This is a genomic window from Streptomyces sp. NPDC088387 (assembly GCF_044753385.1).
Taxonomy (GTDB): Bacteria; Actinomycetota; Actinomycetes; order Streptomycetales; family Streptomycetaceae; genus Streptomyces.
This window is the reverse complement of sequence record NZ_JBIVNC010000001.1, coordinates 687,132-742,166: the sequence shown is the minus strand read 5'-3', so window position 1 is coordinate 742,166 and position 55,035 is coordinate 687,132. Positions and strand designations below refer to the sequence as shown.

Sequence of the window (55,035 nt, the reverse complement as noted above, 5' to 3'; positions counted from 1 at the left end):
GCGCGGCGATCCGGACCGCCTGCTCGGCGGCCCAGTCCTGTTCCAGGAGCTTGACGCCGGAACGTCCGGCGACCATGCCCTCCCAGGTAGAAGCTGCGTCGCCACCCAGCGGTGTGGTTGCGCCGATACCGGTGACGACCACGGTGCGATTGGTCGGGCTCACGGGAATTCTTTCTCCAACGTTGCGAGGGATCAGCGGCGCCACCGCCGGGTGGCGAAGCGGGCCGGAGGTTCCGGCCCGAGGGGCTCAGGCGTCCTGGTGCTTGAGGATGTAGTTGGTCGCGTCGCCGACCGTCTTGAGGTTCTTGACGTCGTCGTCGGGGATCTTGACGTCGAAACGCTCTTCGGCGGCGACGACGACCTCGACCATGGAGAGCGAGTCGACGTCCAGGTCGTCGGTGAAGGACTTGTCCAGCTGGACGTCCTCAACCGGGATCCCGGCGATCTCGTTCACGATCTCGGCGAGACCGGCGACGATCTCTTCCTGAGTGGCGGCCATCTTGGCGCTCCTTCTTTGTTTTCTCAGAGGGTGTGGCGGTGCGGCGTCCGTGCCGGATCGCATGATCCGGCACGGAGTGCCTAGGGGAGGGTAACGACAGTGGCGGCGTACACGAGACCCGCCCCGAATCCGATGACGAGCGCGGTGTCGCCGCTCTTGGCCTCGCCGGTCGCCAGAAGCCGCTCCATCGCGAGCGGAATCGAGGCGGCCGAGGTGTTGCCGGTGGTGCGGACGTCACGGGCGACCGTGACGGACTCGGGCAGCTTGAGGGTCTTGACCATCGAGTCGATGATCCGCTCGTTGGCCTGGTGCGGGATGAAGACGTCCAGCTCGTCCGCGCCGATCCCGGCCGCGTCCAGCGCCTGCTGGGCGACCTTCGCCATCTCGAAGACGGCCCAGCGGAAGACCGCCTGGCCCTCCTGCGTGATGGCGGGGAACCTGGCGACCGTGCCGTCGCGGTAGTCCGTCCACGGCACCGTCTGCTTGATGGTCTCGGACTTGTCGCCCTCGGAGCCCCACACGGTCGGACCGATGTGCGGTTCCGTGGCGGGGCCGACCACGACCGCGCCCGCGCCGTCACCGAACAGGAAGGCCGTCGCGCGGTCCTCCAGGTCGGTCAGGTCGGACAGCCGCTCCACGCCGATGACGAGGACGTACTCCGCGCTGCCCTCGACGACCATGCCCTTGGCGAGGGTGAGGCCGTAGCCGAAGCCGGCGCAGCCCGCCGAGATGTCGAACGCGGCGGCCTTGGCCGTGCCGAGCTTGTCGGCGATCTCGGTCGCCACGGCCGGCGTCTGCTTGAAGTGCGAGACGGTCGAGACGATCACGCCGCCGATCTGCTCGGCGGTGATCCCGGCGTCGGCGATCGCCTTGCCGGACGCCTCGATCGACATCGCGGCGACGGTCTCCTCGGCGTTCGCCCAGTGCCTGGTCTCGATGCCCGAGCGCGAACGGATCCACTCGTCGGAGGAGTCGATCGTCTCGAGGATCACCTCGTTCGGCACGATCCGGGTCGGGCGGTAGCCGCCGACGCCCAGGATGCGCGCGTACGGGGCGCCCTTGCTGGGCTTGATCTTCGACATGTTCGTACGGCTCCTTCTTCAGGCGTTGGCGCCCGCTGCGCCGGCAGCAGAATCAGGCACGGCGGAGATGAGCTCGCGGGCCGCGTCGAGGTCGTCCGGGGTCTTGAGGGCCAGCGTCTTCACGCCGGGCAGTGCGCGCTTGGCGAGGCCGGTCAGCGTGCCGCCGGGGCAGACCTCCAGGAGCGCGGTGACGCCGAGCTCCTTGAAGGTCTCCATGCACCGGTCCCAGCGGACCGGGTTGGCGACCTGGCCGACCAGGCGCTGAAGGATCTCGGCGCCGGTGGCGACGGTCTGCCCGTCCTTGTTGGAGACGTACGGGATCCGGGGGTCGGCCGGGGTCAGGTCGGCGGCGGCCTTCGCGAGCGCGTCGACGGCCGGGGCCATGTGCCGGGTGTGGAAGGCGCCGGCCACCTTCAGCGCGACGACCTTGCGGACGCCCTCGGGCTTGTCCTCGCTGAGGGCTGCGAGCTGCTCCAGCGTGCCCGCGGCGACGATCTGGCCGGCGCCGTTGACGTTCGCCGCGGTCAGGCCGAGCTTCTCCAGGTGCGCGACGGAGACCTCCGGGTCACCGCCGAGCAGCGCCGACATGCCGGTCGCCGTCACCGTGGCGGCGTCGGCCATGGCCAGACCCCGCTTGCGGACGAGGGTCAGCGCGGCGGTGTCGTCGAGGACACCGGCGAAGGCGGCGGCGGTGATCTCGCCGACGCTGTGACCGGCGACCGCGCCCGGCGAGATGTCACCGAGTGCCGCGGCGGACAGCAGACCGGCCGCGACCAGCAGCGGCTGGGCCACGGCGGTGTCACGGATCTCGTCCGCGCCGGCCTGCGTACCGTAGTGGGCGAGGTCGAGGCCAATGGCGTCCGACCAGGCCGCGACACGGTCGGCGGCGCCGGGCAGTTCGAGCCAGGGGGTCAGGAAGCCGGGCGCCTGAGCGCCTTGGCCGGGAGCGACGAGTACGAGCACTCTCACACTCTCTCTTGGGGACGGGCCTGGCCGCCCGTGGGGACAGGGACGAAGAACAAGAGGGGGTTTTGTGGGCCCCCGACAAAAGGCTAGGACTGGGGATCCCCGTCGGCCAGACGCCCCAGGATCAGCGCGATGCGCAAAGTGAACGCCGAACGTACATCCGACGGCGACCAACCGGTGACGTCAGTCACACGTCGAAGCCGGTAGCGCACGGTGTTGGGGTGGACGAACAACATGCGCGCCGCACCCTCCAGACTGCTCGCCTGTTCGAGATAGACGGAGAGCGTCTCCAGAAGCGCGGACCCGGCTTCCTCCAACGGTCTGTAGATCTCCTCCACCAGTTGCTCACGCGCGCCGGGGTCACCGGCCATCGCGCGCTCCGGCAGCAGATCGTCGGCGAGCACCGGCCGCGGGGCGTCCTGCCAGGCAGAACACGCCTTGAGGCCCGCCGCGGCGGCCTGCGCGGAGCGGGTTCCGGCCAGCAGATCGGGCACCACGGGGCCGGCCACCACGGGACCGGCCGCGTACGGCCCGATCAACGACTTCGCGACGGCCAGCGGGTTGTCGCTGCCGCCCGCGATCACCACCAGCCGGTTGCCGAGCACACCGGTCAGCACCTGGAGTTTCGCGTGCCGGGCCGCCCGCCGGATGGCCTCCACCGTCAGCTCGGAGTCACCGTCGGGTGCCGTGCCCAGCACCACGCACACATGCTCGGGGGAGTTCCAGCCCAGCGCGGCGGCCCGTGACACGGCGCCCTCGTCGGCCTCCCCGCTCAGCACCGCGTTCACCACGAGCGACTCCAGGCGGGCGTCCCAGGCACCGCGTGCCTCGGCGGCCTGTGCGTACACCTGTGCGGTGGCGAAGGCGATCTCGCGGGCGTAGACGAGCAGTGCCTCGCGCAGCACGCTCTCGTCGCCGGGCGCCGCCACCTCGTCGATGGCGGACTCCATGACCTCGATGGTCGTCCGCACCATCTCCACGGTCTGCCGCAGGGTGATTGCCCTGGTCAGCTCGCGCGGCGCGGTCCCGAAGACGTCCGTGGAGATGGCCTGCGGGGCGTCCGGGTGCCGGAACCACTCGGTGAACGCGGCGATACCCGCCTGCGCGACCAGCCCGATCCAGGAGCGGTTCTCCGGGGGCATCGCCCGGTACCACGGCAGGGTCTCGTCCATCCTCGCGATGGCCTGTGCGGCGAGGCTTCCGGAGGATTTCTCCAGCCGCTTCAGGGTCGCGGCGTGCGAGTGGGCTTCGCGCGCGGGGACTTTGTTGCCATGGGTTTCGGGTTCGGGCACGGGACAAGACTGCCTTATCGGGACGGCGGCGCGCGTCGCCGGGTCTCGACCGGGGTCTACGGTGGTCTGCGTGATGGACGTACGGCGAGCCGAAGAGCGCTATTCCGGGGGTGAACCGGGGGCCGGCATCGAGTCCCGGCACGCCTTCTCCTTCGGCCCGCACTACGACCCGGACAACCTCCGCTTCGGCGCGCTGATCGCCTGCAACGAGGAGCGGCTGCTTCCGGGCGCCGGGTTCGACGAACACCCGCACAGCCATACGGAGATCGTGACCTGGGTGGCCGAGGGGGAACTCACCCACCGGGACTCGACGGGCCACGAGACGGTGGTGCGCGCCGGGGACGTGCAGCGGCTGAGCGCGGCGTCGGGTGTGCGGCACGTGGAGCGCAACGCGGGTGCGGTTCCGCTGACCTTCGTCCAGATGTGGCTGGCACCGCTGGTGCCGGGCGGCACGCCGATGTACGAGACGGTCCACGGGATCGCCGACGCGACGCCGTACGCGGTCCCCGAGGCGGGTGCGATGCTGCACGTCCGGCGCCTTGGCCCCGGCGAGCGGACCGCCGTCCCGGACGCGGGGCATGTCTACGTCCACGTGGTGCGGGGCGAGGCGGCTGTCGCCGCGGCCAAGCTGGGCCCGGGGGACGCGGCCCGCGTCACGAACGCGCGGGACCTGGAAGCAGTCGGCGTCACGCCAACAGAACTACTCATCTGGGAAATGAGGTAACCCGCCGCCCGCGGGTCCGGTGGGGGCTGATCGCGCAGTTCCCCGCGCCCCTGCCCCGCGTAGCCGCGGGCAGGCGTGCCGCAGGGCGGCACGGGTGGGCGCGGCGGCACCCCGTCGCGCCGGGCTGCGCAACGCCCCCCGCCACAGCCTCCACCGGCGTTCAGCCGCGTACCTCCGCAAGTACCGCGTCCGTGAGTGGTGGCCATGCCTCTACGGCCCAGGGGCCGAACGCGCGGTCCGTCAGTGCGACACACCCGACCCCCGCATCAGGGTCGACCCACAGAAACGTGCCCGACTGCCCGAAGTGACCGAAGGTGCGGGGCGAAGACCCGGCCCCCGTCCAGTGCGGGGACTTCGAATCCCGGATCTCGAACCCCAGCCCCCAGTCGTTCGGGTTCTGATGCCCGTACCCGGGAAGCACCCCCTTCGTCCCCCCGAACTGCACGGACATCGCCGCAGCCACAGTCCGCGCATCCAGCAACCGAGGCGCCTGCACCTCCGCCACGAACCGCAGCAGATCCCCCACGCTCGACACCCCGTCCTTCGCCGGCGACCCGGCAAGCACCGTGGACGTCATCCCGAGCGGCTCCAGCACCGCCTGCCGCACATACTCGCCGAACGGCATGTCCGCCGCCTTGGCCACATGGTCCCCGAGCTGCTCGAACCCGGCGTTCGAGTACAGCCGCCGCTCCCCGGGCGCCCCCGTCACCCGGTGCTCGTCGAACGCCAGCCCCGAGGTGTGCGCCAGCAGATGCCGCACGGTCGACCCGTCCGGCCCCGCCGGCTCGTCCAGCTCGACGGCCCCCTCCTCGTACGCGACCAGCACGGCGTACGCGGCGATCGGCTTGGTGACCGACGCCAGCGGAAACACCCGGTCCGTCGGACCGTGCGTACCCAGGACCGTGCCGTCGGCCCGCACAACGCCCGCGGCGGCGTGCGGAACCGGCCAGTTCTCGATCAGTTCGAGGCTCTTCAGCGACATGCCGCCGAGCCTATGCGGCTCAGAGAGCCAGCTCCATCAAGGGGTCGGGCTTGGGCCGGAACCCCAGCGACACGTACAGCGGCTGCGCCTCCGCGGACGCGGTCAGCTGCACCACCCCGACCTCCCGCTCCCGGAACCACCCCAGCAGCGCCTCCATACCCGCCCGCGCGTACCCGCGCCGCCGCGCCCCCGGATCCGTCGCCACGCTGAACACAAAACCGATCGACCCGCGCGGATTCCCGGCCCGTCCGATCCGGTACTCGATGGTCCCGGCCACCAGCGAGGCCAGCGCCCCCGGCCGCTCCGGATGGTCGACCACAAAGGCCACGAAGTCCCCGTGCGGATCGGCCAGCCGCGCCCGCAGCGTCGGCTCCGACTCGGTGTGCCACACCGTGGAGGGGTCGGACTCGAACAACGAGTCGATCATCACCTGGCGCAGCCGGAGCACCTCGCCCGCGTCCTCGGGCACAGCACGTCGTACGTCACTCATGATCCGTACGTTAGTAACAGCGATCTCGCCACGTCTCCCGTTTTCTCTCCGGCTCCACTTGCTTGGAGTGCACTCCAAGGCCATAGCGTGGAAGGCATGACGGTGCTGCACACGACGGCCTTGACCGCGACGGAAGCCGAGGAAGCCCCCAGTCCGACGGACGTCTGTTCCGCCCCTCCCCGGCGCCATCCACGTCCCGACGGTCAGGACCACTACACGATCAGCGAGGTCGTCGCCTTCACCGGCCTGTCGGCGCACACGCTGCGCTGGTACGAGCGGATCGGCCTGATGTCCCACATCGACCGCTCCCACACCGGCCAGCGCCGCTACACCAACCGCGACCTGGACTGGCTCGACCTCGTCGGAAAGCTGCGGCTGACCGGCATGCCGGTCGCCGACATGGTCAGGTACGCCGAGCTGGTGCGCGAGGGCGAGACGACCTACGGCGCGCGCCACGAGCTCCTTGAGGCCACCCGCAGGGACGTGCTGGAGCGGATCGCCGAGCTCCGCGACACCCTGGCGGTGCTCGACCGGAAGATCAGTTTCTACTCGGACGCCGGACGCGTCTACGAAGCGGAGAGGGCACGATGACCAACGGCAGCAGGATCCGGACGGCACGACTGGGCGAGACCGGCCCCGAGGTCGGCGTACAGGGCCTCGGCTGCATGGGCATGAGTTTCGCCTACGGCCCGGCCGACACCGACACTTCCCGGGCGACCCTGGAGCGGGCCCTGGAACTGGGCGTCACACTCTTCGACACGGCGGAGGCATACGGCGCCGGCGACAACGAGCGGCTCCTGTCGCCGTTCGTCAGGGCCCACCGCGACGAGGTGGTCGTCGCCACCAAGTTCGGCCTCTCGATTCCGCCGGACGACCCGACCCGACGGGTCATCCGCAACGACGAGCCCTATATCCGCCAGGCCATCGAGGGCAGCCTCAGGCGTCTCGGCATCGAGGCCGTCGATCTCTACTACATGCACCGGCGCGACGTGAGCGTGCCGATCGAGGAGACCGTCGCCACCATGGCCGACCTGGTCCGCGAGGGCAAGGTCAAGCACCTGGGGCTCAGCGAGGTCACCGCGGCCGAGCTGCGCGCGGCGCACGCCGTGCACCCGATCGCGGCCGTGCAGTCGGAGTGGTCCCTGTTCAGCCGGGACATCGAGGCCCAGGTCGTGCCGGCCGCCGCGGAACTGGGCGTGGCCCTCGTGGCGTACTCCCCGCTGGGCCGCGGCTTCCTCACCGGCTCGTTCGTGAACGCCGACACGGAACTCGGCGACGACGACTTCCGTCGCCAGCAGCCCCGCTTCACCGGCGACAACGCGGCCGCGAACGCCGCCCTCCTCGAGCCGGTCCGCACGGTCGCCGCGGCCCACGACGCCACCCTCGGCCAGATCGCCCTCGCCTGGGTCCAGCAGCAGTCCGCCGTCCACGGCCTCCCGGTGGTCCCGATCCCGGGCACCAGCAAGCCCACAAGGGCCGAGGAGAACACCGCGGCCACCCGCATCACCCTCAAGGACGACGAGGTCGCGATCCTGAACGACATCGCCGCCAAGGTCACAGGCGCCCGCTACAAGGACATGACCTTCAGCTCAGCAGGCAGGGAGTAGGGCTACAGATCATTGCCGGGTGCCCGCACCCGGCAATGATCTCCGCCCCCTACAACTCCGCGAGCAACTCGGCCTTCTTGACGGAGAACTCCTCGTCAGTAACCAGCCCCGCCTGATGAAGCTCCCCAAGATGCCGAATCCGCTCGGCGACATCCGCAGGATCCCGCCGCCCCACGGCAACCGCGGGCACTCCACCTCCCGCCGAGCGCACAGCGTCCAGCACGGCCGCCGCGAACGGCAAGGACTCATGCACGGGCCCGTACCCCAGCCCGAACACCACCGCCGCCGGATCCTGATCGGCCTGCACGACCGATTCCCCCGCATCGCGCCGCAGCAGCCGCAGATGCCCCTCGAACACCTCGGCCGACCGCCACTCCACACCCACGAGGTCCTCGACCCGGAAACTCTGGTCGCCGGCCTTCCACTTGGCGGAGGACGCGCCCGTCCAGAACCACCGGAACGCCACCGTCCTGCCGTCGAAGGACGCCTTCGCGTCGTACGCCTTGAAGGACAGCGGCACCTCGGGCGCGGCCACCAGATGACGTTCGGCCGGCCCGGACTCGGTCAGCAGGGGCCGCAGTTCGTCGGCGTAGTACTCCGCGAGCGTCTCGCGCTCGGCCGGCAGCACCAGCCGGTACGGGTCGCTGCCCTCCTTGAGCTGACCCGCGGCCGCCTCCATCAGCGGATCGGCGCCGGGCCGCGGCTCCAGGCGCAGTACGACCGTTCCGCGCCGACCGGGGGAGAGGGTCACGCCCTCCAGGGCCGACAGCGGCACCCGACGCTCACCCAGTGCCTGGAAGAGCCTGGGTGTGCGTATCCCCCGTTCGTAGCGGATGACAACGGAGTCGGACTCGAACTCCCAGGCAGCATGAAATCCGGCCAGTACGTCACCCATGCGGCTCATCGTATGCGGCATGAGCTCCTCCGTCCCCTCCCGGCGCAAACCGCAGTTTCTACGTTTCTACGCGCGTCCCGCCATCGCGTCTACGGACAAATCATCCCGGCACGCGCCGGCATCGTCGGCACAGTCCACCGAGCGATACGCGCCTACCCCGATCTCGGCGAAGTTGCGCAGACTCTCCCTGCCGGGTTCGAAGTACCCGGCGTGTCCCTTCGCCCCGCCCGCCGACAGCCGCCGCGCGCCGAACGCGCCGGACATCGGATCGGCCCCGTGGCCGAGACCACCGAGCTCCAGATAGGGCACGTCCTGGATCCAGTCGTCGGCGTCCCGCATCGCCCACACCCGGGCCGACGTGTGCAGGTGCGAGGCCTTCGCGGCCCGCATCCCGGGGCTTCCGGCCACCGCTATGTCGGTGACCCGGTCCGGCAGCATCCGCGCGGCGACCCCGCACACCACCGAGCCGTAGCTGTGGCAGAACAGCGAGACCGGCGCTTTGCCGGGCAGCGCCCGCACCAGCGCGTCCAGCCGGATCGCGCCCTGCGACGCGCGCGTCACCGTGGCCGCGTCCATGCCGATACCGCCGGGCGCCGTGTAGTCGGCCCAGGCGATCACCGCCGTACGCGTACCGGGGCGCGCGTCGCGCTCGGCGTCGTACAGCGACTCGGCCATGCCGGCCGGTGCCGAGTACTTGCGGGCGGTGCGCTGGAAGGTGAGCAGGTCGGTGTCGACGCCGGGCACCACGACGGAGATCCGCTCGGCCTCCGGCAGGTCGCCGAAGACCTCCGCGATCCGTCCCGAGCCCTCCGGGTCGAAGGCGAGGATGTGCCGCCCGGGGGTCATCAGCGATTCGAGGCGGTGCATACGGCGGCCCGCCTCGTGCTGCCCGCCCGGGGTGAGCCGGCTGTCGTGCATCCGTTTCAGCTCGAGGGAGCGGGCCTGGCCGAGGGCGATGCGATTCGCCTCGTAGCGCAGGTCGACCGGCGCGCCGTTCATGTTGCCGACGGCGAGCGGGTAGCGGTGGGCGAGCAGGCCGCGCTGGGCTTCGCTGAGCGTGGCGAAGAAGGCGGCGAGTCTGGCGGGGGTCGCGTGCGGGTCGGGCAGCCTGTGCCCGTCGAGGCGGCCGTGCTCCCACGCGGACAGCGAGACCTGGAGCGGTGTGTGGTCCCGCTGGCTGCGCAGGGCGGTCCAGCCGGTGGTCGCGAGCATCACGAAAACCACGGCCAGCGCGAGCAACGCGCGCCAGACATTGAGTGTCGGGGAGGTGTCGAAGGAAGTCACTGGGAGGACACACTAGGAGAACGAGACGGTCTCGCGTGAACCGAGTGACTGGTATCACGTTTGGGAAATGCGGCGAACGTCTCAGCCCGTACGCCAGTTCCCCGCGAGCGCCGGTCCCAGCTGGTCGAGGTAGCGCGCGGTGAGCGCGTGCATGGCCTCCACACTGTGGTCCTCGCCGGTGCCCCACATCCGCTCGATGGCCCGCATCACCCCGCCGAACAGCGCCACCGCCACCCGCGGACGCGGATCGGTGTCCGCGTCGAGGCCCTCACGCTCGGCGATCAGCCGTACGAACCGCTCCTCCGTCTCCGCGGCCCTTCGCAGATACGCGGCCAGCAGCACCGGCGTCGACTCGATCACCCGGTACATCCGCAGATACTGCTCGATCGACACGGCGGACTGGATCGCCTCACTGATGGTGTCCCAGCCCTCCAGCACCGCCAGGCGCATCGCCTCCAGCGGCGGCTCGTGCGCCGGGCGCGCCCGTACGGCCTCGAAGAAGTGCTCCTCCGTCAGCACCTGCACGGCGAGGGCGGCCTCCTCCTTGCCGGCGAAGTAACGGAAGAACGTGCGCTGCGAGACACCGACGGTCTCGGTGATCGCGTCGACCGTGGTGGCCTCGTAGCCCTGGGAGACGAACAGTTCGAAGGCGGCCCGCAGCAGTTCGTCGCGGGTACGTTGCTTCTTGCGTTCCCGCAGCCCCGGCCGGGTCGTGCTGCCGGCCGTGCTGTCCAGCGTCTCCATCAGGTCCCTCCCGCGAACTGTCCTACCAGTTCAGGCTATGTACGAGTGACGTGACAGTTACCGACTAGTGAATTGGTTTGTCAACTGTCAGCGGCTGTCATTAGCCTCGGACCCATGACTAGTCAGACCACCATCGACACGACGGGGCCGGGGGACAAGGCACCAACACCCCCGTCGTCCTCGGCGCCGGCCAAGGGGCTGCGCGGCCATCCCTGGTTCACCCTCATAACCGTCGCCGTCGGGGTCATGATGGTGGCCCTCGACGGCACCATCGTGGCCATCGCCAACCCGGCGATCGCCTCCGACCTCGGCGCCACGTTCGCCCAGGTCCAGTGGATCACCAACTCCTACTTCCTCGCGCTCGCCGTCGCCCTGATCACGGCCGGCAAGCTCGGTGACCGCTTCGGCCACCGCCAGACCTTCCTCATCGGCGTCGTCGGCTTCGCCGCCGCGTCCGGCGCCATCGGCCTGTCCAGCAGCATCGGCACGGTCATCGCCTTCCGTGTCCTCCAGGGCCTGTTCGGCGCGCTGCTCATGCCGGCCGCGCTGGGCCTGCTGCGGGCCACCTTCCCGGCCGAGAAGCTCAACATGGCGATCGGCATCTGGGGCATGGTCATCGGTGCCTCCACCGCCGGCGGCCCGATCCTCGGCGGTGTCCTCGTCGAGCACGTCAACTGGCAGTCGGTGTTCTTCATCAACGTGCCGGTCGGCATCATCGCCGCCGTCCTCGGCATCGTGATGCTGGTCGACCACCGTGCCGAGAACGCCCCGCGCTCCTTCGACCTGCTGGGCATCGGCCTGCTCTCCGGCGCGATGTTCTGTCTCGTCTGGGCGCTCATCAAGGCCCCCGAGTGGGGCTGGGGTTCGGGCCAGACCTGGCTGTTCATCGTCGTCTCGCTGGTGGGCTTCGGGCTGTTCGCGGTCTGGGAACAGCGGGTCAAGGAACCGCTGATCCCGCTGGCGCTGTTCCGCTCGGTCCCGCTCTCCGCCGGTGTGGTCCTGATGGTCCTCATGGCCATCGCGTTCCTGGGCGGCCTGTTCTTCGTGACGTTCTACCTCCAGAACGTGCACGGCATGAGCCCGATCGACGCCGGTCTGCACCTGCTCCCGCTCACCGGCATGATGATCGTCGGCTCCCCGCTCGCGGGCCTCGCCATCACCAAGGTCGGCCCGCGGCTCCCGCTGGCGGGCGGTATGGCCCTCACCGCCGTCGCCATGTTCGGAATGTCCACCCTGGAGACGGACACCGGCAGCGGCATCATGTCGGTCTGGTTCGCGCTGCTCGGCCTCGGCCTCGCGCCGGTCATGGTCGGCGCCACCGAGGTCATCGTCGGCAACGCGCCGATGGAGCTCTCCGGTGTCGCCGGCGGTCTCCAGCAGGCCGCGATGCAGATCGGCGGCAGCCTCGGTACGGCGGTGCTGGGCGCCGTCATGGCCTCCAAGGTCGACAGCGACCTCGCGGGCAACTGGGCGAGCGCGGGCCTTCCGCCGCTCTCGCCCGAGCAGCAGGCCCAGGCCTCCGAGGCGGTCCAGGTCGGTGTCGCGCCGGTCGCCGAGGGCACGCCGGCGGAGGTCGCCGCGAAGATCACGGACGTTGCCCACGACACCTTCATCTCCGGCATGAGCCTGGCGTCGCTGGTCGCGGCGGGGGTTGCCGCGGTCGCCATCGCGGTCGCCTTCCTCACCAAGCGCGGTGAGAACGCGGAGGCTGGTGCGGGAGTGGGGCACATCTAGGTGCCGGGTGCCGGGTGCCGGGTGCCCGGCGGCTGGCGCCGGTGGCGGGATACCCCGGGACTCACCCGTCCGGGTGATGCTCCCGGGATCCCGCCCACCCCTTGCGTGCCGCGCGCAACAGTGGGCCCAGGTCCGCGCCCGGCATGTTCCTCCGGCACGTGCGCCGCGCCGCCGGAGGGGGACGGCGCGCCGCCGCCCACCGGCCACCCGGGCGCGGACCCGCTCCCTTGCCGTAGCTGCGGGCAGCCGTGCCGCTCCTTTGCCGCAGCTGCGGGCCGTAGCTGCGGGCAGGCGTGCCGCAGGGCGGCACGGGTGGGCGCAGCGGCACCCCGCCCACGCCGGGTTGCGCAACGCCCCCCAGCCCAGCCCCGATCCACGGTTCGATTTCGGGCGCGGCCGAGTGGGGCCGGTCGCGCAGTTCCCCGCGCCCCCAAGGGCGCTTCAGCCGGCGCCCGCCTAATCGCGCAACGACCGCTCGGACAGCGAAGCAACCTCGGCACGCAGCGCCCGTACCTCCTCCGTGAGCGCCACGATCGCCTCCGTCTGCCGCCGCTCCACCACATCGTCCCGCTCGAACCGGGCAATGAACCACGCCGCGATGTTCGCCGTCACCACACCCAGCAACGCGATCCCGGACAGCATCAACCCCACCGCCAGCAACCGCCCCACCCCGGTGGTAGGCGCATGATCCCCGTACCCCACGGTCGTCATCGTCGTGAACGACCACCACACCGCGTCCCCCAGCGTGCGGATGTTCCCGTCCGGCGACTCCCGCTCCACGGACAGCACCGCCAGCGACCCGAACATCAGCAACCCCACCACCGCACCCACCACATACGTGGTCAGCCGTATCTGCGAGGCCATCCGCGCCCGCCGCCCCACCAGCAGCAGCGTCGACACGACCCGCAGCAACCGCAACGGCTGGATCAGCGGCAGCAGCACCGCACACAGGTCGAGCCAGTGCTGCCGTACGAACGTCTTGCGGTCGTCGGTGAGGAACAGCCGCACCACGTAGTCCGCGGCGAACGCCGCCCACACCGCCCACTCGGTCACCGCGCACGCGAAGGTCACGGTCCGGCCGGCGGACTCGTTGACTATCGGCACCGCGTAGGCGACCGCGAAGACCACCGCCAGCGCGAGCAGCGGCCGTTGGCTGCGCTCCTCCCAGCGCGCCTGCGCCGACCGCCGCCCAACGGCGAGCCCGCCGTCCCGTATGCCGTCCATCCCGTCCATGCCCGGCATCGTAAGGAACGTGTGAAGGGCGGTGGGAACGAGTCCCACCGCCCTTCACCGGTTGGTCCGGTCTACGCGTCGCCGCCCGCCGTACCCGGATCGGCCGCCGACACGTCCAGCAGCTGATACCGGTCGACGGCCTGCTTCAGCGCGGACCGGTCCACCTTCCCCTCGCGGGCCAGTTCCGTCAGTACGCCCAGGACGATCGACTGCGCGTCGATGTGGAAGAAGCGGCGGGCAGCGCCCCGGGTGTCGGCGAAGCCGAACCCGTCCGCGCCGAGCGACTGGTACGTCCCCGGCACCCACCGCGCGATCTGGTCCGGCACCGACCGCATCCAGTCGGACACCGCCACGAACGGCCCCTCGGCGCCGCTCAGTTTGCGCGTCACCCACGGCACGCGCTGCTCCTCCTCGGGGTGCAGCAGATTGTGCCGCTCGCAGTCCACCGCCTCGCGCCGCAGCTCGTTCCAGGAGGTCGCCGACCAGACGTCCGCCCTGACGTTCCACTCCTCGGCGAGGATCCGCTGTGCCTCCACGGCCCACGGCACGGCGACACCGGACGCCAGGATCTGCGCCGGGATCGTGCCCGAGGTGCCGGCCGCGATGCGGTGCACACCCCTGACGATGCCCTCGACGTCCACGTCGTCCGGCTCGGCCGGGTGCTGGATCGGCTCGTTGTAGACGGTGAGGTAGTAGAAGACGTCCTCACTGTCCGGGCCGTACATCCGCCGCAGCCCGTCCTGCACGATGTGCGCGATCTCGTACGAGTACGCCGGGTCGTACGCCACACAGCCCGGGTTGGTCGACGCGAGCAGCTGTGAGTGGCCGTCTGCGTGCTGCAACCCCTCACCGGTCAGAGTCGTACGTCCAGCGGTCGCGCCCAGTACAAATCCACGTGCCAACTGGTCGGACATCTGCCAGAACTGGTCGCCGGTGCGCTGGAATCCGAACATCGAGTAGAAGACGTAGACCGGGATCAGCGGTTCGCCGTGGGTGGCGTACGCCGAACCCGCCGCGATCAGCGACGCCGTACAGCCGGCCTCCGAGATGCCGTCGTGCAGCATCTGCCCGGTCGGCGACTCCTTGTACGCGAGCAGCAGATCGCGGTCCACGGACTCGTACTGCTGGCCAAGCGGGTTGTAGATCTTCGCACTCGGGAAGAACGAGTCCATGCCGAACGTGCGGTACTCGTCCGGCGCGATCAGCACAAAACGCTTGCCGATCTCCTTGTCCCGCATGAGGTCCTTCAGTAGCCGTACAAACGCCATGGTCGTGGCGATCTGCTGATGACCCGAGCCCTTCTTCACAGTCGCGTATGTCTTGTCGCCCGGCAGCTCCAGCGGCTTCGACCGTACGACACGCGTCGGGACGTAACCGCCGAGCCCCTTGCGGCGGTCGTGCATGTACTGGATCTCCTCCGAGTCCCGCCCCGGGTGGTAGTACGGCGGAGCGCCGCCCTCCAACTCCTGGTCGGAAATGGGCAGATGCAGTCGGTCCCGGAAGCCCTTGAGGTCGTCGACCGTCAGCTTCTTCATCTGGTGCGTGGCGTTGCGGCCCTCGAAGTTGGGACCGAGCGTCCAGCCCTTGATGGTCTTCGCCAGGATCACCGTCGGCTGGCCGGTGTGCTCCTTGGCCGCCGAGAACGCCGCGAAGATCTTCTTGTGGTCGTGACCACCACGCCCCAGATGCAGGATCTGGTCGTCGCTCATGCCCTCGACCATCGCCCGCAGCCGCTGGTCGTCACCGAAGAAGTGGTCACGGATGTACGCGCCGGACTCGGTGGCGTACGTCTGGTACTGGCCGTCCGGCGTGGTGTTCATCCGGTTGACCAGCAGACCGTCCCGGTCCTGCGCGAGCAGCGGGTCCCAGGAGCGGTCCCAGACCAGCTTGATCACGTTCCAGCCGGCGCCGCGGAAGACCGACTCCAGCTCCTGGATCACCTTGCCGTTGCCGCGTACCGGACCGTCCAGCCGCTGGAGGTTGCAGTTGACCACGAAGGTGAGGTTGTCGAGGTTCTCGCGCGCGGCGATGGTCAGCTGGCCCAGCGACTCCGGCTCGTCCATCTCGCCGTCGCCGAGGAACGCCCACACATGCGACTTCGAGGTGTCCGCGATCCCGCGCGCGTGCATGTAGCGGTTCATCCGCGCCTGGTAGATCGCGCCGATCGGGCCGAGCCCCATCGACACCGTCGGGAACTCCCAGAAGTCCGGCATCAGCCGCGGATGCGGATACGACGACAGTCCGTGGGGCGCCTTCGACTTCTCCTGGCGGAAGCCGTCCAGGTGCTGCTCGCTGAGCCGGTCGAGCAGGAACGCGCGCGCGTAGATGCCGGGTGAGGCGTGGCCCTGGAAGAAGACCTGGTCGCCGCCGTCCCCCTCGTCCTTGCCGCGGAAGAAGTGGTTGAAGCCGACGTCGTAGAGAGAGGCCGAGGACGCGAACGTGGCGATGTGACCGCCGACGCCGATGCCGGGCCGCTGCGCGCGCGACACCATCACCGCCGCGTTCCACCGCGTCGCGTTGAGGATCTTCCGCTCGATCTCCTCGTTGCCGGGGAAGAACGGCTCGTCCCTGGTCGCGATCGTGTTGACGTAGTCCGTGCTGCGCATCTCCGGCACGGCCACACGCTTCTCGCGTGCCCGCTCGATCAGCCGGAGCATGAGGTAACGGGCGCGCTCACGGCCGCGCTCGTCGATGGCGGCGTCCAGGGAGTCGAGCCACTCCTTGGTTTCCTCGGGATCGAAGTCAGGAACCTGACTCGGAAGGCCGCCAATGATGATCGGGTTGCGATCGGATCCGGAAGCCACGCTGTTCCTTACCTGTCAGAGGGCCGTTTTGCCTAGGGTCTGCACCGCTCCCCATCGTGTACCTCGGGCGCCCGTACGTCACCTCTACCGATAGGTAACCGGCACACTCGGTCCACTCGATCAGTATGGAAAACTCATTCGAGTCTCGTATCCGAAGAGGGTTCCCAAACGCCCATACCGGGCAGAAGGGTGTGGTGTGCGTCACGTTCGTTCAGGAGGTAGTGCCAGGAGTTGCGGCGACACGGCCGGGATCGTCACCGTTTCGGCGGTCTGAAACGCCGGGTACTTGCGCGATCCGTCCCGCCCGTGTGGACTACGGCCAACGCCTCGCGCACGCGCGTGGCTGAGACATACCCAAAGACATGATCAGGAGGCAACCCGTGAGCGCGACCGCGGACCACGCGGAGGAGCGGACGAACCCTGCCGTCAGGCTGGGGTTCCAGCCCGAGCAGGTGGTCCAGGAGATCGGCTTCGACGACGACGTCGACCAGGAGCTCCGCGAGGCCATTGAATCCGTCATCGGCAGTGACCTGATGGACGAGGACTACGACGACGTTGCCGATGCCGTGGTGCTCTGGTTCCGTGACGAGGACGGCGACCTGACCGATGCGCTGGTGGACGCCACCACGTACATCGAGGAGGGTGGCGCGATCCTGCTGCTGACGCCGAAGACCGGCCGTACCGGGTACGTGGAGCCGAGCGACATCTCGGAAGCCGCGACGACGGCAGGGCTGACCGCCGCCAAGAGCGTCAGCGTGGGCAAGGACTGGAGTGGGTCGCGGCTGGCGACGCCCAAGGGGGCGAAGTCCAAGCGATGACCCGCCGTCGGCCACGGTGGACCAACTGGAGGCGCTGCCCCTGGCTCCCCGTTCCGGCCTGAACGGCCTTCGTCGTCGCACACCGGACGGGCCGAGATGCGCTCGGCCCGTCCGCCGGTTCCCTGCGATCGCTCCGGCGGCCGGCCGCCTCGTAGGGTGGTCGTCATCCGAACAGCCCCTCGAAGGGACGGACGTATGGCGATCCAGGCCGGCGACAAGGCCCCCGACTTCGAGCTCAGGGACAACCACGGCGCGACCGTGCGTCTGTCCGACTTCCGCGGCGAGAAGAACGTCGTCCTGATCTTCTATCCGTTCGCCTTCACCGGCGTCTGCACCGGTGAGCTGCGCGAGGTCCGCGACAACCTCCCCAGGTTCGTCGGCCGCGACACCCAGGTACTCGCCGTCTCCAACGACTCCATCCACACCCTGCGCGTCTTCGCCGAGCAGGAGGGCCTGGAGTTCCCGCTGCTCAGTGACTTCTGGCCGCACGGCGAGGCCTCGCGCGCGTACGGCGTGTTCGACGAGCGCAAGGGCTGCGCGGTGCGCGGCACCTTCGTCGTCGACCAGGAGGGCCTGGTGCGCCGCACGATCGTCAACGGCCTCCCGGACGCCCGGGACCTCGACGAGTACGTCAGGGCGCTCGACGCGCTCTAGGCAGCCGTGCCCGGCGTCGCGGGGCGGGCGGGGCGTCGCGGGGTGGGCAGGACTTCGCCGGCCGTGCCCGGCGTCGTGGGGTGGGCAGGACTTCGCGGGGCCGGCAGGGCCTTGCGGGGGCGGCCCGGGCCCGCCCGATTGCCACACAACCTGCGATTCTTCGGACCGGGGACCTGCGGTCCACGGGAACCCGTCACTAGGATCGACTCGTTTGATCCGATACCAACGCACCACGGGGCTTCCCGCCCCCGGACACAATGGAGGGACTCGTGGGAGTCAGCCTCAGCAAGGGCGGCAACGTATCGCTGACCAAGGAGGCCCCTGGCCTGACCGCGGTCATCGTCGGTCTGGGGTGGGACATCCGCACCACGACCGGCACCGACTTCGACCTGGACGCGAGTGCGCTGCTGCTGAACAACACCGGCAAGGTCGCCAACGACCAGCACTTCATCTTCTTCAACAACCTGAAGAGCCCCGACGGCTCGGTCGAGCACACCGGCGACAACACCACCGGTGAGGGCGAGGGCGACGACGAGCAGATCAAGATCAACCTCGCCACCGTCCCGGCCGAGATCGAGAAGATCACCTTCCCGGTCTCGATCTACGACGCGGAGAACCGCCAGCAGTCCTTCGGCCAGGTGCGCAACGCCTTCATCCGCGTGGTGAACCAGGCCGGCGGCGCCGAGATCGCGCGCTACGACCTCAGCGAGGACGCCTCGACCGAGACCGCCATGGTCTTCGGCGAGCTGTACCGGCACGGTGCGGAGTGGAAGTTCCGCGCCATCGGCCAGGGTTACGCCTCCGGCCTGCGCGGCATCGCGCAGGACTTCGGCGTCAACGTCTGAGTCGGCCCGTCCGACCGCTGCCCCGTCCGGCGCCGCACGGTTTGCGTGCGGCGCCGGACGCGCAGGACAACAAAAAAGGCACCACCAGGGGAGGACCAGCATCATGGGCGTCACGCTCGCCAAGGGAGGAAATGTCTCCCTGTCCAAGGCCGCGCCGAACCTCACTCAGGTGATGGTCGGACTCGGCTGGGACGCGCGTTCCACCACCGGAGCCCCCTTCGACCTCGACGCCAGCGCGCTGGTGTGCAGCAACGGACGAGTGCTCTCGGACGAATGGTTCATTTTCTACAACCAGCTCAAGAGCCCGGACGGCTCCGTCGAGCACACCGGCGACAACCTCACCGGTGAGGGTGACGGCGACGACGAGTCCCTACTGATCGACCTGTCCAAAGTCCCGGCGAACTGCGACAAGATTGTCTTCCCGGTCTCGATCCACGCGGCCGACGACCGCGGCCAGACCTTCGGCCAGGTCAGCAACGCCTTCATCAGGGTTGTCAACCAGGCGGACGGTCAAGAACTCGCCCGGTACGACCTGAGCGAGGACGCCTCCACCGAAACCGCCATGATCTTCGGCGAGGTATACCGCTACCAGCAAGAATGGAAGTTCCGTGCCGTAGGACAGGGGTACGCGTCGGGACTGCGGGGCATCGCTCTAGACTTCGGGGTCAACGTTTCGTAAAGCCGGGTACGGCGAGGGGGAGACCCGCTTCAGCCCGTACACAAGGGATTGGGTAGCCAGTGGTTCTGAAAACCTTCGGCTGGTCGTTCGCGGTCACCGCGCTCGGCCTCGTCGCGGCGGTCTTGTACGGGGGGTGGACCGCGCTCGGCATCGTGGCGATCCTTTCCGTCCTCGAGATCTCGCTGTCCTTCGACAACGCAGTGGTCAACGCCGGAATCCTGAAGAAGATGAACGCCTTCTGGCAGCGCATCTTCCTGACCATCGGCATCCTCATCGCCGTCTTCGGTATGCGGCTGGTGTTCCCCGTCGTCATCGTCGCCGTCAGCGCCCAGATGGGCCCGATCGAGGCCGTCGACCTCGCTCTCACCGACAAGGACCGCTACCAGGAGCTCGTCACCGACGCGCACCCGGCGATCGCCGCGTTCGGTGGCATGTTCCTGCTGATGATCTTCCTGGACTTCATCTTCGAGGACCGGGACATCAAGTGGCTGACCTGGCTGGAGCGGCCGCTGGCCAAGCTCGGCAAGGTCGACATGCTGTCCGTCTGCATCGCCCTGATCATCCTGCTGATCACGTCGATGACCTTCGCGACCCATGCGCATCTGCACGCGGGCCCGGCCGACAAGGCGGAGACCGTACTGCTCTCCGGCGTCGGAGGCCTGATCACGTACATGATCGTCGGTGGTCTCTCCAGCTACTTCGAGAACAAGCTCGAAGAGGAGGAGGAACGCGAACACGAGGAGGAGGAGAAGGCCAAACGGGAGGGCAAGCCGGTCATCCTGCTGGCCGGCCAGGCGGCGTTCTTCATGTTCCTCTACCTGGAGGTCCTGGACGCGTCGTTCTCCTTCGACGGTGTGATCGGCGCCTTCGCCATCACCAACGACATCGTCCTGATGGCGCTCGGTCTCGGCGTCGGCGCGATGTACGTCCGGTCGCTGACCGTGTACCTGGTCCGCCAGGGCACCCTCGACGACTACGTCTACCTGGAGCACGGCGCCCACTACGCGATCGGCGCGCTCGCCGTCATCCTGCTGGTCACCATCCAGTACGAGATCAGTGAGTTCATCACCGGAAGTGTCGGTGTGCTCCTGATCGCCTGGTCCTTCTGGTCCTCGGTCCGGCGCAACCGCGCGATCGCGGCGGCCGAGGGAAAAGCCTCGGGGTCGGACGACAAGACTGAGGTCTCGTCCGGCGTGTGACACTCCCGTGGGTGAGGAACGCTCTGTGCGGGGCGGTACCGAGGAATCAGTCCTCGCTGTGCCGCCCCGCACGGCTGTCGAGAGTATGCCGCGAGTGTTGTGAGTGGTGTGAAGTGGGGGCGGGAATGGGGTTGTTCGACGCTTTCTGGCGCGGACGCGAGGCCGAGTTCGACTCGGGCAGCGCGGCGACCAACTCGATCGAGCTGACCAAACGGCACAGTCAGGTGTCACTGACCAAACAGGGCGCCGCGACCGGCAACCTGCGTATCAACCTGACCTGGCGGATGCGGAGTTCCGACATAGGCGGGCTACAGCGGGAGAGTCTGCTGCGGCACCCCTTCAAGGCGCTCAAGCCGCCCGAGGTGATGGGCCACAGCCAGAGCATGGTCAACGTCGACCTCGACCTCGGCTGTCTCTACGAACTCCAGGACGGCACCAAGGGCGTCGTCCAGCCGCTCGGCGGCTTCCTCGGCGACATCAACTCGCCGCCGTACGTGAAGCTCAGCGGCGACGACCGGTTCGGCTCGGCGTCCGGCGAGACGATCTACGTCAATCTCGACCACCGCGAGGCCATCAAACGCATCCTGGTCTTCGTCTACATCTACGACCAGACCCCGGCGTTCGACCGCACCCACGCCATCGTGACGCTCTACCCGAGCAACGGGCCCCGTATCGAGATCGGCCTCGACGAACGCCATCCGCAGGCCCGCTCGTGCGCGGTCGTCATGATCGAGAACGTCAAGGACGAACTGATGGTCCGCCGGGAGGTCAAGTTCGTCTACGGCTTCCAGGGTGAACTGGACCGCCTGTACGGGTGGGGCCTCCAGTGGGGCCGGGGGCACAAGTCGAAGGCGGAGAAGTAGGGGGGCGGGGGGTTGGGGGTTGGGGGGCCGTGGTCGGGCGCGGGCCCGGTGGGGGCTGATCGCGCAGTTCCCCGCGCCCCCAAAAGCAAAAGCCCTCCCCGCGTAGCCGCGGGCATGCGTGCCGCCTGGGGCGATGGGGGAGGGTGGGCGCGGCGGGGCCCCCGTCGCGCCGGGCTGCGCGAGGCGCCTGTACGGCAACCCCGGGGGCGTCGCAGCGCCGGTACCGCGCCTGGGGGCGGCCCGCTCCAACGGCTACCGCCCGATGAACTGCGGCCCCTGCGGCGGCAGCCGGAAGTCGGGATCGGGCACCACCGCCCCCACCGGCTGCGGATACCCGTACGCGGGCTGACTCCCCGCCTGCGGATACCCGTACGCGGACTGGCTCCCCGCCTGGGGATACCCATACGACGGCACAGGCGCCGTACCGGCAGAGGCGGCAGCCGGCTGCGGATACCCGTACCCCGACCCCCCACCCTGCCCCGGCACCCCGGGAGGCTGCTCGGGCGGCAACGGCCGCGACGCGTCCGCCCCCGCCCCGACCCCCACGGAGGACCCCTGCACCACCGTCGCCTGTCCGGAGGACGCCTGCTGCATCGCCCCCGACTGCAACGCGGCCTCCTGCCGCGCAGCCTCCTGCTGCGAGGCGGCCAGCCGCGCGGCCTCCGCCTCCTCCACGACCTCCGCCTCGTCCACGGAGATACCGAAGTCGGTCGCGAGCCCCCGCAGCCCGTTCGAATACCCCTCGCCGAGCGCCCGGAACTTCCACCCGTCACCCCGCCGGTACAGCTCACCGCAGATCAGCGCGGTCTCCTCGCCGGTCGCGGGCTTCACGTCGAAGTACGTCAGCGGTTCCCCGTCCGGCGCCGCCGCGTCGTACAGCAGGATGCGCAGTGCCCGTACGCGGTCGAACGTCACCCCGTCCGCCGACGCGACCAGCAGAATCCGGCCGACACTGGGCTCGACAGCGGAGAGATCTGTCTGGATCGTGTCGGTGAGGCCCTCGGCGACCCGCTTCTTGCCGAGCCGCCAGACCTGTCCGGAGGGGTGCCGGGGCTGGTTGTAGAAGACGAAGTCCTCGTCGGAACGCACGCGCCCGTCGGGGCCGAGGAGCAGCGCCGAGGCATCTACGTCCGGGACCCCCTGCCCAGGCGTCCAGCGCAGCACGGCGTGCACCGTCGTCGCTTCCAGCGGGACGTTCGACCCTTTCAGCATCGCGTGCGTCATGCGGTCATCCTGCCCTCTCGGTCCTGCTCACGACAATGTGGGTCCTGCCCGGTGATGGGTGCACCATGGAAGGGGTTGTGCTTGCCTGCGTTACCTGAAATTCACGCCCTCCGGGAACCCCTGACATGGACTCTTACGTACTATTACCGGCCACCTGTCGCGATCTACCTGGCCTTTCCGACATTACGGGGGAGATTTATGCGTCATTTCGGGCACATCGCCCCTGAGGTGCGGCGACGCCTCTTTCATCAGGAGCCGTGCGAGTTCACCGCCGACTCCTCCGCTCGGCTGCTCGCCGTGGCCCTCGGGGCCACCCTCTACAGCCCTGCGACCAGGCCGAAGCTCGCCGACGACATCGTCAAGCAGTCAGGCCGCGGCGTGGTGTCGATGGTGCTCTGCCTGGAGGACTCGATCGACGACGCGGAAGTCGTGGACGCCGAGGAGAACCTCGTACGCCAGATCAGGGCCCTCGCCGAGCGCGCCCCCTACGCCGCCGACCCGCCACTGCTCTTCATCCGCGTCCGCGCCCCCGGTCAGATCCCCGACCTCGTCCGCCGGCTCGGCCCCGCGTCCGCGCTGCTGTCCGGATTCGTGCTCCCCAAGTTCACCGAGGAGCGCGGCATCCCCTTCCTGGAGGCCCTCGCCACCGCCGAGGCGGCCAGCGGCAGCCGGCTCTTCGCGATGCCCGTCCTGGAGTCCCCCGAGCTGCTCTACCGCGAAACCCGCGTGGAGACCCTGGAGGGCATCTTCCGCGCGGTCGACAAGTTCCGCGACCGCGTCCTCGCCCTGCGCCTCGGAGTCACCGACTTCTGCTCCTCCTACGGCCTGCGCCGAGGCCCCGACATGACCGCCTACGACGTCCAGGTCGTCGCCTCCGTGATCGCCGACGTGGTCAACATGCTGGGCCGCGCCGACGGCACCGGGTTCACCGTGACCGGGCCCGTGTGGGAGTACTTCCGCGTGCAGGAACGTATGTTCAAGCCCCAGCTGCGCCGCAGCCCCTTCCTCGAAGGCCAGGCCGACGAACTGCGCGAGGCCCTCATCGAGCACGCCATGGACGGACTGCTCCGCGAGATCGCCCTGGACCAGGCCAACGGCCTCCTCGGCAAAACCTGCATCCACCCCTCCCACGTCCTTCCCGTGCACGCCCTGTCGGTGGTCAGCCACGAGGAGTTCTCCGACGCCCAGGACATCCTGCGCCCGGACCGCAACGGCGGGGGTGTCCTGCGCTCCGCCTACACCAACAAAATGAACGAGGTGAAGCCGCACCGCGCCTGGGCCGAACGCACCGTCCTGCGCGCCGAAGCCTTCGGCGTGGCCAACGAGGACATCGGCTTCGTGGAGCTGCTCGCCGCCGGAATACCGACCTGAACCGGCACCTACCCACCAAGGGACGCATGAACAAGGCAGTGCACAACGGGGACGACGCCACGGGCTCCGACACCCCGCCCGACCCGGCCACCGGGTCCCGCGAGACCACCCCGGCTCCCGGCGACGACGACGTCTGGTCCGGGACCTGGGTCGCCCAACGCCTCGGCGTCGAACTCACCGGCGACGACGGACTGCCCCAACTCCTCGGCCTCGCCCTGCGCCGCAACCCCAAACGGGCCCACCTCCTCGTCTCCCACGTGCTCGGCAAGCACGTACCGCAGACACCGTCCGTCGTCCACGGCTACGGCCACACCCTCGGCCGCCGCGTCCGCGAACTGCTCGGCGACGAACTCACCCGCACCGCCGTCGTCCTCGGCTACGCCGAGACCGCCACCGCCCTCGGCCACTCCGTCGCCGACGGCATCGACGCCGCCCCCTATCTGCACTCCACCCGTCGCCCCGTACCCGGCGTAGCCCCCGCCGGCGGGTTCGAGGAGTCCCACTCCCACGCCACCGCCCATCTGCTCCTCCCCGAGGACCCCGCCCTGCTGGCCGGCGACGGCCCGCTGATCCTCGTCGACGACGAGTTCTCCACCGGCAACACCGTCCTCAACACCATCCGCGCCCTCCACGAGCGCTACCCCCGCGACCGGTATGTCGTCGTCGCCCTCGTCGACATGCGCTCCGCCGCCGACCAGGGCCGCCTGACCGAGTTCGCCCACGAGATCGGCGCCCGCGTCGACCTCGTCACCGCGGCCCGCGGCACCGTCCACCTCCCCGAGGGCGTCCTGGAAAAGGGCCAGGCCCTCGTCGCCGAACACGAACACCGCGCCAACACCGCCGCCGAAGCCGCACACCAGCCGCCCGCCGAGACCGCCCAAACGGCCCAGGACGCCCTCATACCCGACGGCACCCTCCCGGACACCGCGCCCGGAACCGTCACCCGCGTCCCCCTGCACTGGCCCGCCGGCCTCCCCGACGGCGGCCGTCACGGTTTCACCCCCGCCCACCGCGAACGTCTGGAAGCCGCGACACCCGCCATGGGCGCCCGCCTCGCCGAGGCACTCCCGAGCGGCGCCCGCCGCGTCCTCGTCCTCGGCTTCGAGGAACTGATGTACGCCCCGCTCCGCCTCGCCCGCGAGCTCGAAACAACCCTCGACGGCGTCGACGTACGCTTCTCCACCACCACCCGCTCTCCCGTCCTCGCCGTCGACGACCCCGGCTACGCCATCCGCAGCCGCCTCGTCTTCCCGGCCCACGACAACCCGGCCGACGGCCCCGGCGAGCGCTACGCCTACAACGTCGCCGGCGCCCACTTCGACGCCGTCGTCGCCGTGGTCGACTCGACCGCCGACACCCCGGCCCTGCACGCCCCCGACGGCCTCCTCGCCCGGCTCGCCGACCACACCCCGCACGTCCTGCTCGCGGTCGTCCCCAGTCATGTCCCCGAGCCCCCGCACACCCCCGCCACCCCCGGAGCCAGAACCGCCATGCTGCCCGAGCCCCTCCGCGGCCCCGCCTTCTCCTCCTACGCCCCGGAAGACGTGGGGTGGCTCCTCCAGGACCTCTCGGACGTCACCCTGGAGGCACCGACCGAGGAACGCGAAGAGGCGATCCAGAGCGGCGGCGCCCACTACGCCGAGTCGCTGCCCGTGGAATACCAGCCCAGCGACCAGTACCAACACCTTTTCCATGCCGCCCTCGCCACCTCCGCCACCCGTATCGCCCAGGCCGTCGGCGTCGTCACCGAGACCGTCCTCACCGAACGCTCACCCCGCCCCGTCCTCGTCTCCCTCGCCCGCGCCGGCACCCCGGTCGGCGTCCTCATGCGCCGCTGGGCCCAGCACCGCCACGGCCTCGACCTGCCGCACTACGCCGTCTCCATCGTCCGAGGCCGCGGAATCGACGCCAACGCCCTGCGCTGGCTGGCCGACCACCACGACCCCTCCGACGTCGTCTTCGTCGACGGCTGGACCGGCAAGGGCGCCATCACCCGCGAACTCGCCGACGCCATCCGCCAGTTCGAGCACGACCACCAGGTCAGTGGATTCGACCCGGAGATCGCCGTCCTGGCCGACCCCGGCTCCTGCGTGCGCACCTACGGCACCCGCGAGGACTTCCTCATCCCCTCCGCCTGCCTCAACTCCACGGTCTCCGGCCTGATATCCCGCACCGTCCTGCGCGCCGACCTCGTCGGCCCGGACGACTTCCACGGCGCGAAGTTCTACCGCGAACTCGCCGGCGCCGACGTCTCCACCGCCTTCCTCGACGCCATCTCCGCCCGCTTCCCCGAGGTTGCCGACACCGTCACCGCCGCCGTCAAGGAACTCCTGGCCGGTGACCGCAGCCCCACCTGGGCCGGCTGGGCCGCCGTCGAACGCATCAGCGAGGAGTACGGCATCCACGACGTCAACCTCGTCAAGCCCGGCGTCGGCGAGACCACCCGCGTCCTGTTGCGCCGTGTGCCGTGGAAGATCCTCGCCAGGGCCGGCGCCGCCGCCGACCTCGACCATGTCCGCCTCCTCGCCGAGCAGCGCGGCGTCCCGGTCGAAGAGGTCCCCGAACTTCCCTACACCTGCGTCGGGTTGATCCATCCCAAGTACACACGCGGCGCGACCGGCGCCGACGGAAAGGCGGTGGCACTCTGATGCCGGTCCTGGTGGCGAGCGATCTCGACCGAACGCTCATCTACTCCTCCGCCGCTCTCGCGCTGACCATGCCCGACGCGCGCGCCCCCCGACTGCTCTGCGTCGAGGTGCACGAGAGCAAGCCGCTGTCCTACATGACCGAGACCTCGGCCCAACTCCTCACCGACCTCGGCGACATCGCCTTCTTCGTACCGACCACCACCCGCACCCGCAGACAGTACGAGCGGATCAACCTCCCCGGCCCGGCACCCCGGTTCGCGATCTGCGCCAACGGCGGCCACCTCCTCGTCGACGGAGTCGCCGACCCCGACTGGCACACCCGGGTCACCAACCGCCTCGCCGACGAGTGCGCCCCACTCGCCGAGATCCGCGCCCACCTGGAGAGCTCCGCCGACCCGGAGTGGGTCCGCAAGCACCGGGTCGCCGACGACCTCTTCGCCTACCTCGTCGTCGAGCGGGAGCTCCTGCCCGAGGACTGGGTGAAGGAACTCGCGGTCTGGGCGGAGAACCGCGGCTGGACGGTCTCCCTCCAGGGCCGCAAGATCTACGCCGTACCCAAGCCCCTGACCAAGAGCGCCGCCATGCGCGAGATCGCCCGGCGCACCGGAGCCGACCTCACCCTCGCGGCCGGCGACTCCCTGCTCGACGCCGACCTGCTCCTCGCGGCGGACCGGGGCTGGCGTCCCGGCCACGGCGAGCTGGCCGACAGCGGCTGGAGCGCCCCCACGGTCAGCATCCTTCCCGAGCGAGGGGTGCTGGCGGGCGAGCGCATCCTCCGCGAGTTCCTGCGGGTGTGCCGAGAGCCGCAGTAGGGACGCGCGTTCGCTCACGCTCTAACGGGTCCTGGACCGGGATCCGTTGGAGTGGGATGACCGCCCGGCGGATATGCCCTCGTCTCCATCCTCACCCCCGTCCCCATCCGCGCCGTCAGTCTTGTCGGAGCCCCCGCGGCCCTGCGCCCCGCCGCGCCCGCGCCTCCGTATCCCGCGCCCCGGGCGCAGCACGCGCAGGACGACGAAGACCAGGACCGCGAGGGCGGCGACGGCGAGAACCACCTTCGAGTAGGTGGACACCACCGCCGTGACCTCGGTCCAGTTCTCCCCGAGGAAATAGCCGGCGAGCACAAAGACCGTGTTCCAGATCGCGCTGCCCAGTGCCGTCAGGCCGAGGAAGACCGGCAGCGGCATACGCTCGACGCCCGCCGGCACGGAGATCAGACTGCGGAAGATGGGGATCATCCGCCCGAAGAACACGGCCTTTGTGCCGTGCCGGAGGAACCACGCCTCCGTTCTCTCTATGTCCGCGACCTTCACCAGCGGCAACCGGCCGGCCAGGGCGACCGTGCGGTCCCGGCCGAGCAGTGCGCCGATCCCGTACAGGGCGAACGCGCCGATCACCGAACCCGCAGTCGTCCACAGCAGGGCCGCGTACAGGTTCATCTGTCCCGTGCTCGAAGCGAATCCGGCCAGGGGCAGGATCACCTCGCTCGGCAGGGGAGGAAACAGGTTCTCCAGGGCCACGGCGAGGCCGGCTCCGGGAGCGCCCATGGTGTCCATGAGGTCGTTGATCCACTGTGGCGCGGCAGCGCCGTCCGCGGCCATGGCCGGCATCGGAGCCGACGTGGCCGTCGTCTGCGCCGCCGTGAGCGCTGCGATGGCTGTCATGCCAATCACAGTAGAAATCCGAAGCTGAAGGGACCCTGAGGAAGACCGCATGATCGACTGCGGTCGACCGCAGTAGGGAATTGCGGTTTTCCTCAGTGTGTGGCCTCTCGCCGCCCGACTAGCGTTGCGATCATGCGAAATGCGGTGCGACGTGGAGTGCGATGCGGGGTGGGGCTCATGACGGGAGCCGCCACCGCCGTCGTCGAGCTGTGCTTCACCGTCCTGTCCGCGCTGGCCCTGCTGCCCGTGCTGGCCTGGCCGAGCGGACGCCGGGCCGTGCTGCGGCCGGTGTTCGCGCTCGCGCGGAGACTGACGGAGTTGGAGCGCGGCCGGCTCAGAGTCTGGCTGGGTGTGTCGGCGGCCCCGGTGTACGACGACGCCCAGGCGGTGCGGTACATAGCGGGGCGCTGGCTCCTGGGAGCCCTGGGCGCGATCGTGATGTTCTCGGTCGCCGTCGGCCTCGGCTACGGCACGTTCTGGACCTACGGCTGGCTGATCGTGGACATCGAGCACCCGGGCTCGGTGGTGTTCGGCACCCTCGGTGGGCTGTTCCTCATGTTCCTGGCGGTACAGGGGATATTCGGCGTGGTCGAGCTGGAACGGCAGCTGGCGAGACGCCTGTTGGGCCCGAGCCACCAGGAGGAGCTGGAGCGGCGGATCGCCGAGCTGGCGGCCAGCCGGGCCGCGGTGGTCGAAGCGGTGCACGACGAGCGGCGCCGTATCGAGCGGGATCTGCACGACGGCGTCCAGCAGCGGCTTGTCGCCCTGGGCATGCTGCTGGGGCGTGCGCTGCGGGGCAAGGATCCGGAGCATGTGGACCGGCTGCTGAGACAGGCCCACGACGAAAGCCGGCAGGCTCTGGGCGAGTTGCGCGACGTCGCCTGGCGGATCTACCCGACGGCTCTCGACGAGGCGGGTCTGCGGGCCGCGTTGGAGACGGTCGCCGAGCGCTCCTCCGTGCCGGTGCGGGTGCAGTACGAGCTGGCGGAGGAGCCGGAGCGGACGGTCGCGACCGTGGCCTACTTCGTCGTCTGCGAGGCCGTGACCAACGCGGTCAAGCACGCGGCGGCGCGCCGGATAACGGTGGGGATCGGGACGGAGGGCGGTTCGTTGTACGTGTTCGTCGAGGACGACGGCTGTGGTGGGGCGAACCCGCTGGGCAGTGGCCTGTTCGGGCTGGCGCGAAGAGTCGCCGCCATGGACGGCAAGCTGGAGGTGGTCAGTCCGCAGGGTGGTCCGACCCTGGTGACCGCGGAGTTGCCGTGCGAGTGATGCTGGCGGAGGACTCGACCCTGCTGCGGGAAGGGCTGGTGCGGCTCCTCAACGAGGAGGGGCACGAGGTGCTGGCCGCAGTGGGTAACGCCGAGTTGCTGCTGAAGGCGGTCGCCGAGGAGCAGCCGGACGTTGTGGTCGCGGATGTCCGGATGCCGCCGACGCACAGTGACGAGGGGCTGCGGGCGGCGCTGGAGATCCGGGAGCGCTGGCCGGGAGTGGGGGTGCTGGTGCTGTCGCAGTACGTGGAGAAGCGGTACGCGACCGAGCTGTTGACGGGAGCTTCGGAGGGGGTGGGGTATCTGCTGAAGGACCGGGTGGTCCAAGTGGACGAGTTCCTGGACGCGTTGGAGCGGGTGGGGCAGGGCAGAGCGGCCTTCGACCCGGAGGTGGTGCGGCAGTTGCTCGGCCGAAGTGAGCACAGCGACCTGCTGGGCCGGCTCACCGTGCGTGAGCGGGACGTGCTGGCCGAGATGGCGCAGGGGCACACCAACGCGGCCATCGCCCGACGGCTCCACATCTCCCTGAGCGGTGTGGAGAAGCACATCAACGCGATTTTCGACAAGCTCGAACTGACGGGAGGCGAAGGCTACTCACGAAGAGTGCTGGCGGTGCTCAGATATCTGGGGGCGTGAAGCGCCTTCCCCGTCAGCCGCAGCAGCCGCCCCCGCAGCAGCCACCGCCGCCACCACCGGCGGCAGGACCCGGGGCCGGGCCCGCGGAGGCCGTGCCGGCGACGGCGACGGTGGACAGGAGCTTGACCGTGTCGCCGTGGCCGGCGGGGCAGTCGGCGGGGTCGGAGGACTGGGCCATGGGACGGCTCAGTTCGAACGTGTCGCCGCAGGTCCGGCAGCGGTACTCGTAGCGAGGCATGCGCACAGGTTAACCGGCGCCGTCCGGTGGGCGCGGGTTCGCGGCGGGCGGGGGAGCGCTCAGGGCGCGGGCTCGCTGTTCCGCCGCGGCGGAGTCCGGATGGCGGGCCCGCCAGTAGGGGTTGTCGTGCGGCAGGGCCGAGCCGACCCGTCCGTACATCCCGAAGGTCATCAGGAGGAGGCCGACGACAAAGCTGAACAGCACGTTCTGGATCTTGAACGCGAGGAAGTTGTAGTCGGTTTCCAGCAGCCCGAGGTTCAGGAAGCCGTTGAGGATGAAGAGGATGCCGAGGGTCATGTTGAGGGTGGAGGCGACGTTCCCGCCGATCACCATGCCGACGATCAGCAGCACGCCGACACAGATGGACAGCACGCTCAGCGCGCCGTTGGTGTTCAGGCCGACGACCTGGTCACCGCCGGTGTCGAAGAAGCCGATGTTGTTGGTCAGGCCGAGAATGCCGAAGGCGAGCAGTGCCAGCCCCATCAGGCCGGCCCCGACCCGGTACACCGTGCTCAGACGGTGGTCGGTGGGCAGGTGCTCGTCGAGCCGGATCCGTCGCCGGGTTCCCCCGTGCAGTGCGTGTGTGGCCATTGTCCGCCTCCCTTGGGTGCGAGCGGAGGCCATCCGTACTCCCACCACCAATATCCGCCCGGCGCGCGGATCGGGCAACGGCTCAGTGGGCGCCGCCCCCGCGCTCCTCGCGGATCTGGGAGACGACGTGGGCCACGGCCTGGCGTACGGCCTCGGTCTCGGTGAGGAAGTGCCAGTAGTCGGGGTGGCGGCCCTCGAGGGTGGTGATCGCCCGATCCAGCCGGGTGACGGAGTCGTCGAGGGGGCGGGCGTGGCGGGGGTCGGGGGTGTTGCGGCCGGCCATGGCGAGGCGCTGGGCGTCCCGGATGGCGAACCGGGTCCGGTCGATCTCGGCCTGCGGGCTCTTCTGCACGGCGTTGAGCTGCCGCAGCCGGTCGCCGGCGGCGGAGACGGCCTCGTCGGTCGTGTTCAGCAGCGCCCTCGCGGTCGACAGCAGGGAGGTGGCGTCGGGCCAGCGCTGCTGCTCGCGGGCGGTCTGGGCCTCGGTGAGCTTGAGCTCGGCCTGACGCACGTTGTCCTCGGCCAGCTCGGGGACGTGCTGGAGGTCCTGCCAGCAGGCGACGGTGAACCGGCGGCGCAGCTCGCTCAGGATGGGCTGGACCTGCCCGGCGCGGGTGGTGAGCGCCTGGGCGCGGGTACGCAGGGAGACCAGCCGGTGGTCGATCTCGGCGGCGTGCTCCGGCAGCCGCTCGGCCTCGGCGCGGATGGCCTCGGCCTCGCGGGCGACGCGTTCGGCGCGCTCCAGGGTCTGGGGGACGCCGTGCTGTCCGGCGCCCTGGTTGAGCTTGGTCAGTTCCGGGGCGAGGGTGGCGAGGCGGGCGGCGAGGTCGTCGGCCTTGAGCCCGGAGGTGCGGACGGTGTCCAGGGCGTTGGAGGCGGCGAGGAGGGCCTGCCGGGCCCGTTCGACGGCGGGGGCGAGGCGGGCGAGCTGGGTCTCGGCCTTGCCGAGCAGCGGGCCGAGCCCGTTCTCGAACCGGTCGAGGTCCTGCTTGACCCGCCCCAGCTCGTCCTTGGCCTTCGTCAGCTCGGTGCGGGCGCGGGCGGCGGCGGAGGCCTCCAGGTCGTCGCGGTCGAGATCATGGGCGTCGACCGCGTTGATGTACTGGTGGCTGGCCTCGTCGATGCGCCGGCCGAGCGCCTCGAAGTCGGCGGCGGCCCGCCGGGCGGCGGGGGAGGCGTCGACGGCGACGATGGTCTCGATGGAGATCCGGAGATCGCGCTGGGCGGTGTCGAGTTCGTAGAACGCGGCCGCGGCGGCGTCCTTGGCGGCCTGTGCCTCGGCCCGCTGGCCCTCGGCCCGTCCGCCGAACCAGCGCCGGGTGCCGCCGCCCGCGAATGCGGCGGGCAGCGTCAGCGCGACGACCAGCGGAAGGGCGAGCAGCGCCAGTGTGTCGCGTACTGCGCGGCGCTCGGGACGGCGTGCAGACGGCACCAACGGCGAATACGGCTCAGTTGGTGTCGCCGTCACATCCCTCTCCCGTGCTTAGTCCGCCCTGCCCGGTGTCATTCTCCCACCGGTTAAGGACGAACACACGGGCCCGTTAGTTCGCGGTACGGACGGTGACTTTGCCGTCGCCGGTCCGGGCGGAGACCAGATGGTCGCTGGAGTCGCTGTGGGGCACCGACACATCGACGCCACCGTCACCGGTTTCCGTGCTCACCTTGTAGGTGGCGCGCGGCAGCGAGATGGTGACGGAGCCGTCCCCGGTGTGGGAGTCCACGCGGTCGGGCACCACGCCGAGTTCGAGGTGGATGGAGCCGTCGCTGGTGCGCGCGTCGACGTCGCGGGAGTCGACCTTGGCACGGACGGAACCGTCGCCGGTGTGGAGCTTCAGCGGGCCGGTGGTGTCGGTGACCCGGACCGAGCCGTCGCCGGTGCGGATGTCCAGGGCGTCCTTGAATCCACTCGCCCGTACGCTGCCGTCGCCGTCCTTGACCTGCACGGCGACCCCGCGCGGGACCACGATGCGGTGCTTGGCGGCGCAGTCGGCGACGACGCCGGAGCACTGAAGCCGCAGCTTGAGCCGGTCGTCGTCCATGGACCAGGTCACCTTCGGGTCCTTGCCGACCATGACCGAGCCCTCGAACCAGCGGGTGACGTCGATACGGCCGTCCTTCTGGTCGTCCGAGGAGACGATTTCCAGGGCCGAGTCGTCGGAGTCGATGGTGAGCGTGTTGCCCGGGAGGTCGAAGGACCGGTGCTCCGGCTCCTTGTCCTCGCCGGCGGACGCGCATCCGGTGACCCCTGCGACGACGACCGCGACAACCCCGGCCATGGCGGCCATACGCGCTCTGACGGAACGGCTCATGCCGATCTCCCCCTGCTTTCCGTTGCCCGGATCCGGGCTGTGAGGCGCCGTACGGGCCTGTCCCGGACGCCACTAAGACCGTATGGAGCGGGGCGCTTTTGAGGGATCCGGCCCGCTCCCGGATCAAGGGTGGGGGTAACCCCCGGCGTGGGTTCGGGGGGACGTCAGGGAAGGGGGCGGATACGGGTTTGCGGGGCACTGCCCCCGGCAATGTAGGCTGTCGACTCGTTCTGGGTGCGTAGCTCAGGGGTAGAGCGCCTGCCTTACAAGCAGGATGTCGGCGGTTCGAAACCGTCCGCGCCCACCAGGATGAGGCAGCAGGTCAAGGCCCCCAGGGAAGCTCCTGGGGGCCTTTCCTGTGGTCCGAGCCCACCAGGAGTCAGCAGGTCTCGTCGTCCTTGACCGCGTACAGGACCACGGGGGTGTCCGTGGAGTGGGTGCCGGCCGCGGGCTCCTGACGGCAGACGGTCCAGTTGCGGTCCATGATCTGGAGCCGTTCCTGGCCGCTGGCGTCTTGGTCGTCGAGGACGTAGAAGCCGGCGGCCTGGGCCGTGTCCTGTGCCTCCTGGAGGTCCTGGCCGGTGAGGTCGGGCAGTTCGGCGCTCTCGGCCTCGGCCTCGTCGCCGGTGTTGTCGTCGGTGTCGTCCGCTGGGGTGTCCGCGGGCGCGTCCGTCTCCGCCTCGGTGGTGGCAGCGTCCTCGGCGGTGGTGTCCGGTGTGCCCGGGCCGGTGTCGTCGCCGGAGCCGCAGGCGGTGAGTGTGAGCAGGGCTACGGCGGCCAGAGCGGCCGCGGTGGTGCGAGTGCGCATGGTGTCCCCCCGGACTTGGGTGTGTGCGTGGGGTGCATCATGACGCTGTGTACAGGTGTCGTGAAGGCTGAGTGATGGTCTCGTGACCCGGATGAGTGCAATGAGTGCCGGGCACGGCAAATGCCCTCAGGCCGTGCCGTTCTCCTCCTGTGCCACCGGCAGTTCGTGGGCGTGCTTGAGGTGCGCGCGGGCGTCCACCCGGTCCGGGCCGGTGAACTCCGACCAGTAGCGGTGGGTGGTGATGAAGACGGCGAGTTCGTGCTCGCGACGGCGGAGCTTCTCCATCTCCGCCTGTTCGTCGGCCGTCCAGCCGGGAGACGCGGGGCGCTCGACCTTGCGCCAGCCCCCGTTGTCGCTGAAGCCGTCGAGGGGTACGACCGACCAGGGCAGCCGCTTGAGCAGGGACGACAGCTCTGAACGGACCTGATGCAGTTCCTCCTGACCGGCGAGGAGGTCGCTGGGAAAGTCGTAGGTCGTAGCCACGCGACAATGGTACGCCTGTTCGAATTTGAGGTGCGAGTGTCTTCCGGGGCTTCATCCGAACGGGTTGGGATCAGAGGGGTGGGATCACAGGGCGGTGGCGTGGTCCGCGCGGGGCGGGAGTTCGCGGCCCAGGCGGGCCAGTGGGGACAGGGCCATCAGGGCCGGGGAGAGCAGCATGCCGGTGGCGCTCAGCAGGAGGCCCGTGCGCAGCCCCCATTCCTGCGCGAGGAAGCCGCCGAGGAGCGAGCCGAGCGGGGTCAGGCCCATGCCGACAAAGGTGATCGTCGCGGCCGCGCGGGCCTGCATTCCGTCGGGCGTGACCGCCTGCCGGACGGCCATGACGGTGACGTTCACCAGTTGGCCGCCGGCACCGAAGACGAAGTTGACCGCGACGAGCACGGAGACGGTGACCGCGGAGGAGCCGTGCAGTGCGGGAACGCACAGGAACACACTGTCGCCGAGCGCCGCCGCGGACACCAGTACCGCGCCATGGCCGAACCGGGCCGGCAGCCGCGCGGCCAGCACCGCGCCCACCAGCGCGCCCGGACCCGTCGCCGCGAGCGACAGCCCGACGGCCGTGCCCGACAGGTGCAGTTCGCGTGGCAGGAACAGCAGATAGACCGTCATCACGGCGGCCAAGGACAGCTGGAACGCGGCCGAGGCGAGGCACACGGTCCGCAGCGAGGAGTCGGCGGCGACAAAACGTACGCCCTCGTGGATACGTCCCCGGATCCGCGGCGGACGTTCCGTGCGTTCCGTGCGTTCCGAGACCTCCGTGCGTTCCGAGGGCTCCGAGCGCTCCGGGAACGACTCCGTCCGGCGGATCCGTCGTATCGAAAGGAACGACAGTGCGAAGAACAGCGCGCCGGTGGCCGCCGCGGCCGGTGCCGACAGCAGTGACACCAACGTGCCGCCGAGGGCCGGGCCGCCGATCTGCGCCGCGGACCGGCTGCCCTCCAGCGCGCTGTTGCCCCGCACCAACTGGTCGCGTTTCACCAGGCGTACGAGAGAGGCCTGGTAGGCCACGTCGAAGAACACGGACAGGGTGCCGACGGCGAACGCGACGACCAGCAGCACGGGCAGGCCGAGCAGGCCGAAGAGCCCGGCAGCGACCGCCGCGCCCAGCGTCAGGGCCCGGCCGGCGTCCGTCAGCACCATGACCGTACGGGCCCGCCATCGGTCGACCCACGCACCGACGAACAGCGAAAGCAACAGGATCGGCGCCTGCCCCACCGCCCGCAGCACGCCCAACTCGCCGACGCCGGCGTCAAGTGTCAGGACGGCGAACAGCGGCAGCACCAACAGGGTGGAGTGTTCGCCGAGTTGGGAGGCGGTCTGGCCGATCCACAGGCTACGGAAGTCGCGGTCGCGCCACAGGCCCGAAGGGGTACGTCGACGAGGGCCGGGCGCGGAGGAGGAGGTGAACGACATGGAGATCCCTCGGACGGCACACAACAAGGCCCGTCAACGCGCGCAAGGAAGACCGGGCATCTCAACTCCCCATGGACTACGGCTACTCGCCGGATCCGGACACTAGCCGTTGGTGGCCGGGCGGGAGAAACGGTTAAACACCGAGGCGGGTGGCCACGTGAGGTGCGGCCGAGCGGGCAGGTGCCTGAGTGAACGCGGCACCGGGCTGCGCGAAGGAGTGATCGCTGATGACCGCCATCCACGTGACGGTGTGGGACGACAACGCCGCCCAGGGCGCCCCCGCCGTCTTTGTGCACAACATCTTCACCTGGGGTGGCGACGAGGAGTACGGGTTCGCCGCCCAACGCCCGCTCGCGGACCGGCACCGCCTGCTGCTCGTGGACCGGCGGGGCTACGGCCAGAGCCCCGACACCGAATGCAGCGACTACGACACCGACGCCGACGACCTCGTCGAGCTGCTGGCGGCACAGGACCGGGGCGCGCATCTGGTCGGCCACGGCAACGGAGGTCTGGCCTGCATGCTCGCCGCCGGACGCCGACCCGACCTCGTACGGTCGCTCACGCTGATCCAGCCGTCCGCGTTCTCCGCCGCCGCCGGTAACCCGGAGGTCGAAGCCCTGCTGCGCAGGGTGCGGGGCGCCGAGAGTGTGCCGGAGTCGGTCACGCCGGAGGAGTATCTGCGCGCCTCCACGGAAGGCATCGGCATGGCCGTGCCCGACCCCACGCCGCAGCGTCTGCGCGCGGTGGCCACGTCGATGCGCGAGCGCCCGGTCTGGGAGGCGGAGGTGCCCCTCGAACCGCTGCGGGCCGCCTCGTGGCCGACCCTGGTGGTCTGCGGGACGTGGCACGACGCGCCGGAGCTCTACCGCACCTACGCGGGCGAACCGCTGATCGCCTGCGCCGAGGCCGTCGCCGACGCGCTCGACGCCCGGCTGCTCCGCGTGCCCGGCTACTACCCCCACACCCAGCAGCCCGCCGCCGTCAACGCAGCCCTCCGTGAACTGTGGGCATAGACCCACGGTTTCAGCAGGTCACCGGGTGTGCGGACCCGACTGTCAGACCCACGTCGTACGGTGATCTGTGTGGACGGGCGGACGGGGGTGGACGCGTTGGACAGGGCGGACGTGGCGAACGTGGATCAGGGAGCGGCACCGGAGAAGGTCCGGCTGGAGATCTGGGCGGAAGACGACCTCTGGCTGCTGCGCAGGCTCAACAGCCCCGAGATGACCGAGCACCTGGGCGGGCCGGAGAGCGAGGAGCAGGTCGTCGGGCGGCACCGCAGATATGTGGAGCCGCAGGTGGGGTGCATGTACCGGGTGGTGCTCGCGGACGGGGGCGAGACCGTCGGCTCGATCGGCTTCTGGCAGCGCGACTGGCGGGGCGGATCGGTGTGGGAGACCGGGTGGGGTGTGCTGCCGGAGTTCCAGGGGCGGGGGCTCGCCGCGGCGGCCGCGCGGGCGGTCGTCGAGGCCGCGCGGACCGCGGGCCACCACCGGTATCTGCACGCCTTTCCGAGCGTGGACCACCCCGCGTCCAACGCGGTGTGCCGCCGCGCGGGGTTCGCCCTGCTGGGAGAGGTGGATTTCGAGTACCCCAAGGGGAACCCGATCAGATGCAACGACTGGCGGGTCGACCTGGAGCACTGAGCCCGCGGCGACCCACCTCCGTCGTCAACTGCCTTGCTACGGGCGGCCCGTGGCCGCCCCCACCTCCCGCACCAGACGCGTCGCCACGGGTACGGCGATGCCGTGGCGGGCCGCGGCACGCAGGAGGGCGCCGCCGATCGCGTCCAGCTCCAGGGGCCGGCCGGCCTCGGCGTCCCGTTGCATGGAGGTCCTGCTGTCCGGAGGGAAGGCCTCGTAGCGGGCCACCGCCGCGGCCGGATCCCCCGGCCCACCGCTCGCGCGGCTCACCGCGGCGGTCTCCTCGACCAGGGCGGCGAGTTCGTCCCGGTAGCGGGTGCGGATCTCGCCCACCGGGGCCCGGTAGCGGGTGGTGAGCAGGGCGACGGGCGCGAGGAACGCCATCTTGGCCCACAGCGTCGCCGCCTCGTCGTCCAGGACGCGGGTGGTGGGACCGGCCGCTTCGAGGGCGGCGGCGAGGGCGTCGAGACGGGTCCGCGGCACCGGGTCGCCGGTCAGGTCGATCTCGGCGAACGGGCTGCCGTGCACGATCTCGCCGGGCGCCGTGCGGGTCGACTCGACGCGGATGGCGGCCGGGGCGACACGGTCGGGACGGTAGCGGGCGCGCAGGGCGGCGGGGTGCTCGACACCGTTCAGGAACGGGACGAGGAGGGCGTAGCCCAGGACCGCGGGCGGTACGCGCTCCAGGGACGCGTCCAGGGCGGTGTGCTTCACGGTGATCAGGCAGGCGTCGACCGGTTCGCGCAGCTCGGTGTCCGCCTCGACGCCGGCCGTGAAGTCGCCGAACCGGCCGCTGCGGACCTGGATCCCGGACGTACGCAGGGTCTGCGCGGTCTCCTCGCCGGCCAGGCAGATCACCCGGTGTCCGGCCCGGCTGAGCAGCGCGGCGAGCAGTCCGCCGACCCCGCCGGGGCCGAGCACGGCGACCGTGCGGACGGGGCCGCCCGGCACATCTACCGTCGTGTCCTTGTCGTCTGCCATCGGCTGTGGCTCCTCTCGTCGGTCGACCCCGGTGTGGTGGCCGCCTCCTCGTGGATCATCGCAGGTTTGGTGCGGGACCGGTCGGGGCGCGGGAGACTGGAGACATGTGCCGCAGCATCAAGACGCTTCGTCCGCCCGCGTTGCCCGAAGAGGCGACGGAAGAAGAGATCAGGGCCGCCGCCCTTCAGTTCGTGCGCAAGGTGTCCGGTTTCCGGGCGCCCGCCGCGCACAACCGGGAGGCCTTCGACCACGCCGTGGACGTGATCACGGAGGCCACGGCGGAACTGCTGAGCAGCCTGGAGGTCCGGGGCTCGGCCACGCCGAGGAGCAGGGCGGCCGGATAGGTCACCGCACGTCGGACGCCGTGACCTCTGCCGTGCCGACCTCGGCAGCCTCCGGCTCCCGCCGCATCAGGTACCCCGCCAGCGCCCCCGCGGCGAACAGCGCCAGTACCGACACCGCGGTGGCCACCCAGGTCGCGCCCAGCCAGTGCGCGCCGAAGTAGCCGAGGGCGACGCTGTACAGGGCCCAGGACAGGCCCGCCAGGGCCGACCAGGGCAGGAAGTCGCGCACGCGGCGGTGGGCCGCCCCGGCGGTCAGCGAGACGACTGAGCGGCCGGCCGGCGCGAACCGGGCCAGCACCACGAGCGGGCCCCCGCCGCGCCGGGCGAGAGCGGCGCCGAGTCGTTCCTGCGCGCTGGTCAGCCGGCGCGAGCGGGCGATCGCGCGGTCCAGCCGGTCGCCGCCCCGCCAGGCCAGCCGGTAGACCACGAGGTCACCCAGGACGGACGCCGTGGTGGCGCACAGGGTCAGGGCCAGGATGTCGGGCACGTACTCCGGCACCTGGTCACCCGCGCCGGACCCGGCGGCCGCGGCGGTCGCCGCCATGATGACCAGTACGCCACTGGGCAGCACGGGCACGAACACGTCCAGCAGGACGGAGAGCGCCACCAGCGCGTAGATCCAAGGGCTGCCGGCCAGCGACCCCACACTCTCGAACAACGCGACTCCCCGTGTACCCCCGTGGACCAGCCTTGCCGCGGTGTCGCGAGGGAACGGCAGGGGCGGCCATGACAGCCATACAGCGTACGCCGGTGGTGTGGGGCCGGATTCACGGGGGCCGCGTGTGTCCGCCACAGCTCGTTCACCCGGCTGCCCCGTCCCGACGGGCGCGCGGCCCGGGGCTCCCGTAGCAACGGTAGGGAACCCCGCCGACGGTGGGGAACGTGTGCAGGGGGGAACGCCCACAAAAGGGCTGAGTCTAAGGACAGTACCGATCATGGTGGCAGGTATATACGTCGGCGTCGTCGCCGCGGCCGTGTTCGCGGCCGGTGCGGGCAGCGCCCACGGAGCGGCGGCCGGTGCCGACAGTGACCAGGGCAAGGGGTACCGGATGTCGACCGACGCCCGGTTCGCCCCGCCGTCCGCCCTCGTCCCGTCGGCGGCACTGACGTACGACACCGGGCTCGTCCCGGCGGGCGCGTGGATCCAGGTGTCCCAGCAGATGGCGCCGAGCGGGGCCACGACCGTGAAACTGCGGGTCAACGGCCTGGAACCGGGCCACAAGTACGGCGCCCACGTGCACCGCAGGGCGTGTGGGGCCGACCCGACGGCGGCCGGCGGGCACTACCAGCACAAGCCGTCGAACGACCCGGCCGACGCCAACCCCGCCAACGAGGTCTGGCTCGACTTCACGGCCGCCCGCGACGGCTCCGGCCAGGCGGTGGCCGAACACGACTGGGCCTTCCGGCAGGCCGAGGCGTCGTCCGTCGTGATCCACGACCAGCCGGGCAACCACGGGACCCGGGTGGGCTGCTTCACCGTGCCGTTCGGCTGGGCCGCCGGGACGAGCTGAGGTACGCGCCCCGCGGCTCCCGCCGGCCACACACCCGGACCGACGACAGCACCCGGACCGACGACAGCACCCGCACCTACGACAGCACCCGGACCTACGACGGCACCGGGACCGCATCGGCGCCCCTCCCGCCCGGGAGGGGCGCCCCCACTCCCACCCGCAGCACCGCCCGGGCCACCGCGTCCGCGTCGGACAGGGTGACCGAGTCCACGCCGGGCCGGGCGCCCGCGGCCGTCACCCAGTGCACCCCCTCCGTCGGGACGCCGAACGCGAACCGGCATGGATGAGGCGTCCCCTGGCGGTCGATCACCCGGTACGGGCGCGGGGTCACGTCCAGCCCGCCGGTCTCGTAGCCGTTCACCACATGCGGCCGGCACTCGCCGGTCTTCAGCAGGCCGGCGAGGAGTTCGTCGGCGGTGCGGCGCAACTCCGGTTCCGGCAGCCGCGCCTCGACCAGCGAGGTCACGCGGACCGCGGAGCCCGGTACGTCGGGGGAGTGCGCCACCCACGCGCCCCGCGCGCAGTGCACCTCTAGGCGCGGTCCCAGTACCTCGACCACACCCGCGGCCACGAGCGCCGTGAGTTCCTCGATACGGCGCCGGGGCGGGCCGATGGACAGGAAGGCGTTGAGCGGGGTGTACCAGCGGTCGAGGTGGTCGCGGCGAGAGGTGCCGGACAGTCCGCCGTGGTCGACGACGAGGCGCAACTCGTTGCGCAGGTCGCGCAGTACGTCCAGGGCCGCCTTCAGCGGGCCGCGCACATTGCCGAGGGCGGCCTGTGCGGCGTCCTCGCGCAGATGCCCGAGCAGCCACTCCCGCCACTGCCCGGGGTCCGAGAACCGACGCTCGGCGTACGGCCTCGATATTCGCTCCCACGACCAGCGGTCGGCCTCCGCCACCCCGAACTCGTCCAGCAGCAGGCCCTCTTCGGGATCCCGGTGCGGCACGGCGAGAAAACGCTCGACGAAACCCGCCGCCGCCGTCGCCTCCACCTCCGCCCCCGCACCCGCCCCCACCAGCGCCTCGTAATAGACCGACTCCACCTCCTTCGCGACCAACGGCCATATCTCCGCGAGGAAGTCGGGCGCGTCCCCGGAGTCCGCGCGCTTGCGGAAGCCGGCGATGACCTCGGGCGTCAGCACGCGCGGCAGACAACGCCCGTACGCCCCCTTCGCGTTGTCGCCGCGCGCCTGGTACGGCACCCCGCGCCGCGACCCGGCGTACAGCCGCGGCTCCCGCCCCGAGGGGACGTACACCAGGCCACCCCCGACAGCGCTGCCGTCACCACCCTCGGCGCGTACGAAACGACCGCCCCTGCCGGTCGTCAGCAGGGCCATGTGGTCGAAGAAGTTCAGGCCCAGGCCGCGCAGCAGCACGGGTTCGCCGGGTGCGATGGGGGCGAGGTCGGCGTCGGCCGGGTTGCCGGGCGGCACGTGGTGCAGGCCGTGTTCTTCGGCATACGACGCCTGCCGGCTCTGTTCCGCGGTCGGCGCGGCCGGCAGATGGCCCTGGGCGAGGACCACCGCGGACAGGCCGGTCAGCATCACCCCGTTGTCCAGGCCCAGCACCTGGCGGCCGTCGGGACCGTCGTGCAGCCGGACCGCGCGGGCCGGGTGGGTCTCGACGTGCACGGCGGGCGGCGCCTCACGGACGGTTCTCGCGAAGACCCACTCCAGATAACGGCCGTAGTGGGCACGGCTCGGGTACTCGTCGGGGCCCAGCCCGCCCGCCGCCCACTCGTACAGGCTCGGGCCGGGGCTGATCGGGCCCGAGCAGTCCACGCTGTCGTCCGTGAACAGGGTCACCTGGGACGCGACAGTGTTCATCAGCAGCTCCGCGGACTGTGCGGTGCGCCAGACACGGCCGGCTCCGGGCGGCGCGGGGTCGACGACGTGGACCGTCAACCGGGCGCCGGGCGGGAGGAGTTCCTGGGTGGAGGCGCAGAGGCGTTCCAGCACGCTGGTGCCGCGCGGGCCGGCGCCGACGAGGGCGACGGAGACCTGGGGGGTGGGCTCCGCGTTCGCTGTAGACAAAGGGGTGACTCCCGGGCGTATGGGGCGCATTGGAGCTGCTCGACCGCTGGAAGCGGACGGTCCGCCTCATCATGCCGTCGCCCGCCACCGAAGCCAACGCGCGCCCCACCAGTCACAGCCATCACTGCCATCACAGCCATCACAGCCATCACGGCTGTCACAGTCATCACGGCTGTCACTCGCCAAGGCAGGCGAGACGCGCCCCCCCCGCGCCCCCCGCCCCACCCGTCACCCCTCGCTCAGTACCGCCTCCCCGCTCAGCGGCGACTCCGCGACCGTCGTCAGCCGTGCCCCGCCCTGGCCGTTCTCCTGGGCCTGGTCCAGCCGCAGCCGGGCCGAACGGCCGCGCATCGTCAGGGTCATCAGCTGGTTGCCGAACCACGGGCCGCCCGTCTTGCGCCAGTCGATCGGCGGTCGTGGTATCCGGCCGTGACCCGCGAAGCGACGGCCGAGGACCCGGGCGGCGGCGCTCCAGCCGAACCGGAAGCCGACCCTTATGGACAACGGGATGGAGTTGTGGACCGGCGAGCAGGTGAGTTGCAGCACACGCGCGTCCGGCCCGTCGCGCTGCCAGGTCGGTTCGGCCACGTACGCGTGGTGCACGTCTCCCGACAGCACGCACACCGTGGCCGGCGCCCCGGGCCCGGAACCCGCCTCGGCGATCACCGCCGCGAGCGCCTCGAACGACGCCGGGAACGCCGCCCAGTGCTCCAGGTCCGCGGCCCGCCGCATCTTCTCCCCGAACCGGGCCCAGCGCGCGCCCTTCTCGCCCCGGCACAGCGCCGCGTTCCACGCCTCGGCGTCGTGCACGAGGTGCGGCAGCAGCCAGGGCAGGGAGGTGCCGATGAGGAGATGGTCGTAGGAGCCGGGGGTGTCGAGGGCCTGGGCGCGCAGCCAGTCGGCCTCGCCGGGGTCCAGCATCGAGCGGTTCTGCTCGTCGAGGACGCGCGCGGCCCGGGTGTCCACCATCAGCAGGCGTACGCGGCCGAAGTCCCGCCGGTAGCTCCAGCGGACGGCGGCGGGGTCGGCGTCGGCCCCGGCGGCGAAGGCGCGCAGCGCGTCCGTGCCGTCGGGGGTGGCCTGGACGGACGCGTACAGCGGGTCGGCGGCCAGTTCGTCCGGCGAGAGATTGCCGAGGTGCTGGTGGACCCAGTACGACATCAGGCCGCTCAGCAGCCGCTCGCGCCACCAGCTGGTCTCGCGCATGTCGGCGAGCCAGGCGGCGGAGGTGTTCCAGTCGTCGATGACGTCGTGGTCGTCGAAGATCATGCAGCTGGGCACGGTGGACAGCAGCCAGCGCACCTCGGGGTCGAGCCAGGACTCGTAGTAGAGGCGGGTGTACTCCTCGTAGTCCGCGACCTCGTTGCCCGGCGGTTCCCTCAGGTCGCGGCGGGCGGCCAGCCACTTGCGGGTCGCCTTGGAGGTCTCGTCCGCGTACACCTGGTCGCCGAGCAGCAGCAGGACGTCCGGGCGCTCGCCGGAGGGGTCCGCCGCGATCCGCTCCGCGAGGGTGTCCAGGGCGTCCGGGCCGACCGGGTCCGGCTCGTCGGCGGGCGGCGCGGCCCACCGGCACGAGCCGAACGCCACACGCACGGTGTCGCCCTCGGCCGGCGTGTGGATCAGCGAGGGCGGGAAGGCCGAGTCGGCGAGCGGCCAGACCCGCTCGCCGTCGAGCAGCACCTCGTACGACGTCGCCGAGCCGGGTGCCAGGCCGCTCACCGGGATCAGCGCGTAGTGGTGGCCCGCGATCTGGAAGGTGCGGGTGGCACCCGTGGAGCCGTCCGCGCAGCGCACCTCGGCGGTGCACGGACGGCTCGACTCGACCCATACGGTCGCCGAGGTGCCGTCGGCGTACCTCAGCAGTGGTCCCAGGCGCAGTTCCGCCACGTGTTCGTCCGCCTTCTTCGTCCGTCGGCTCGCCTGCGGGGCGGTCGCCGCCGCCGGCCGGCCTCCTCCGTCGCCCCGTACGGTACGGAACGACGGAGGCCGGCGGAGTGGTTCCGCGCGAGAAAGAACCACAGGTCGGCTCAGCCGGGGACCCCGGGGACCGGGTGGCTCCGGATCAGCAGGAGGCCAGGTAGCCGGTGAGGGCGTTCTTCTCGGCGGAGTCGACCGAGAGACCGTAGTAGTACTTCACCTGGACCCAGGCGCGCACGTAGGTGCAGCGGTACGAGGAGACCGACGGCATCCAGGTGGCCGGGTCCTGGTCGCCCTTGGCCTGGTTCACGTTGTCGGTGACCGCGATGAGCTGCGGGCGGGTCAGGTCGTTGGCGAACGACTGGCGGCGCGAGGTGGTCCAGCTGCCGGCGCCGGAGTCCCAGGCCTCGGCGAGCGGGACCAGGTGGTCGATGTCGACGTCGGAGGCGGCGGACCAGGTGGCGCCGTCGTAGGGGGAGAACCAGCGGCCGCTGGTGGCCGCGCAGGCGGAGTCCTGGACGACGTTCGTGCCGTCGCGCTTCAGGACGACTTCCCGGGTGTTGCAGGCGCCGGACTGGGTGATCCAGTGCGGGAAGAGGTCACGGTTGTAGCCGGTGCGGTTCTCGGTCGCGACGGTGAGCTGCGCGAGGTAGCTGCGCGCGGTGGCGCCGCTGACGGGGGTGGGGAGGGCGGCGGAGGCGGTGGGGGCGTTGAACAGGGCTGCGGCGGCTATCAGGGCGCTGAAGGCGGCGGCCGTGCTCAGCCGTCGACGCGCGTAGAACCTGGGCATGCGAACTCCCTTGGAGTGTGGGGGTGTTGGCGTGCGAGCGAGGGAATGCTCTCGGTGCGGTGTTGCGAACGGGTGTGCGTCCGGTGAGAAGCTAGTGACGCGCACATGACACAGCAAGGTTCGGGGTGAAACTTTTCACTCCGTGGGCGGTCGGGGGGCGGCTCCGGCGGTCCCGGTGGCGGTGTCGCGTACGATGGACGGCGCAGAAGGGGAGTAGCTCTTCGCCGGACCGTCGACATACTGCTCAGCCCGTCAGGGCCGAGCCGGCGCCCGGAGGCGGATCCCGATCCAGTCGGTTCTCGACCGGCCAGGTCATGGATCCGCCAGCGAGACCTTCGGCAAGCAGTGCACGCCCGTGCCGTACGGCACGGGTGCCAGGTGTGCTGCCGTGCCGAGGTGTCTCCTACGTGCTGCGCAGCACTCTCGGCGGGTGGCCCGACCGATTGAGGAACCCTTGATCAGCTTCACCGTGACGGCGGTCGTCTTCGGCGTCGTCTTCCTTGCCGAACTCCCCGACAAGACCGCGCTCGCCGGGCTCGTCCTCGGTACCCGCTACCGGGCCTCCTACGTCTTCGCCGGTGTCGCCGCCGCGTTCGCCGTCCATGTCGCGCTCGCCGTCGCGGCCGGCAGTGTGCTGACCCTGCTGCCGCAGCAGCTGGTGCAGGCGATCACCGGTGTGCTCTTCCTCGGCGGGGCCGCGATGCTCCTGTGGAAGAAGGACGACGGCGAGGAGGCGGTCCGCCGGCCGGAGAACCAGTCCTTCTGGAAGGTCGCCGGCGCGGGCTTCATGCTCATCCTGGTCGCCGAGTTCGGCGATCTGACGCAGATCATGACGGCGAACCTCGCGGCGCGCTACGACGATCCGCTGTCCGTCGGGCTCGGCGCCGTACTGGCGCTGTGGGCCGTGGCCGGGCTCGGCATCGTGGGCGGCCGGGCCCTGATGAAGCGAGTACCGCTCGCGCTGATCACCAAGGTGGCGGCGGTGTTCATGCTGGGTCTCGGGGTGTGGAGCCTGTGGGAGGCGGTCACCGGGTGACCCGCGGGCCCGGCGGCCCCCCTGAGCTGAACGGCAAGTGAAGTGTTGTGGGGGGAGTGGCGGTGCGGCTCCTTGTTTTGTACCGTGGAGAAACAAAGTGGCTCCCGCCCGTTTTCCCTGACCGGCGGGCGGGGCCGCCTTGTCTCCCTTCCGCGTTTTGGAGTAGCCGATGACGGCCCCCACCGTGCTCACCGCCCGCGCCCTCCTGCTGGACATGGACGGCACCCTCGTCAACTCGGACGCCGTTGTGGAACGGATCTGGCGACGCTGGGCCGACCGGCACGGCCTCGACCCCGACGAGGTGCTGAAGGTCGTCCACGGACGCCAGGGATACGCCTCGATGGCCGTCCTGCTGCCCGACCGGCCCGTGGAGCACAACCTCGCCGACAACGCCCGCATGCTCGCCGAGGAGACCGCCGACATGGACGGGGTCCTGCCGGTGCCGGGAGCGGGGGAGTTCCTCGCGTCCCTGACCGGGGTGCCGCACGCGCTCGTGACCTCCGCGGACGCCGGGCTCTCGACCGCCAGGATGGCCGCGGCCGGGCTGGCGCTGCCGGACGTGCGGGTGACCGCGGAGTCCGTGGGCGCGAGCAAGCCCGACCCGGAGGGGTTCCTGAAGGGCGCCGCGGAGCTGGGCGTCGCGGCGGCGGACTGTGTGGTGTTCGAGGACTCCGGCGCCGGGATCGCGGCCGGGCGGGCCGCGGGGATGCGGGTGGTGGGGATCGGGTCGCGGGCCGGGGCGTACGAACCGGACGTCGTCGTACCCGACCTGACGTCCGTACGGGTCGAGGCCCTGGGGGACGGTGTGTTCCAGGTGCGCGTCGGCTAGGGCGTGTTTCGAAAGTCCCGCCCTCCGGGCGGACGACGGGACTTTCGAAACACGCCCTAGCCGCGACGGGCCTCGATCCTCAGATCGCCGGTGATCACCTTGCGCATGCGGTCGCCGGCGAGCAGGTCGTGCGGGTAGCCGAGCCCGATCGCGCCCGCCTCGTCGAGGCGGGCCAGCTGCGCGGCGGTGAACTCGACCTCCAGCGCGCCCAGGTTGTCCTCGAGTTGTACGGTGGTCCGGGCGCCGATGATCGATGCCGTCACGTCCGGGTTCCGCAGGGTCCAGGCCAGCCCGACCTGTGCGGATGTGCGGCCCAGCTCCGTGGCGACGTCCTTCACGACATCGGCGACGGCGAGGTTGCGTTCGGTGACCGCGCCCGCGGCGTGGTTGAAGCTCTTCCGCGTGCTGTCGCCGGACGTGGCCGTGACGGTGGCCGCGGTGAGGTCCTCACGGCGGTACTTGCCGGTGAGCACACCGCCGGCCAGCGGCGAGAACGGCACCACACCCAGCCCCATCTCACGCGCCATGGGGATCAGGTCACGCTCCCCGCCACGTTCGACCAGGTTGTACTCGATCTGTAGCGCGACCAGCGGCGACCAGCCGCGCAGATCGGCGATCGCCTGCATCCGCGACACCTGCCAGGCCGGGGTGTTGCAGATCCCCACGTACAGGACCTTGCCCTGTCGCACCAGGTCGTCCATGCCGCGCAGGATCTCGTCGACCGGCGTCGTGAAGTCCCACACGTGCAGGTAGAGCAGATCGATGTAGTCCGTGTTCAGCCGCCGCAGACTGGACTCCACCGACGCGAACAGGCTCTTGCGGTGAGCGCCACCGGAGTTGGGGTCGCCGGGCCGGCGCAGCGTGGTGTACTTCGTGGCCAGCACCAGGCTCTCCCGGTTGTCGCGGGTGAACTCGCCCAGCAGACGCTCGGAGCTGCCGTCGGTGTACGTGTTGGCGGTGTCGATGAAGTTGCCACCGCGCTCGACATAGCGGTCGAACAGCTTGCGTGCCTCGTCCTGCTCGGCGCCCCAGCCCCACTCGGTGCCGAAGGTCGCCGCGCCCAGCGCCAGCGGGGAGACCCGCAGCCCCGAGCGGCCCAGCAGCCGGTAGGTGTCGAGGGTGAGCGACATCATGTCCTCCAGTGCGTGTGATCCGTTGTCGAGGACAAGCCTGTGACGGCGGTCCACCGGGGGTAAGGGAAGGCACTTCCTGGGAACAGCGGTCCTACCCTGGCGGTTGCACCGCACATGACGCCCCCCACCGCGGACCCGACGACCGTCGACACCACACGGGAGCTGGCCGCGTTCCTGCGCACCCGGCGCGAGCGGCTGGACCCGCGTGACTTCGGACTGCCGTCGCGCCGCCGGTCCCGGCGGACCCCGGGACTGCGCCGCGAGGAGGTCGCCGAGCTGGCCGGGGTCAGTATCGACTACGTCGTACGGCTGGAGCAGGCCCGCGGGCTGCGGCCCTCGGCGGACGTGGTGGAGGCGCTGGCCACGGCACTGCGGCTGGCCCCCGACGAACGCGCCTACCTCTTCGACCTGACCCGCCGGCGCCCCCGCGGCACCGACCGGCCCGCCACCACCGCGGCGCCCCCACTCGCCCGGCTGCTCACCGACCTCTCACCGCTGCCGGCCATGCTGATGAACCACCGCTACGACATCCTGGCCTGGAACGGCGAGATGGCGAGACTGCTGGTGGACTTCGACACCGTGGCGCCGGCCCAACGCAACGCGATGTGGCTGTGCCTGATGCATCCGGAGATACGCGAGTTCTACGTCGACCGCGCCCGCGTGGTGCGGGAGGGCGTCGCCCATCTGCGTGCCGCGTGGGCCGCGCACGCGGAGGACCGGGTGCTGGCCGGTCTGATCGCCGAGTTCATCGCCGGGGACGAGGAGTTCGCCCGTCTGTGGGCGGAGCGGGACGTCAAGGTGAACGGCCGCGGACACAAGGTGATGCGGCATCCCGAGGTCGGTACCGTGGCGGTGCACTTCGAACTTCTCACGCCGCTCGGGGACACGGACCAGCGGCTGATGATCTGCCGCGCCGCGGACGACGAGAGCCGTTCGGCGCTGGACCGGTTGTCCGGCCGGACCCTCTAGGGCGTGTTTCGAAAGTCCCGCCTGCCGAGCTCCGGGCGGACGACGGGACTTTCGAAACACGCCCTAGGGCTCGGCCGTCTCGCCCTCCAGCCGGTCCCGCGTCCGCCCGTCGTAGACGCCCAGTTCCTCGGGCTTCACACCCCTCGCCCACTGGTACGTCCGTACCGCGGTCTCCAGGCTCCGGTCGTACTCGCCGTCCGGGTCCTCGATGTACAGGTTCAACTCCGTCAGCCTGAGCTGGAGTTCGACGACCTCCGGGCCGCTGTCGCCCGGCCGCAGGACCGGCGGGGGCTCGGCCACCTGGGAGCCCTTCTCCGGCCCCGAGGGGGTCGAGGAGGTGACCGTCGGGGTCGGAGTGGGCGTACCGCTCGGCGGCGAGGACGCGGACGCCGGTTCCGAACGGGTCGGCGTCGGTGACGGCGTGGGCGTGCCCGCCGTGGCCGGGGGCGGAGCGATCGGCGTCGACGCGGGGGACGTGGGCTCCGTCCCCCGGGACTCCTCCGACGCCGACGTCCGTACGTCCGGTACCGCCGCCCGCAGGTCCTCCGGCAGCGCGCTGTCCCGCGACGGCTTGTCGTACGAGAACAGCCCGCCGGCGACACCGCCCGCGGTGAGTATGGCCGCCACTCCGGCCGCGACGGCGATCAGCACCGTCCGACGGCGCCTGCGGGACGGGGTCACGTCCGGGGGAGCCGCTACGGGGGGAACCGTCGCCGGGAGAGCCGCAACGGGGCTGGCCGTCGGCGGGGGAGTCGCCATCGAGGGAGCCGCCGGCGTGGCAGTCACCACAGACGGAGCCGTCACAGAGGGAGCCGCCAGCGTGGCAGTTACCACAGACGGAGCTGTCACCGAGGGAGTCGTCACCGCGGGAGCGTCACCGTCCCCGGCGCCCGCCCCCTGGCCCGTCTCCCCGGCCCGCCCATCGGCCGCGTCGCCGCCCCGCCCCTCGGTCGCGTCGCCCCGTCCCTCGGTCGCGTCGCCCCGCCCCTCGGTCGCGTCGCCGGCCGGCACCCCGGCGGGCGCCTCTGCCGCCTCCCCGGCGGGCACTCCGGCCGGCGTCCCGGCGTGCACCCCGGCGCCCGGCGGGTTCGTACCCCCGCCGCCCGCCAGATCCACGTACGGCCGGATCCGTAGTGGGTCGAAGTCCTCCGCCGCCGCCTGTTCCGCCGTGCGGGCGTCGCGCAGGGCGTCGGAGGCCCGGGGGCCGCAGGCGCACGACGGGGTGTTGTCCGGACCGCGGCTCGCCCCGCACTCCGGGCAATGGATCCCGTCCGTATCGACCACGTGTTCGTCCCTTTCAGCCTTCTTCGCGAGCTCCAGCGATTATGCAGATGCCGTGGAGGCCGTTTCCGGCAAGCCTGCGGACTGTGGGCGGAATGACAGATTCCAATCGGACTCGACAGGCCATAACCGGCCACACCCACCACGATGGGGAGGACACTGGGTGGCACAGGGCCTCGGGAGGTCTGCATGGCCGGGGATGCGCAGGGCGGTACGGGAGACGTGCGGGACGCGAAGGCGCCGCCCCCGGCCGGCGGCGGGGAGCACGTGCCCGGCAACGTACTCGTCTCGATCGGCGCGCTGCTCCTCGGCATGCTGCTCGCCGCCCTCGACCAGACGATCGTCTCCACTGCGCTTCCCACGATCGTCAGCGACCTCGGCGGCCTGGACCATCTGTCCTGGGTGGTGACCGCGTATCTGCTCGCTTCCACCGCCGCGACCCCGCTGTGGGGCAAGCTCGGTGACCAGTACGGACGCAAGCGGCTCTTCCAGATCGCCATCGTGATCTTCCTGATCGGCTCGGCGCTGTGCGGAATGGCGCAGAACATGCCCCAGTTGATCGGCTTCCGCGCCTTGCAGGGACTCGGCGGCGGCGGACTGATCGTGCTGTCGATGGCGATCGTCGGGGATCTGGTCTCCCCACGTGAAAGGGGCCGGTACCAGGGCCTGTTCGGGGCGGTGTTCGGCGCCACGAGTGTGCTCGGGCCGCTGCTCGGCGGGCTGTTCACCGAGCATCTGAGCTGGCGGTGGGTCTTCTACATCAACCTGCCGATCGGCGTGGTGGCCCTGGCCGTCATCGCCACCGTGCTGCACATTCCGCGCAAGTCCCAGCGGCACGTCATCGACTACCTCGGCACGTTCCTCATCGCCGCCCTCGCCACCTCCCTGGTGCTCATCGCCTCGCTCGGCGGCACCACCTGGGCCTGGGGCTCGGCCCGGATCATCGGGCTGGCCGTGCTCGCGGTCGTGCTGGCCGTGGCGTTCGTGGCCGTCGAACGCCGGGCCGCCGAACCCGTACTGCCGCCGAAGCTCTTCCGCATCCGGACCTTCACCCTCGCGGCCGTCATCAGCTTCATCGTCGGATTCGCCATGTTCGGCGCGATGACCTACCTGCCGACCTTCCTCCAGGTCGTGCAGGGCATCTCGCCGACCATGTCGGGTGTGCACATGCTGCCGATGGTCGTCGGTCTGCTGATCGCCTCCACCGGCTCCGGGCAGATCGTCAGCCGTACCGGCCGCTGGAAGGTCTTCCCCGTCGCGGGCACCGGCGTCACCGCGCTGGGCCTGCTGCTCCTGCACCAGCTCGACGAGTTCAGCTCCACGGCCGAGATGAGCGCCTTCTTCTTCGTCTTCGGCCTCGGCCTGGGCCTCGTCATGCAGGTCCTCGTCCTGATCGTGCAGAACGCGGTCTCGTACGAGGATCTCGGCGTCGCCACCTCGGGCGCGACCTTCTTCCGCTCGATCGGCGCCTCCTTCGGCGTGGCCATCTTCGGCTCGGTCTTCGCCGGGCGGCTCGGCGACAAACTCACCGACGCCTTCCGCGGCACCCCGTTGCCGCCCGGCGTCACCGTCGACACCCTCAAGGCCGACCCGCGCGTCCTGTCCGAACTGCCCGCCGCGCTCCGCCCCGACGCCCTGCACGCGTACGCCTCCTCCATCACCGACGTCTTCCTGTACGCGGCCCCGGTCGCCCTCCTCGGCTTTGTGCTGGCCTGGTTCCTCAAGGAGGACCGGCTGCGCGGCTCCGTGACGGCACCGGACGCGACCCAGACACTGGCCAGCAACCCGGTGGAACGGTCGTCGTACGACGAGGTGTGCCGGGCCCTGTCGGTACTGGGCACCCGCGAGGGCCGCCGCGAGATCTACCGGGACATCACCGAGCGGGCCGGCTACGACCTCCAGCCCGCGGCCAGCTGGATGCTGCTGCGGATCAAGCGGTACGGGTCCGTGGAGCCGGGACAGCTCGCCGAACGCGGCCCCGTGCCGCTCAGCGTGGTCCTGGAGGCCGCCCGGCAGATCGAGACCCGGCGGCTCGCGGTGCGGGCGGGACTGGACCTGTCGCTGACCGCCGAGGGAGCGCTGGTCGCCGAGCGGCTGTCACGGGCCCGCGAGGACTCGCTGGCGGAGCTGCTGGGCGACTGGTGGGGACCCGACCGGCCGACCGACCTGGTCCGGCTGGTGAAGGAACTCAACGACGAACTGTGCGGCTCGCGCAGCGAACAGCCGGGCGCCTCCGACGACCTCCCGAAGCTCGGCAGCGGCTGAGCGCCGGCTCACACCAGCCCCTTGCTGAACCAGTGTTCCGCGTACTCGTCCTCGTTGTGCCGTGCGCCCTCCCGGTACCCCAGGCGCGTGTACAGCCGCCGCGCCTCCACCAGGTCCCCGCGGGTGTCCAGCAGCAGCCGCCGCGCGCCCAGCGCACGCGCCGCGTCCTCCGCGGCGGCCACCAGCAGCGCCGCGCCGCCCTTCCCCCGCGTCTCCTCCGCCACGAACACCCGCTTCAGCTCGGCGGTCGCCGCGTCCAGCAGCCGTACGCCCGCCATGCCCGCCGGCACCCCGTCGTACCGCCCCACCAGCAGCAGTCCGCCCGGCGGGGTGAGGTAGCCGCCGTCGTCGGCGGCGATCTCGCGCTCCAGCTCGGCCGGGTCGGTGCGGTGCCCCTCGTGGAGCAGATACCAGCGGTCGCTCACCTCGGTGTAGTACGCGCGCCACAGCGCGGCGGCGGCCGGGGAGTCGACGGATTCCGGGGTGATGGTCCAGGTCATGCCCGCCATTGTCGGTCGGTGCCGGGTTCCGTCCGCAACCCGAATCAACCGTTGCCGGGCGTCGGACGCTCCCGCCACCGGCGGACCACGTCCTCCACGTCGTACGGCTTCATGCCCAGCGGCGGGCCGGGCGGCGGGCGGAACATCATCTCGCGGATCTTCGCGTTGATGTCCTCGACGATCTTCCGGACGCGGTGTTCGGAGGGCGCGGTCAGCGCGGCGGCGAGGGCGTCCTCGGCCTCCTTGCGCAGCGCCAGCGACGGCGGCAGCACCGCGATGCCCTCGCGGACCAACTTCCGCTTCACCCACCAGAGTTCGTCGTACGGCGCCTCGACCTCGGTCGGCAGCGGCTTGCCCGCGCCGGACAGCCGGGCGAAGTCGCCGCGGCGCTCCGCCTCGCGGATCTGGTGGTCGGTCCAGGACTCGAAGCTGACACCGGGTGGCTTTCGCTCGGTCATGAACCCATTGTGCCGGACGCCGTTCGGCCGGGCGATTTATCATCTGGCGGCGGCCGCTCAACCAAGCGGCCGCGCAAGGTCGTTTCAGACGGCGAGGACGTTCCGGCGCACGGCGCCCGGGACGCACGCCGAAGTTTCAAGGGGAGCGCACGTGCTTGAACTCACCATGGCCACCGTCTCCGGGGTGGAAGCGGGAGCCACGGCCGGGATGCTCATGGCCGACGCGCCCAGCGAGCCGGGCGCCGTCCTGCGCGTGGGACGCGACAAGAACGTGTGCCGGCTGGCGCCGCCGGAGGACTGGCTGTTCGTCTCGCGGGTCCACCTGGAGTTCCTGTGCGGCCCCGAGGGCGGCTGGCAGGTCACGTGGCTGCGCGGCTCCCAGCCTGAACCGTCCTCGGAGGTACGGCTCATCGTCGGGGAGTACGCGCAGCCCCTCACGTACGGCGGCACGGTGACGCTGCCCAAGGCGGGCAATGGCGAGCTGATCATCCAGGACCGCACCCAGCCGAGGAGCGTCAACGTGGGCTTCTACCACGAGGTCTGACCCGGTGGCCGACGGTGTCAGGGCAGCACGCGGGCCAGCGCGAACCCGTCGTATCCCTTGGTGCCGACGGTCTGGACCGCCGTACCGCTCAGCCTCGGGTGTTCGGCGATGAGGTCGATGGCGGCGCGGGTGCCCCGTACGTCCCCGGCCGTGCTGTCGGCGTCGACGACCCGGCCGCCGCGGACGACGTTGTCGAGCACGATCAGGCTGCCCGCGCGGGTGAGGCGGAGCGCCCACTCGATGTAGTGCGGGTTGTTCGCCTTGTCCGCGTCGATGAAGACGAGGTCGAAGGGGGCCGGGTTCTCGTCGGCGAGCCCGGGCAGTGAGTCCAGCGCCGCCCCGACCCGGACCTCGACGACCTTGTCCAGGCCGGCGCGGGCGATGTTGCGGGTGGCGACCTCGGCGTTCTCGGCGCTGTACTCCAGCGTGACGAGCCGGCCGTCGGCCGGGAGCGCGCGGGCCAGGTGGATGGTGCTGTAGCCGCCGAGTGTGCCGATCTCCAGGATCGTGCGAGCGCCCTGGATCTCGGCGAGCAGCCGGAGCAGTTTGCCCTGGGTCGGGCTGACCGCGATCTGCGGCAGCCCGGCGGCGTCGCTGTCCCGGACGGCGGCGCGCAGGGCCTCGTCGTCGGGGGCCAGCCGGTCGGCGAAGTACTCGTCCACGGCGTCCCAGGTCTGCGACTTGCTCATGCGCTCTCCCTCAGGTCAGGTGCGGTCCAGGCTATTCTCCGTCGC

At 70.8% G+C, this 55,035-nt stretch carries 55 protein-coding genes and 1 tRNA gene (1 of these 56 cut by a window edge); 25 read left to right on the top strand and 31 right to left on the bottom strand.

All coding sequences use genetic code 11. The annotated features are described in order from the left end of the window. The 5 genes from fabF to fasR all read right to left on the bottom strand — a co-directional run. Positions 1-163 carry the 5' portion of a beta-ketoacyl-ACP synthase II gene (fabF, locus tag ACIQAC_RS03430; protein WP_402186505.1) on the bottom strand. 1,109 nt of this gene lie to the left of the window's left edge, so only the first 163 of its 1,272 coding nucleotides appear in the window; its start codon is at positions 161-163; its stop codon lies off the left edge, out of view. Positions 164-247: 84 nt separating this feature from the next. Then, positions 248-499 carry an acyl carrier protein gene (locus tag ACIQAC_RS03425; RefSeq protein ID WP_402186504.1) on the bottom strand — a complete coding sequence of 84 codons (252 nt, stop codon included), beginning with the start codon at positions 497-499 and terminating at the stop codon, positions 248-250. An 80-nt stretch (positions 500-579) separates the two neighbouring features. Then, positions 580-1,581, bottom strand: coding sequence for a ketoacyl-ACP synthase III (locus ACIQAC_RS03420; RefSeq protein ID WP_402186503.1), 1,002 nt, complete (start codon positions 1,579-1,581; stop codon positions 580-582). A gap of 18 nt (positions 1,582-1,599) precedes the next feature. After that, complete coding sequence (locus tag ACIQAC_RS03415) at positions 1,600-2,544, bottom strand: ACP S-malonyltransferase (protein WP_402186502.1); 945 nt, start codon at positions 2,542-2,544, stop codon at positions 1,600-1,602. Positions 2,545-2,633: 89 nt separating this feature from the next. Then, positions 2,634-3,839 carry a fatty acid biosynthesis transcriptional regulator FasR gene (gene fasR, locus ACIQAC_RS03410; RefSeq protein ID WP_402186500.1) on the bottom strand — a complete coding sequence of 402 codons (1,206 nt, stop codon included), beginning with the start codon at positions 3,837-3,839 and terminating at the stop codon, positions 2,634-2,636. A 73-nt stretch (positions 3,840-3,912) separates the two neighbouring features. Between fasR and ACIQAC_RS03405 the strand changes: the two genes are divergently transcribed. Beyond that, positions 3,913-4,563: a pirin family protein gene (locus tag ACIQAC_RS03405; protein ID WP_402186498.1), complete on the top strand. Its 651-nt coding sequence runs from the start codon at positions 3,913-3,915 to the stop codon at positions 4,561-4,563. Between the two features lie 160 nt (positions 4,564-4,723). On the opposite strand, the gene ACIQAC_RS03400 is transcribed toward ACIQAC_RS03405, so the two are convergent. Further along, on the bottom strand, positions 4,724-5,545 hold the full coding sequence (locus tag ACIQAC_RS03400; protein WP_402186496.1) for a serine hydrolase domain-containing protein: 822 nt from the start codon (positions 5,543-5,545) through the stop codon (positions 4,724-4,726). Positions 5,546-5,564: 19 nt separating this feature from the next. Further along, on the bottom strand, positions 5,565-6,035 hold the full coding sequence (locus tag ACIQAC_RS03395) for a GNAT family N-acetyltransferase (protein WP_402186494.1): 471 nt from the start codon (positions 6,033-6,035) through the stop codon (positions 5,565-5,567). A gap of 96 nt (positions 6,036-6,131) precedes the next feature. Between ACIQAC_RS03395 and ACIQAC_RS03390 the strand changes: the two genes are divergently transcribed. Both ACIQAC_RS03390 and ACIQAC_RS03385 read left to right on the top strand, forming a co-directional pair. Beyond that, entirely contained in the window at positions 6,132-6,626 is a 495-nt protein-coding gene (locus ACIQAC_RS03390) for a MerR family transcriptional regulator (protein ID WP_402186493.1), read from the top strand. Further along, positions 6,623-7,642, top strand: coding sequence for an aldo/keto reductase (locus tag ACIQAC_RS03385; protein WP_402186492.1), 1,020 nt, complete (start codon positions 6,623-6,625; stop codon positions 7,640-7,642). Before ACIQAC_RS03390 ends, ACIQAC_RS03385 begins: the two co-directional genes overlap by 4 nt. A 49-nt stretch (positions 7,643-7,691) precedes the next feature. On the opposite strand, the gene ACIQAC_RS03380 is transcribed toward ACIQAC_RS03385, so the two are convergent. The 3 genes from ACIQAC_RS03380 to ACIQAC_RS03370 form a co-directional block, all read right to left on the bottom strand. Continuing rightward, positions 7,692-8,537, bottom strand: coding sequence for a DUF4429 domain-containing protein (locus ACIQAC_RS03380; RefSeq protein WP_402186491.1), 846 nt, complete (start codon positions 8,535-8,537; stop codon positions 7,692-7,694). A gap of 66 nt (positions 8,538-8,603) precedes the next feature. After that, positions 8,604-9,821 carry an alpha/beta hydrolase gene (locus ACIQAC_RS03375; RefSeq protein ID WP_402186490.1) on the bottom strand — a complete coding sequence of 406 codons (1,218 nt, stop codon included), beginning with the start codon at positions 9,819-9,821 and terminating at the stop codon, positions 8,604-8,606. Positions 9,822-9,902: 81 nt separating this feature from the next. Beyond that, positions 9,903-10,565, bottom strand: a complete 663-nt coding sequence (locus tag ACIQAC_RS03370) for a TetR/AcrR family transcriptional regulator (protein WP_402186488.1) — start codon at positions 10,563-10,565, stop codon at positions 9,903-9,905. Positions 10,566-10,679: 114 nt separating this feature from the next. On the opposite strand from ACIQAC_RS03370, the gene ACIQAC_RS03365 reads away from it, so the two are divergent. Beyond that, positions 10,680-12,299, top strand: a complete 1,620-nt coding sequence (locus ACIQAC_RS03365; RefSeq protein ID WP_402186486.1) for an MFS transporter — start codon at positions 10,680-10,682, stop codon at positions 12,297-12,299. A gap of 456 nt (positions 12,300-12,755) precedes the next feature. Here ACIQAC_RS03365 and ACIQAC_RS03360 read toward each other — a convergent pair whose 3' ends face one another. Further along, complete coding sequence (locus ACIQAC_RS03360) at positions 12,756-13,532, bottom strand: potassium channel family protein (protein ID WP_402186484.1); 777 nt, start codon at positions 13,530-13,532, stop codon at positions 12,756-12,758. Between the two features lie 71 nt (positions 13,533-13,603). Next, a complete protein-coding gene (gene aceE, locus ACIQAC_RS03355; protein ID WP_402186483.1) occupies positions 13,604-16,336 on the bottom strand; it encodes a pyruvate dehydrogenase (acetyl-transferring), homodimeric type in 2,733 nt (910 codons plus the stop codon). Between the two features lie 380 nt (positions 16,337-16,716). Between aceE and ACIQAC_RS03350 the strand changes: the two genes are divergently transcribed. From ACIQAC_RS03350 to ACIQAC_RS03325, 6 genes are all read left to right on the top strand, one after another. Continuing rightward, positions 16,717-17,154 (top strand): DUF3052 domain-containing protein, encoded by a 438-nt coding sequence (locus ACIQAC_RS03350; RefSeq protein WP_402186481.1) that lies wholly within the window; start codon positions 16,717-16,719, stop codon positions 17,152-17,154. 195 nt (positions 17,155-17,349) lie between these two features. After that, positions 17,350-17,808, top strand: coding sequence for a peroxiredoxin (locus tag ACIQAC_RS03345; protein ID WP_402186479.1), 459 nt, complete (start codon positions 17,350-17,352; stop codon positions 17,806-17,808). Positions 17,809-18,077: 269 nt separating this feature from the next. Beyond that, on the top strand, positions 18,078-18,653 hold the full coding sequence (locus ACIQAC_RS03340) for a calcium homeostasis/redox stress adaptation protein (RefSeq protein WP_402186478.1): 576 nt from the start codon (positions 18,078-18,080) through the stop codon (positions 18,651-18,653). 103 nt (positions 18,654-18,756) lie between these two features. Further along, entirely contained in the window at positions 18,757-19,332 is a 576-nt protein-coding gene (locus tag ACIQAC_RS03335; protein WP_402186476.1) for a TerD family protein, read from the top strand. A 59-nt stretch (positions 19,333-19,391) separates the two neighbouring features. Next, positions 19,392-20,531 (top strand): DUF475 domain-containing protein, encoded by a 1,140-nt coding sequence (locus ACIQAC_RS03330; protein ID WP_402186475.1) that lies wholly within the window; start codon positions 19,392-19,394, stop codon positions 20,529-20,531. Positions 20,532-20,656: 125 nt separating this feature from the next. Beyond that, positions 20,657-21,394 (top strand): Tellurium resistance, encoded by a 738-nt coding sequence (locus ACIQAC_RS03325; protein WP_402186473.1) that lies wholly within the window; start codon positions 20,657-20,659, stop codon positions 21,392-21,394. 252 nt (positions 21,395-21,646) lie between these two features. On the opposite strand, the gene ACIQAC_RS03320 is transcribed toward ACIQAC_RS03325, so the two are convergent. Beyond that, positions 21,647-22,618 (bottom strand): TerD family protein, encoded by a 972-nt coding sequence (locus tag ACIQAC_RS03320; protein WP_402186472.1) that lies wholly within the window; start codon positions 22,616-22,618, stop codon positions 21,647-21,649. Between the two features lie 198 nt (positions 22,619-22,816). Between ACIQAC_RS03320 and ACIQAC_RS03315 the strand changes: the two genes are divergently transcribed. From ACIQAC_RS03315 to ACIQAC_RS03305, 3 genes are read left to right on the top strand one after another with little or no spacing between them, the layout of a single operon-like run. Further along, entirely contained in the window at positions 22,817-23,989 is a 1,173-nt protein-coding gene (locus ACIQAC_RS03315) for an HpcH/HpaI aldolase/citrate lyase family protein (RefSeq protein WP_402186470.1), read from the top strand. Between the two features lie 26 nt (positions 23,990-24,015). Further along, entirely contained in the window at positions 24,016-26,637 is a 2,622-nt protein-coding gene (locus tag ACIQAC_RS03310) for a phosphoribosyltransferase (RefSeq protein WP_402186469.1), read from the top strand. After that, positions 26,637-27,449, top strand: a complete 813-nt coding sequence (locus tag ACIQAC_RS03305) for an HAD family hydrolase (RefSeq protein WP_402186467.1) — start codon at positions 26,637-26,639, stop codon at positions 27,447-27,449. The genes ACIQAC_RS03310 and ACIQAC_RS03305 overlap by 1 nt, the downstream gene beginning before the upstream one ends. A 21-nt stretch (positions 27,450-27,470) precedes the next feature. Here the strand turns inward: ACIQAC_RS03305 and ACIQAC_RS03300 are convergent, their stop codons facing one another. Further along, the gene (locus tag ACIQAC_RS03300) at positions 27,471-28,247 is read right to left on the bottom strand and encodes a DedA family protein (protein ID WP_402186956.1); all 777 of its coding nucleotides are present in this window, start codon (positions 28,245-28,247) and stop codon (positions 27,471-27,473) included. Positions 28,248-28,478: 231 nt separating this feature from the next. On the opposite strand from ACIQAC_RS03300, the gene ACIQAC_RS03295 reads away from it, so the two are divergent. Continuing rightward, complete coding sequence (locus tag ACIQAC_RS03295) at positions 28,479-29,573, top strand: sensor histidine kinase (RefSeq protein WP_402186465.1); 1,095 nt, start codon at positions 28,479-28,481, stop codon at positions 29,571-29,573. After that, complete coding sequence (locus ACIQAC_RS03290) at positions 29,564-30,208, top strand: response regulator (protein WP_402186463.1); 645 nt, start codon at positions 29,564-29,566, stop codon at positions 30,206-30,208. The genes ACIQAC_RS03295 and ACIQAC_RS03290 overlap by 10 nt, the downstream gene beginning before the upstream one ends. 13 nt (positions 30,209-30,221) lie before the next feature. On the opposite strand, the gene ACIQAC_RS03285 is transcribed toward ACIQAC_RS03290, so the two are convergent. The 4 genes from ACIQAC_RS03285 to ACIQAC_RS03270 form a co-directional block, all read right to left on the bottom strand. After that, on the bottom strand, positions 30,222-30,446 hold the full coding sequence (locus ACIQAC_RS03285) for a zinc ribbon domain-containing protein (RefSeq protein ID WP_402186462.1): 225 nt from the start codon (positions 30,444-30,446) through the stop codon (positions 30,222-30,224). Between the two features lie 9 nt (positions 30,447-30,455). Beyond that, the gene (locus ACIQAC_RS03280; protein ID WP_402186461.1) at positions 30,456-31,037 is read right to left on the bottom strand and encodes a DUF4383 domain-containing protein; all 582 of its coding nucleotides are present in this window, start codon (positions 31,035-31,037) and stop codon (positions 30,456-30,458) included. 82 nt (positions 31,038-31,119) lie between these two features. Continuing rightward, positions 31,120-32,505 (bottom strand): hypothetical protein, encoded by a 1,386-nt coding sequence (locus ACIQAC_RS03275; RefSeq protein WP_402186460.1) that lies wholly within the window; start codon positions 32,503-32,505, stop codon positions 31,120-31,122. A 73-nt stretch (positions 32,506-32,578) separates the two neighbouring features. Next, on the bottom strand, positions 32,579-33,346 hold the full coding sequence (locus ACIQAC_RS03270) for a DUF4097 family beta strand repeat-containing protein (RefSeq protein ID WP_402186458.1): 768 nt from the start codon (positions 33,344-33,346) through the stop codon (positions 32,579-32,581). 232 nt (positions 33,347-33,578) lie between these two features. Between ACIQAC_RS03270 and ACIQAC_RS03265 the strand changes: the two genes are divergently transcribed. Further along, a tRNA-Val gene (locus ACIQAC_RS03265) sits at positions 33,579-33,653 on the top strand. Positions 33,654-33,725: 72 nt separating this feature from the next. Here ACIQAC_RS03265 and ACIQAC_RS03260 read toward each other — a convergent pair. From ACIQAC_RS03260 to ACIQAC_RS03250, 3 genes are all read right to left on the bottom strand, one after another. Next, a complete protein-coding gene (locus ACIQAC_RS03260) occupies positions 33,726-34,154 on the bottom strand; it encodes a PASTA domain-containing protein (RefSeq protein ID WP_402186457.1) in 429 nt (142 codons plus the stop codon). A gap of 126 nt (positions 34,155-34,280) precedes the next feature. Next, complete coding sequence (locus ACIQAC_RS03255; RefSeq protein WP_402186456.1) at positions 34,281-34,637, bottom strand: hypothetical protein; 357 nt, start codon at positions 34,635-34,637, stop codon at positions 34,281-34,283. A gap of 84 nt (positions 34,638-34,721) precedes the next feature. Continuing rightward, complete coding sequence (locus tag ACIQAC_RS03250; RefSeq protein WP_402186454.1) at positions 34,722-36,068, bottom strand: MFS transporter; 1,347 nt, start codon at positions 36,066-36,068, stop codon at positions 34,722-34,724. Positions 36,069-36,295: 227 nt separating this feature from the next. Between ACIQAC_RS03250 and ACIQAC_RS03245 the strand changes: the two genes are divergently transcribed. Together ACIQAC_RS03245 and ACIQAC_RS03240 are read left to right on the top strand one after the other, a co-directional pair. After that, positions 36,296-37,081: an alpha/beta fold hydrolase gene (locus ACIQAC_RS03245; protein WP_402186452.1), complete on the top strand. Its 786-nt coding sequence runs from the start codon at positions 36,296-36,298 to the stop codon at positions 37,079-37,081. Between the two features lie 87 nt (positions 37,082-37,168). Further along, positions 37,169-37,714, top strand: a complete 546-nt coding sequence (locus ACIQAC_RS03240; RefSeq protein ID WP_402186954.1) for a GNAT family N-acetyltransferase — start codon at positions 37,169-37,171, stop codon at positions 37,712-37,714. 36 nt (positions 37,715-37,750) lie between these two features. On the opposite strand, the gene ACIQAC_RS03235 is transcribed toward ACIQAC_RS03240, so the two are convergent. Then, positions 37,751-38,692, bottom strand: coding sequence for a ketopantoate reductase family protein (locus tag ACIQAC_RS03235; protein WP_402186451.1), 942 nt, complete (start codon positions 38,690-38,692; stop codon positions 37,751-37,753). Positions 38,693-38,796: 104 nt separating this feature from the next. On the opposite strand from ACIQAC_RS03235, the gene ACIQAC_RS03230 reads away from it, so the two are divergent. Next, a complete protein-coding gene (locus ACIQAC_RS03230; protein ID WP_402186449.1) occupies positions 38,797-39,036 on the top strand; it encodes a DUF2277 domain-containing protein in 240 nt (79 codons plus the stop codon). A gap of 1 nt (position 39,037) precedes the next feature. On the opposite strand, the gene ACIQAC_RS03225 is transcribed toward ACIQAC_RS03230, so the two are convergent. After that, positions 39,038-39,694, bottom strand: a complete 657-nt coding sequence (locus ACIQAC_RS03225; RefSeq protein WP_402186447.1) for a DedA family protein — start codon at positions 39,692-39,694, stop codon at positions 39,038-39,040. A gap of 277 nt (positions 39,695-39,971) precedes the next feature. On the opposite strand from ACIQAC_RS03225, the gene ACIQAC_RS03220 reads away from it, so the two are divergent. After that, entirely contained in the window at positions 39,972-40,547 is a 576-nt protein-coding gene (locus ACIQAC_RS03220) for a superoxide dismutase family protein (protein ID WP_402186446.1), read from the top strand. Between the two features lie 94 nt (positions 40,548-40,641). Here ACIQAC_RS03220 and ACIQAC_RS03215 read toward each other — a convergent pair whose 3' ends face one another. The 3 genes from ACIQAC_RS03215 to ACIQAC_RS03205 form a co-directional block, all read right to left on the bottom strand. Continuing rightward, positions 40,642-42,609: an FAD/NAD(P)-binding protein gene (locus tag ACIQAC_RS03215; protein ID WP_402186445.1), complete on the bottom strand. Its 1,968-nt coding sequence runs from the start codon at positions 42,607-42,609 to the stop codon at positions 40,642-40,644. 198 nt (positions 42,610-42,807) lie between these two features. Continuing rightward, positions 42,808-44,466 carry an alkaline phosphatase D family protein gene (locus tag ACIQAC_RS03210; protein WP_402186443.1) on the bottom strand — a complete coding sequence of 553 codons (1,659 nt, stop codon included), beginning with the start codon at positions 44,464-44,466 and terminating at the stop codon, positions 42,808-42,810. 175 nt (positions 44,467-44,641) lie between these two features. Next, positions 44,642-45,286: an HNH endonuclease family protein gene (locus tag ACIQAC_RS03205; protein ID WP_402186442.1), complete on the bottom strand. Its 645-nt coding sequence runs from the start codon at positions 45,284-45,286 to the stop codon at positions 44,642-44,644. A gap of 454 nt (positions 45,287-45,740) precedes the next feature. Between ACIQAC_RS03205 and ACIQAC_RS03200 the strand changes: the two genes are divergently transcribed. Continuing rightward, on the top strand, positions 45,741-46,322 hold the full coding sequence (locus tag ACIQAC_RS03200) for a TMEM165/GDT1 family protein (protein WP_402186953.1): 582 nt from the start codon (positions 45,741-45,743) through the stop codon (positions 46,320-46,322). 169 nt (positions 46,323-46,491) lie between these two features. Then, entirely contained in the window at positions 46,492-47,151 is a 660-nt protein-coding gene (locus ACIQAC_RS03195; protein WP_402186440.1) for an HAD-IA family hydrolase, read from the top strand. 56 nt (positions 47,152-47,207) lie between these two features. Here the strand turns inward: ACIQAC_RS03195 and ACIQAC_RS03190 are convergent, their stop codons facing one another. Next, entirely contained in the window at positions 47,208-48,281 is a 1,074-nt protein-coding gene (locus tag ACIQAC_RS03190) for an aldo/keto reductase (RefSeq protein WP_402186951.1), read from the bottom strand. Between the two features lie 117 nt (positions 48,282-48,398). On the opposite strand from ACIQAC_RS03190, the gene ACIQAC_RS03185 reads away from it, so the two are divergent. Further along, positions 48,399-49,253: a helix-turn-helix transcriptional regulator gene (locus ACIQAC_RS03185; protein ID WP_402186438.1), complete on the top strand. Its 855-nt coding sequence runs from the start codon at positions 48,399-48,401 to the stop codon at positions 49,251-49,253. A 63-nt stretch (positions 49,254-49,316) separates the two neighbouring features. On the opposite strand, the gene ACIQAC_RS03180 is transcribed toward ACIQAC_RS03185, so the two are convergent. Next, complete coding sequence (locus tag ACIQAC_RS03180; protein WP_402186437.1) at positions 49,317-49,904, bottom strand: peptidoglycan-binding protein; 588 nt, start codon at positions 49,902-49,904, stop codon at positions 49,317-49,319. Between the two features lie 819 nt (positions 49,905-50,723). On the opposite strand from ACIQAC_RS03180, the gene ACIQAC_RS03175 reads away from it, so the two are divergent. Further along, entirely contained in the window at positions 50,724-52,799 is a 2,076-nt protein-coding gene (locus tag ACIQAC_RS03175) for a DHA2 family efflux MFS transporter permease subunit (RefSeq protein WP_402186435.1), read from the top strand. Between the two features lie 8 nt (positions 52,800-52,807). Here the strand turns inward: ACIQAC_RS03175 and ACIQAC_RS03170 are convergent, their stop codons facing one another. Both ACIQAC_RS03170 and ACIQAC_RS03165 read right to left on the bottom strand, forming a co-directional pair. Beyond that, positions 52,808-53,299 carry a GNAT family N-acetyltransferase gene (locus tag ACIQAC_RS03170; protein WP_402186433.1) on the bottom strand — a complete coding sequence of 164 codons (492 nt, stop codon included), beginning with the start codon at positions 53,297-53,299 and terminating at the stop codon, positions 52,808-52,810. A gap of 44 nt (positions 53,300-53,343) precedes the next feature. Continuing rightward, positions 53,344-53,757, bottom strand: coding sequence for a DUF1992 domain-containing protein (locus ACIQAC_RS03165; protein ID WP_402186432.1), 414 nt, complete (start codon positions 53,755-53,757; stop codon positions 53,344-53,346). A 151-nt stretch (positions 53,758-53,908) separates the two neighbouring features. On the opposite strand from ACIQAC_RS03165, the gene ACIQAC_RS03160 reads away from it, so the two are divergent. Further along, positions 53,909-54,301, top strand: a complete 393-nt coding sequence (locus ACIQAC_RS03160) for a hypothetical protein (protein WP_402186430.1) — start codon at positions 53,909-53,911, stop codon at positions 54,299-54,301. Between the two features lie 17 nt (positions 54,302-54,318). Here the strand turns inward: ACIQAC_RS03160 and ACIQAC_RS03155 are convergent, their stop codons facing one another. Continuing rightward, a complete protein-coding gene (locus ACIQAC_RS03155) occupies positions 54,319-54,990 on the bottom strand; it encodes an O-methyltransferase (RefSeq protein ID WP_402186428.1) in 672 nt (223 codons plus the stop codon). Positions 54,991-55,035: the final 45 nt, after the last annotated feature.

Excerpts from the sequence above, each read along its gene's own strand:
- ACIQAC_RS03360 (WP_402186484.1), bottom strand. The coding sequence starts at position 13,532 with ATGGACGGGATGGACGGCATACGGGACGGCGGGCTCGCCGTTGGGCGG.
- ACIQAC_RS03425 (WP_402186504.1), bottom strand. The coding sequence starts at position 499 with ATGGCCGCCACTCAGGAAGAGATCGTCGCCGGTCTCGCCGAGATCGTG.
- ACIQAC_RS03230 (WP_402186449.1), top strand. The coding sequence starts at position 38,797 with ATGTGCCGCAGCATCAAGACGCTTCGTCCGCCCGCGTTGCCCGAAGAG.
- ACIQAC_RS03295 (WP_402186465.1), top strand. The coding sequence starts at position 28,479 with ATGACGGGAGCCGCCACCGCCGTCGTCGAGCTGTGCTTCACCGTCCTG.
- ACIQAC_RS03390 (WP_402186493.1), top strand. The coding sequence starts at position 6,132 with ATGACGGTGCTGCACACGACGGCCTTGACCGCGACGGAAGCCGAGGAA.
- ACIQAC_RS03405 (WP_402186498.1), top strand. The coding sequence starts at position 3,913 with ATGGACGTACGGCGAGCCGAAGAGCGCTATTCCGGGGGTGAACCGGGG.
- ACIQAC_RS03250 (WP_402186454.1), bottom strand. The coding sequence starts at position 36,068 with ATGTCGTTCACCTCCTCCTCCGCGCCCGGCCCTCGTCGACGTACCCCT.
- ACIQAC_RS03400 (WP_402186496.1), bottom strand. The coding sequence starts at position 5,545 with ATGTCGCTGAAGAGCCTCGAACTGATCGAGAACTGGCCGGTTCCGCAC.
- ACIQAC_RS03325 (WP_402186473.1), top strand. The coding sequence starts at position 20,657 with ATGGGGTTGTTCGACGCTTTCTGGCGCGGACGCGAGGCCGAGTTCGAC.
- ACIQAC_RS03220 (WP_402186446.1), top strand. The coding sequence starts at position 39,972 with ATGGTGGCAGGTATATACGTCGGCGTCGTCGCCGCGGCCGTGTTCGCG.
- ACIQAC_RS03285 (WP_402186462.1), bottom strand. The coding sequence starts at position 30,446 with ATGCCTCGCTACGAGTACCGCTGCCGGACCTGCGGCGACACGTTCGAA.
- ACIQAC_RS03260 (WP_402186457.1), bottom strand. The coding sequence starts at position 34,154 with ATGCGCACTCGCACCACCGCGGCCGCTCTGGCCGCCGTAGCCCTGCTC.
- ACIQAC_RS03320 (WP_402186472.1), bottom strand. The coding sequence starts at position 22,618 with ATGACGCACGCGATGCTGAAAGGGTCGAACGTCCCGCTGGAAGCGACG.
- ACIQAC_RS03165 (WP_402186432.1), bottom strand. The coding sequence starts at position 53,757 with ATGACCGAGCGAAAGCCACCCGGTGTCAGCTTCGAGTCCTGGACCGAC.
- ACIQAC_RS03300 (WP_402186956.1), bottom strand. The coding sequence starts at position 28,247 with ATGCCGGCCATGGCCGCGGACGGCGCTGCCGCGCCACAGTGGATCAAC.
- ACIQAC_RS03205 (WP_402186442.1), bottom strand. The coding sequence starts at position 45,286 with ATGCCCAGGTTCTACGCGCGTCGACGGCTGAGCACGGCCGCCGCCTTC.
- ACIQAC_RS03305 (WP_402186467.1), top strand. The coding sequence starts at position 26,637 with ATGCCGGTCCTGGTGGCGAGCGATCTCGACCGAACGCTCATCTACTCC.
- ACIQAC_RS03310 (WP_402186469.1), top strand. The coding sequence starts at position 24,016 with ATGAACAAGGCAGTGCACAACGGGGACGACGCCACGGGCTCCGACACC.
- ACIQAC_RS03170 (WP_402186433.1), bottom strand. The coding sequence starts at position 53,299 with ATGACCTGGACCATCACCCCGGAATCCGTCGACTCCCCGGCCGCCGCC.
- ACIQAC_RS03195 (WP_402186440.1), top strand. The coding sequence starts at position 46,492 with ATGACGGCCCCCACCGTGCTCACCGCCCGCGCCCTCCTGCTGGACATG.
- ACIQAC_RS03245 (WP_402186452.1), top strand. The coding sequence starts at position 36,296 with ATGACCGCCATCCACGTGACGGTGTGGGACGACAACGCCGCCCAGGGC.
- ACIQAC_RS03380 (WP_402186491.1), bottom strand. The coding sequence starts at position 8,537 with ATGGGTGACGTACTGGCCGGATTTCATGCTGCCTGGGAGTTCGAGTCC.
- ACIQAC_RS03385 (WP_402186492.1), top strand. The coding sequence starts at position 6,623 with ATGACCAACGGCAGCAGGATCCGGACGGCACGACTGGGCGAGACCGGC.
- ACIQAC_RS03235 (WP_402186451.1), bottom strand. The coding sequence starts at position 38,692 with ATGGCAGACGACAAGGACACGACGGTAGATGTGCCGGGCGGCCCCGTC.
- ACIQAC_RS03365 (WP_402186486.1), top strand. The coding sequence starts at position 10,680 with ATGACTAGTCAGACCACCATCGACACGACGGGGCCGGGGGACAAGGCA.
- ACIQAC_RS03345 (WP_402186479.1), top strand. The coding sequence starts at position 17,350 with ATGGCGATCCAGGCCGGCGACAAGGCCCCCGACTTCGAGCTCAGGGAC.
- ACIQAC_RS03280 (WP_402186461.1), bottom strand. The coding sequence starts at position 31,037 with ATGGCCACACACGCACTGCACGGGGGAACCCGGCGACGGATCCGGCTC.
- ACIQAC_RS03215 (WP_402186445.1), bottom strand. The coding sequence starts at position 42,609 with ATGCGCCCCATACGCCCGGGAGTCACCCCTTTGTCTACAGCGAACGCG.
- ACIQAC_RS03185 (WP_402186438.1), top strand. The coding sequence starts at position 48,399 with ATGACGCCCCCCACCGCGGACCCGACGACCGTCGACACCACACGGGAG.
- ACIQAC_RS03370 (WP_402186488.1), bottom strand. The coding sequence starts at position 10,565 with ATGGAGACGCTGGACAGCACGGCCGGCAGCACGACCCGGCCGGGGCTG.
- ACIQAC_RS03270 (WP_402186458.1), bottom strand. The coding sequence starts at position 33,346 with ATGAGCCGTTCCGTCAGAGCGCGTATGGCCGCCATGGCCGGGGTTGTC.
- ACIQAC_RS03395 (WP_402186494.1), bottom strand. The coding sequence starts at position 6,035 with ATGAGTGACGTACGACGTGCTGTGCCCGAGGACGCGGGCGAGGTGCTC.
- ACIQAC_RS03315 (WP_402186470.1), top strand. The coding sequence starts at position 22,817 with ATGCGTCATTTCGGGCACATCGCCCCTGAGGTGCGGCGACGCCTCTTT.
- ACIQAC_RS03335 (WP_402186476.1), top strand. The coding sequence starts at position 18,757 with ATGGGCGTCACGCTCGCCAAGGGAGGAAATGTCTCCCTGTCCAAGGCC.
- ACIQAC_RS03155 (WP_402186428.1), bottom strand. The coding sequence starts at position 54,990 with ATGAGCAAGTCGCAGACCTGGGACGCCGTGGACGAGTACTTCGCCGAC.
- ACIQAC_RS03420 (WP_402186503.1), bottom strand. The coding sequence starts at position 1,581 with ATGTCGAAGATCAAGCCCAGCAAGGGCGCCCCGTACGCGCGCATCCTG.
- ACIQAC_RS03175 (WP_402186435.1), top strand. The coding sequence starts at position 50,724 with ATGGCCGGGGATGCGCAGGGCGGTACGGGAGACGTGCGGGACGCGAAG.
- ACIQAC_RS03190 (WP_402186951.1), bottom strand. The coding sequence starts at position 48,281 with ATGTCGCTCACCCTCGACACCTACCGGCTGCTGGGCCGCTCGGGGCTG.